We start from the raw sequence: 54,747 nt of genomic DNA, 5'->3' as shown, positions 1-54,747 counted from the left end.
CTGCCCTCGCAACTGATGAGCGAGGACGTGATCCTGGTGTGCAGCGCTGCGCTGATCCTGAGTTTCTTCGCCACCCTGTATCCGGCCTGGCGTGCGGCCCGCACCCAGCCCGCGGAGGCCCTGCGTTATGAGTAAGCCGACCCCCAACGACCAGGCCGTCCTGAGCTGCCGCGACCTCGGCAAGCGCTACGAGGAAGGCCCGCAGTCGGTCGAAGTGCTCTCCGGCGTGCAGCTGGAGCTGCTGCCCGGCGAGCGCGTCGCCATCGTCGGCAGCTCCGGCTCGGGCAAGAGTACCCTGCTGAACATGCTCGGCGGCCTCGATACGCCCAGCACCGGCAGCGTCTGGCTGGCCGGCGAGCAACTGTCGGCGCTGAACGAGAAGCAGCGCGGCCTGCTGCGCAACCGGGCGCTGGGCTTCGTCTACCAGTTCCACCACCTGCTGCCGGAGTTCACCGCCCTGGAGAACGTCTGCATGCCGCTGCTGATCGGCAAGACGCCGATCCCCGAGGCGCGCCAGCGGGCCACCGCGCTGCTGGAGCGGGTGGGCCTGGGCCATCGCCTGAGCCACAAGCCGGCCGAGCTGTCCGGCGGCGAGCGCCAGCGCGTCGCCATCGCCCGTGCCCTGGTCAACACGCCGAAGCTGGTGCTGCTCGACGAGCCCACCGGCAACCTCGACCAGCACACCGCCCACGGTATCCAGGAGCTGATGCTGGAACTGTCGCAGTCCCTGCGCACCGCCTTCCTGGTGGTGACCCACGACACCCACCTCGCGCAGCAGATGGATCGCGTGCTGCGCCTGGAGGAGGGCCGGCTGGTTGCCGCCTGAGAACCTGCCCAATGCCTGCCTGCGCTTGCCCGTGCTGCGTTGGAAGCAGGCTGAAAATGCTCATTTACAGCGCGTAGACTGCGCTTTTCCGCCTGCTTCCGCCTTGCCTGAGCTGCGCTCGGCAAGGCCTTGAACAGGTTCTAAGAGAGTCGCCCATGTTCAGACCCCTGTCCGTCTTCATCGGCACCCGCTACACGCGGGCCAAGCGACGCAACCACTACATTTCGTTCATCTCCCTGACCTCGATGATCGGCCTCGCCCTGGGCGTGCTGGCCATGATCGTGGTGCTCTCGGTAATGAACGGCTTCCAGAAGGAAATGCGCTCGCGCATCCTCGGCATGGTCCCGCACGCCGTGCTGCAGCAGGCCAGCGGCCCGCTGGACGACTGGCAGCACGTGGCCGAGGTGGCGAAGAAGAATCCGCAGATCGTCGGCGCGGTGCCCTACACCGAGGTCGATGGCATGCTCTCCTATAAAGGCATGATGCAGCCCATCGAAGTGGATGGTGTCGATCCAGCCCTGGAAACCCAGGTGTCGATCATTGGCCAGCACATGGTCCGTGGCAGCCTCGACGACCTGAAGGCCACCGAGTTCGGCGTGGTCATCGGCGAGATCACCGCGCGGCGCTTCCACGTCAACGTCGGCGATAGCCTGCTGCTGATCGTTCCGGAGCCGAGCACCGCGCCCGGCGGCATCACCCCGCGCATGCAGCGCCTGAACGTGGTCGGCATCTTCAAGGTCGGCGCCGAGCTGGACAGCACCCTGGCGCTGATCCACGTCGACGACGCGGCCAGCCTGCTGCGCTGGCAGCCCGGCCAGGTGCAGAGCGTGCGCATCGCCCTGAAGGACCTGTTCCAGGCGCCGGAAGTCGGTGCAGCCATCGCCAAACAACTGGGCGAGGGCTACCGCTCGGTCGACTGGACCCACACCCAGGGCAGCCTGTTCAGCGCGATGAAGATGGAAAAGACCATGATCGGTCTGCTGCTGTTGCTGATCGTCGCGGTCGCCGCCTTCAACATCATCGCCACTCTGATCATGGTGGTGGCCGACAAGCGCGCGGACATCGCCATCCTGCGCACCCTGGGCGCCACGCCGAAGCAGATCATGGCGATCTTCATGGTGCAGGGCACGGTGATCGGCCTGATCGGCACCGTCATCGGCTGCGTGCTCGGCGTGCTGGCGGCGTATAACGTCACCGCCATCGTCTCGACCCTGGAACGCGTGGCGGGCACCCATGTGTTCAACTCGGACATCTACTTCATCAACTACCTGCCGTCCGACCCGCAGATCAGCGACATCGTGTTGATCTGCGTCGCGGCACTGTCGATGAGCTTCCTTGCCACGCTGTATCCGGCCTGGCGCGCGGCCTCGACCCAGCCGGCGGAATCGCTGCGTTACGAGTGATCCATCGGCCCATGAAAAAGCCGCCCTTCGGGGCGGCTTTTTTGTACCTGTAGGACCGAGGGGGACGCCTAGTCCTTGCTCGCGAACAATCCTACTGGCGGCTCTGGCATTGGGCGGTTCGCGAGCAAGCTCGCTCCTACGAAAAGCCGTGATTGCCGAGGCGGCGGTTATAGGCCGTTCTGCAGATTGCGCAGTGCCCTGCGTCGCCGCCAGCTGCGGCCGATCCACCAGCGCCAGTAACCTTCGGTGGCCAGGTAGCCGAGCAGGCCCACCAGGATGCCGCAGATCACCGAGCCCAGCAGGAAGGGTTGCCAGAGCATCGCCAGTTCGCCGCTGATCCATTCCCAGGTCAGGTGGTCGGGCAGGGCGCGGGCCGGGATGCCCATGACCCACGCGCCCATCTTGTAGGTGCAATAGAAAACGGGCGGCATGGTGATCGGATTGGTCAGCCAGACCAGCCCGACCGAAATCGGCAGATTGGCCCGCGCCCAGACCGCCAGCGAGGCGGCCAGCAGCATCTGCAGGGGGATCGGGATGAACGCGGCGAACAACCCCAGGCCCATGGCGCGGGACACGGAGCGGCGATTGAGGTGCCAGAGGTTGGGCGACTGGATCAGCGGTCCGAGAAAGCGCAGGCCCTTGTGGTGCCTGATGCTCTCCGGATCCGGCATGTAGCGCTTGAAGATTCGGCGCGGCATGAGGGAAATCTCTGGCAGACGGACGACGCTCCATTATGCCTAGCTAGGTGACAGTCATTGATTGCCAACTATGTCCGTGTGTAACCGCCGCAGGCCAATCGGACCGGCGGTTGCGACAGTGGCCGGGAGTTGCTGCGTTGCCTCGTACAGGGATGTTCGCGCTGGCCTTGGGCCTGCTGGCGCTGCGCTGGATGCCTGCGCTGCCGCCTGGCTGGGCGCTGTTGCTGTGTGCGCTGCTTGGCTTGCGCTTGCTGTTCACGCGCACCTACGCCGTCGGGCTGTTCCTGCTCGGCTTTGCCTGGGCCTGCCAGTCGGCCCAGTGGGCGCTGGATGAGCGCCTGGCGCCCATGCTGGACGGCCGTACCCTTTGGCTGGAGGGGAGGGTGGAAGGCCTGCCGGATCGTTCCGGCCCGTCGGTGCGCCTCGTTCTCGGCGACGTTTCCAGCCCCCGCGCGAAGGTTCCCCCCACCTTGCGCCTGTCGTGGTTCGATGGGCCGCCGGTGGAAGGCGGCGAGCGCTGGCGCCTGGCAGTGAAGCTCAAGCGTCCCCATGGCATGGTCAACGGCGCCGGCTTCGATTACGAGGCCTGGCTCACCGCCCAGCGCATCGGCGCCACCGGCAGTGTGAAGGACGGCCAGCGCCTGGAAGGTTCCAGCGGCCCGCGGGCCTGGCGCGAAGCCTGGCGGCAGCGCCTGCTGGCGGTGGATGCCCACGGCCGTTCCGGGGCGCTCGCCGCCCTCGTGCTGGGCGACGCCTCCGGGCTGACCACGGCGGACTGGCAAGTGTTGCAGGACACCGGAACCCTGCACCTGATGGTGATTTCCGGCTCGCACATCTCGCTGCTGGCTGGTCTGCTCTACGCCGTGGTGGCCGGCCTGGCGCGCTTCGGCTGCTGGCCGACGCGCCTGCCCTGGCTGCCCTGTGCCTGCCTGCTGGCCGCCTGTGGCGCCTGGGCCTACAGCCTGATGGCGGGGTTCGAGGTGCCGCTGCAGCGCGCCTGCATCATGGTCTCCATCGTCCTGCTGTGGCGCCTGCGCTATCGCCATCGCGGATTGTGGACGCCGCTGCTGGGCGCGCTGCTGGCGGTGCTGCTGGTCGAACCGCTGGTGGTCCTGTTGCCGGGGTTCTGGCTGTCCTACGCGGCGGTGGCGCTGCTGATCTTCGGCTTCTCCGGGCGGCTGGGGCGTTGGACCGCCTGGCGCACCTGGCTGCGGGCGCAGTGGCTGATGGCGGTCGGACTGTTGCCGGCATCGATTGCGCTGGGGTTGCCGCTGAGCGTTTCCGGCGTGCTGGCCAATCTGATCGCCGTGCCCTGGGTGGAATTGGTAGTCGTGCCGCTGGCGTTGCTGGGCAGCCTGGCGTTGGGCGTTCCCGCGCTGGGCGACGCCTTGCTGTGGGTGTCGGGTGGTCTGCTCGAGCTGCTGTTCCGTCTGCTGGGCTGGATGGCGGCACTGGCACCCGCCTGGCAGCCCGTCGCCGCGCCCGTCTGGGCGGTGGCGCTGGCGATGCTCGGGGCACTCCTGTTACTGGCGCCGGCCGGGGTGCCGTTGCGGGCGCTGGGGTTGGCGATGTTCCTGCCTTTGTTCTGGCCGACGCTCCCGGTGCCCGCGCCAGGCACGGCCGAGATCCGGGTGCTGGACGTGGGGCAGGGGCTGTCCGTGCTGATCCGCACGCGCAGCCAGGTCTGGCTCTACGACACGGGGGCGCGCAATGGCGATTTCGACATCGGCGAACGGGTCGTGGTGCCGACGCTGCGCAGCCTGGGCATCGGCCACCTGGACCTGCTCATGCTCAGCCACGCGGACAACGACCATGCCGGCGGCGCCGTCGCGGTGAAGCACGCTTTACGGCCTGCGCAGGTCATCAGCGGGGAACCGGAGCGGCTGGTGCCCGAGTTGCAGGCGCGGCCTTGCCGAAACGAAGACTGGGCCATCGACGGCGTTCGTCTTTCAAGCTGGCAATGGTCGGGCGCGCGGGAAAGCAACGACCGCTCCTGCGTGCTGGAAATCGAAGCCAACGGCGAGCGCATCCTGCTTACCGGCGATTTGCCGCAACCCGCCGAGTTGGCCTGGCTGGCGGCGCATCCGCGGCAACGTATCGACTGGCTGCTGGCCGGCCACCACGGCAGCCGCAGTTCCTCCGGGCCGGCATTCCTGCGGGCGATCCAGCCCTCCACGGCGATCATCTCCCGTGGTGCGAACAACCCTTACGGCCATCCGCATCCGTCGGTCGTCGAGCGCTTCCGCGCACTGGGCGTCCGGATTCAGGATACGGCGGAGCAGGGCGCACTGACCCTGACGCTCGGCGCCCATGGCGAGGTCCGGGGAGTGCGGGAAGGCGCACATTTCTGGCAGGAAAATTGAACTGGAGGCGGTCGGCTCGCCACGGCCCCTGTGCTAGAGTGGCGCCACTTTTTTTCAGGGGATTCACCACTGTGTGGGAACTGGTCAAAGCTGGCGGCTGGATGATGCTGCCGATCTTGCTGAGCTCCGTCGCTGCCATGGCGATCGTCGCCGAACGTCTCTGGACCCTGCGCTTGAGCCGCGTGGCCCCGCCGCAACTGCTCGGCCAGGTGTGGAAGCAGATCAAGGACAAGAAGATGAACAGCCAGGCCCTGAAGGACCTGCGCGCGTCGTCCCCGCTGGGTGAAATCCTCGCCGCCGGCCTGGCCAACTCCAAGCATGGTCGCGAGATCATGAAGGAGTGCATCGAGGAAGCCGCCTCCCGCGTCATCCACGAGCTGGAACGCTACCTCAATGCCCTGGGCACCATCGCCGCCATGGCGCCGCTGCTCGGCCTGCTGGGCACGGTATTCGGCATGATCCAAATCTTCAGCGCCTTCATGGGCGACGGCATGGCCAATGCGCCGATGCTCGCCGGCGGTATCTCCAAGGCGCTGATCACCACGGCGGCCGGCCTGATCGTGGCGATTCCGTCGGTGTTCTTCCACCGCTACCTGCTGCGCCGCGTCGATGAACTGGTCATCGCCATGGAACAGGAAGCCATCAAGCTGGTGGAAGTGACCCAGGGCGATCGCGAAGTCGACTTCGTCGAGGAAGGCAAAGCGTGAAATTCCGCCGCAGAGCGGGCGGAGCGGCCCGCGAGGACGTCTTCATCAACCTGGCGTCGCTGATCGACGTGATCTTCGTGCTGCTGCTGTTCTTCGTGGTCGCCACTTCGTTCACCAAGCCGTCGCAGCTCAAGGTCGAACTGCCCGAAGCGGTTAGCGGCACGCCGCCGGAAGCCACCGAGATCAAGCAGATCGAAATCTCCATCAGTGTCGAAGGCCACTACGCGCTCAATGGCCAGAGCCTGGCGCGTGACGATCTGGAAAACCTGATGAACGCCATGCAGCGCGAATCCGCCGGCGACAACAGCCTGCCGGTGGTGATCACCGCCGATGGCAAGGTGAACTACCAGTCCGTGGTCACCGCGATGGATGCCGCCGGCAAGCTGGGCTTCACCCACCTGCGCATCACCACCATCGAGGCGCAGGCGGACAAGAAGAGCCCCTGATGGCGTTCTCCGACCGCCTGCTCGACGCCTGGTACAAGGGCCACCCGGCCCTTGCCCTGCTGAGGCCGCTCGAACTGCTTTACCGGCGCATCGCCCAAGGCCGCCGGCAGGACTTCCTCTCCGGCGCCAAGCCGGCCTACCGCGCGCCGGTACCCATCGTCGTGGTGGGCAACATCACCGTCGGCGGCACCGGCAAGACGCCGATGATCCTCTGGCTGATCGAACACTGCCGCGCCCGTGGGCTGAAGGTCGGCGTGGTCAGTCGTGGCTACGGCGCCAGGCCGCCACAGACGCCCTGGCGCGTGCGCGCCGAGCAGTCGGCGGCGCAGGCGGGCGACGAGCCGCTGATGATCGTGCGCCGCAGCGGCGTGCCGCTGATGATCGACCCGGACCGCTCCAGCGCCGTGCGCGCTCTGCTGGCCGAGGAGCCGCTGGACCTGATCCTGTGCGACGACGGCCTGCAGCACTATCGCCTGGCCCGTGACCTGGAACTGGTGCTGATCGACGCCGCCCGCGGCCTGGGTAACGGCCGCTGCCTGCCCGCCGGGCCGCTGCGCGAACCCGCCGAGCGCCTGGAGGAGGTCGACGCCGTGCTGCACAATGGCGCGCCGTCCGATCCGCCGGGGGCCTTCTCCTTTGTCCTGCGACCTTCTGCCCTGGTCAACCTGGCCAGCGGCGAACGCCGTGGCGTCGAGCATTTCCCCGCCGGTCAGTCGCTCCACGCGCTGGCCGGGATCGGCAACCCGCAGCGTTTCTTCAAGACGCTCGAGGCGCTAAACTGGCGGCCGATTCCGCATCCCTTCCCCGACCATGCGGCCTATACCGCCGAGCAGCTGCGCTTCACGCCGGCACTGCCGCTGGTCATGACCGAGAAGGACGCGGTGAAATGCCGGTCCTTCGCCGCGCCCGACTGGTGGTACCTCGCCGTCGAAGCGCAGCCGTCGCCGGCCTTCGTCGCCTGGTTCGACGCCCAGCTCGAGCGGCTGGTCGCCCGCTGATCGGCGTCGCAGTTGCGCCGCCCGCATTCATATCTTCAAGCTCAAGGAACGCACCATGGACCCGAAACTCCTCGATATCCTCGCCTGTCCGCTGTGCAAGGGCCCGCTCAAGCTCACCGACGACAAGTCCGAGCTGATCTGCAAGGCCGACGGCCTGGCCTACCCGGTGCGCGACGGCATCCCGGTGATGCTCGAAGGGGAAGCGCGCACCCTCAACGTCGACGAACGTCTGGACAAGTAACGCCATGAGCCAGGCCTACACCGTCGTCATTCCCGCCCGCTACGCCTCCACCCGCCTGCCCGGCAAGCCGCTGCAGGACATCGCCGGCAAGCCGATGATCCAGCACGTCTGGGCGCAGGCGGGCAAAAGCTCCGCCACCCAGGTGGTGGTCGCCACCGACGATGCGCGCATCGTCGAGGCCTGCCAGGGCTTCGGCGCCCAGGTGGTGCTGACCCGCGCCGAGCACAACTCCGGCACCGACCGCCTGGCGGAAGTGGCCGATGCGCTGGGCCTGGCCGACGACGCCATCGTTGTCAACGTGCAGGGCGACGAGCCGCTGGTGCCGCCGTCGATCATCGATCAGGTGGCCGCCAACCTCGCCGCGCACCCGGAAGCGGGCATCGCCACCCTGTGCGAGGAAATCCACGACCCGGCGGCGCTGTTCAATCCGAACATCGTCAAGGTGGTCAGCGACAAGAACGGTCTCGCGCTGACCTTCAGCCGCGCCACGCTGCCTTGGGCGCGCGACGCCTTCGCGGTAGACCGCGACAGCCTGCCGGCGAACGTGCCGTACCGCCGCCATATCGGCATCTACGCCTACCGCGCGCGCTTCCTGCGTGATTTCGTGGCCTGGGGCCCGTGCTGGCTGGAAGACACGGAGTGCCTGGAGCAGCTGCGCGCGCTGTGGCACGGCGTGCGCATCCACGTGGCCGACGCCCTGGAGGCGCCGCAGGCCGGTGTCGACACCCCGGAAGACCTGGAGCGCGTCCGGCGCATCCTGGGGGCGTGATGAAGGTCCTCTTCGTCTGCCTGGGCAATATCTGCCGTTCGCCCACCGCCGAGGGCGTGTTCCGCCACAAGGTCCGCCAGGCGGGCCTGGAGGATCGCATCGAGATCGACTCCGCCGGCACCGGCGATTGGCATGTCGGCAAGGCGCCGGACACGCGTACGCGAGCCGCCGCGCTGCGCCGCGGCTATGACCTGTCGGTCCTGCGGGCGCGGCAGGTCAGCGTGGCGGATTTCTCCCGCTATGACCTGATCCTGGCCATGGACACTGCCAACCTGCGCGACCTCACGCATCTGCGCGGTGGCGGCGGCAAGGCAGAGCTGGATCTGTTCCTGCGTCGCTACGAGCTGGAAGTCGACGAAGTCCCCGATCCCTACTACGGCGGCGAGGACGGCTTCGAGCAGGTGCTGGACCTGGTGGAAAGGGCCTGCGACGGCCTGCTGACGGAAGTGAAGGGACGCCTGTGACGCTGCAACTGCAAGAACGCATTTCCCTCAAGCCCTACAACACCTTTGGTGTCGAGGTCGCGGCGCGCTGGTTCGCCCAGGCCCATGACGATGCCGAGGTGCGTGCCGGGATCGCCGCCGCCGCGGAAAAGGGCCTGCCGCTGATGGTGATCGGTGGCGGCAGCAACCTCCTGCTGACCCGTGACGTCGAGGCGCTGGTACTGCGCATGGCGTCCCGTGGCGTGCGGGTGCTCAGCGACGATGGCGAGCGCGTGGTGGTCGAGGCGGAAGCCGGCGAGGTGTGGGATGACTTCGTCCGCTGGGCCCTGGGCCAGGGCTTGGGCGGGCTGGAGAACCTCAGCCTGATTCCCGGTACGGTCGGCGCCGCGCCGATGCAGAACATCGGCGCCTATGGCGTCGAGATCAAGGACGTGTTCGCCGGCCTGACCGCGCTGGACCGCCAGAGCGGCGCGCTGTGCGAGTTCGGCCTGGAAGACTGCGCCTTCGCCTACCGCGAAAGCCGCTTCAAGCGCGAGCCCGGCCGGTGGCTGATCCTGCGGGTGCGCTTCGCCCTGAGCCGTGCGGCGATACTGCATCTGGACTACGGTCCGGTGCGCCAGCGCCTGGCGGAGGAGGGCGTGACCGCGCCGACGCCTGCCAATGTGTCGCGGGTGATCTGCGCGATCCGCCGCGAGAAGCTCCCGGACCCGGCCGTGCTGGGCAATGCCGGCAGCTTCTTCAAGAACCCGGTGGTATCGGCCGAGCAGGCCGACGCGCTGCGGCAGCGCTTCAGTGATCTGGTGGCCTATCCGCAAGGCGATGGCCTGATGAAGCTCGCCGCCGGCTGGCTGATCGACAAGGCCGGCTGGAAGGGCTTCCGTGACGGCGCGGCCGGCGTGCATGCACAGCAGGCGCTGGTGCTGGTCAATTACGGCGGCGCTACCGGCGCGCAGTTGCATGCCTTGGCTGAACGCATTCGCGACGACATTCGCCAGCGGTTCGGCGTTGAGCTGGAGATGGAGCCGAATCTCTACTGAGCGCGCTTCTGATGCGAAGAAGGGATGCCGCGGCATCCCTTTTTTGTGCCCGTTGTGGTGTGTTTTGTAGGAGCGAGCTTGCTCGCGAACCGCCGGAGCTGCGGCGCTCACCTTGGCGTAGCAGCGGACTCCGTCCGCGATTGGCCCGCCTCGCGCCGGAGATCGATCGCGGACAAAGTCCGCTCCTACGAAACCGCCAGGTTCCGAGCAACACAGCAACAACCTCCATGGTTCGTGTCGCTGTAGGAGCGAGCTTGCTCGCGAACCGCCCGAGCTGCTCACCTTGGCGTAGGACCGGACTCCGTCCGCGATTGGCCTGCCATGCGCCGGAGATCGATCGCGGACAAAGTCCGCTCCTACGAAACCGGCGAACGCTGCAGGGTGCAGGCAATAAAAAAGGGGATGCAACGGCATCCCCTTTTTCCGATCAGGAAGCGATCAGCTGTGGTGTTTTTCCACCACGGAGCCTTCTTCTTCCTCGGTCTTCTCGGCTTTCTCGGCTTTCTCGCCTTCAGCCTGCTCGACGGCTTCGGCTTCGTTCACTACCTCGGCCACAACGGTCTCGGCGGTGACGTCAGCGGCCGGCTCGACCACCACGTCGGCTTCCACGGCAGCAGCTTCTTCAACCACGGCTTCGACCGCCGGAGCTTGTTCGACCTGCGGGGCAGCGGCAGCCGCGGCTTCACGAGCCAGGCGCTCCTGGCGACGACGCTCGCGCGGGTCGTTGGAGGCGCGGCCGGTGGCGTTCGCCGGAACGGCCGGAGCGGCTTCTTCGCTTGCAGTCGGTGCGGCAGCCGGCGCTTCTTCGGCAATGGCGGGAGCTTGCGCCGGCGCTTCTTCGACCAGTTGGGCGACAGCTTCGATCACGGTTTCAGCAGCCGGGGCCGGTGCATCTTCCGCGACGGCCGGTTCGGCAGCAGCCACGTCAACGGTGTCGTTGACGGCTTCTACCGGCTCGGCAGCCTGCTCGGCGGGTTTGGCCAGGAACTCGATGGTCTGTTCCAGTGCGCTTTCGGTGCGCACGGCTTCGACGACGCCGGATTCCAGCGGCTGAGCCTCGACCTGAGCCTGGGCAGCGGGCTGCTCCTGCTCGGCGGCGGCTTCGGCAACAGCGACAGCGGTGGCGGCGGCAGCGACCAGGGCGGCAGGCGACGGGGTGTAGGAAGCAGCCTGTTCGGCAACGCCTTCGGCACTGTTCACGTCGCCTTCGGCGCCTTCAACGCCATCCACACCGGCTTCACGCTGGCGCTCGCGGCGGTTGCTGCGGCGGCGCTGGCCACGGGAACGGCGACGCGGACGCTCGTCGTCCGAGCCTTCGTCGTCCTGTTGATCCAGCAGTTCCTCGTTCGGCAGCTCTTCGGCTTCCAGGGCAGCGGCATCGCGAGCCTGACGGTCTTCGCGCGGCTGGCGCTCTTCACGGGGCGGACGCTCGGCGCGCTCGCCACGCTCACCGCGAGGCTGGCGCTCTTCGCGCGGCTGGCGTTCTTCACGCGGTTGACGCTCGGTGCGCTCGCCGCGCTCCTCACGGGGCTGACGCTCCTCGCGCGGCGGGCGCTCGGCGCGCTCCTCGCGGGGTTGGCGCTCTTCGCGCGGCGGACGCTCGGCGCGCTCTTCACGCGGCTGGCGTTCCTCGCGCGGCGGGCGCTCGGCACGTTCTTCACGGGGCTGGCGCTCTTCGCGCGGTTGACGCTCGGCGCGTTCTTCACGCGGCTGACGCTCTTCACGGGCAGGACGCTCGGCGCGCTCGCCACGTTCGCCACGCTCGTCGCGACGACGCTCGCCACGCTCTTTGCGCTCGTCATCGCGGCGGCCACCGTCGCGACCGTCACGGCGACGGTTCTGCTGACGGCCGTTGCGACGCTCGCCCTGGCCTTCACTGCGCTCGGTGGCCGGCTTTTCGGCGGCTGCCGGCGTCGGCTCGGGCTTGCTGCCGGCGAACAGGCTGACCAGCGACTTCACCAGGCCCTGGAACAGGCTCGGCTCAGGCATGGGCTTGGCGGCTTCGACGACCGGCGCGGCAGCGGCTTGCTGCGGGGCAGGGGTCTGCGGGGAAACGGTCTTCACCGCTGCCTCCTGGCGAACCAGGGTGCGGGTGGCGCTGACCGGCTGGACTTCCTCGTGCTCTTCCGGCGCCATCTCGTAGCTGGCATGGCCGGACAGCAGTTCGGGGTTGTCGTCGCGCAGGCGCTGGACTTCGAAGTGCGGCGTTTCCAGGTGGTCGTCCGGCAGGATGAAGATGCGCGCGCGGGTACGCAGCTCGATCTTGGTGATGGCGTTGCGCTTCTCGTTGAGCAGGAAGGCGGCAACCTGGAACGGCACGCGCGCGCGAACTTCGGCGGTGCGGTCCTTCAGGGCTTCTTCCTCGATCAGGCGCAGGATCGCCAGCGACAGGGATTCGACGTCGCGGATGATGCCTTGGCCGTTGCAGCGCGGGCAGACGATGCCGCTGGTCTCGCCCAGGGACGGACGCAGGCGCTGACGGGACATTTCCAGCAGGCCGAAGCGCGAGATGCGGCCCACCTGTACGCGGGCGCGGTCGGCTTCCAGGGCTTCGCGGACGCGTTCTTCCACGGCGCGCTGGTTCTTCGCCGGGGTCATGTCGATGAAGTCGATGACGATCAGGCCGCCGATGTCACGCAGGCGCAGCTGGCGGGCGATTTCCTCGGCCGCTTCCAGGTTGGTCTGCAGGGCGGTTTCCTCGATGTCGCCGCCTTTGGTGGCGCGCGCCGAGTTGATGTCGATGGAGACCAGGGCTTCGGTCGGATCGATGACGATGGAGCCGCCCGACGGCAGCTTCACTTCGCGCTGGAAGGCGGTTTCGATCTGGCTCTCGATCTGGAAGCGGTTGAACAGCGGAACGCTGTCCTGGTACAGCTTCACCTTGCTCGCGTACTGCGGCATGACCTGCTGGATGAAGTTCAGGGCTTCTTCCTGGGCGTCGATGCTGTCGATCAGCACTTCGCCGATGTCCTGGCGCAGGTAGTCGCGGATGGCGCGGATGATGACGTTGCTTTCCTGGTAGATCAGGAACGGGCCGCTGCGCTCGCCGGAGGCTTCCTTGATGGCGCCCCACAGTTGCAGCAGGTAGTCCAGGTCCCATTGCAGCTCTTCGGAGCTGCGGCCCAGGCCCGCGGTACGGACGATCAGGCCCATGTCGCCGGGAACGGTCAGGCCGTTCAGCGCTTCGCGCAGTTCGTTGCGCTCTTCACCCTCGATGCGGCGGGAGATGCCACCGGCGCGCGGGTTGTTGGGCATGAGCACCAGGTAACGGCCGGCGAGGCTGATGAAGGTGGTCAGGGCGGCGCCCTTGTTGCCACGCTCTTCTTTCTCGACCTGGACGATGACTTCCTGGCCTTCGCTCAGGACGTCCTTGATGTTGATGCGGCCTTCAGGATTCTTCTTGAAGTATTCGCGGGAGATTTCTTTGAGGGGGAGGAAGCCGTGGCGCTCGGCGCCGAAGTCGACGAAGGCGGCTTCAAGGCTCGGCTCGATGCGGGTGATGCGGCCCTTGTAGATGTTGGCCTTCTTCTGTTCGCGCGCGCCGGACTCGATGTCCAGGTCGAACAGGCGTTGGCCGTCTACCAGCGCTACACGCAACTCTTCGGGTTGAGTTGCGTTGATCAGCATTCTTTTCATGTAGTACCAATGGTTTCCGGGGCCACCGGAAACGGCGATCGGCACACACGACTCTCACGGTCGGTGCTAAGGCACGTACTCAGGAACGGCGGACCATTCCCGTGTCCAGCGGCAGCAGGATAAATCTGCTGTGCCGCGACTACGTTTCCTGCTTGTTGAGTAAGAACAAGCACTCATCAGGAGGAGGAATCGACTGTCAGAAGCGGACGACAAGTGCGTCTATGTTCAAGGCATGCGTTCAAGGCAAGAACGCAACGCAATCCGACAGTTGTGCATCTCCGCCCTGCACATTTCCCTTAAGAGCCGGGTGCCACTCGCTGAATCCGGGAGCGGGGTTGGCTTTTATCACGGCGACCTTGGCTGCCGTGGTCATGTCTGAAGGCCTGGGTTTCGAGGCGCTGTCGGCGCGAGAATCGCTCGGGCCGTTGCAACGCTTCCGGGGACTGCCTCGTGTCCGTTCAATGTGTTTGCAGGCGGTTGGGGATGGCGATTACGCGATCATCCGCAGGCCTGGCCACTTTTGGCGGCCTCCCGAATATAGCAGCAATGATTAAGTGCTTCAATTGAATGAAAAATTGTTATTATATCCGGATGACTAATCCCGCCCCTCCGACTTCCGGCGTCCAGCTGCTTGAAGTCGCGCCGGAGTATGCCGGCCAACGAATCGACAATTTCCTCCGCACCCAGCTCAAGGGCGTGCCCAAGACCCTGATCTACCGCATCCTTCGCAAGGGTGAGGTGCGGGTCAACAAGGGGCGCATCAAGCCCGAGTACAAGCTGCAGGCGGGCGACGTGGTGCGCGTGCCGCCGCTGCGCCTGGCCGAGCGCGACGAGCCGGTGCCGCTGGCCCAGGGTCTTTTGGAGCGCCTGGAAGCCGCCATCGTCTTCGAAGACAAGGCGCTGATCGTGGTGAACAAGCCCACGGGCATCGCCGTGCATGGCGGCAGCGGCCTGAACTACGGCGTGATCGAGGCCTTCCGTCAGTTGCGTCCCGAGTGCAAGGACCTGGAGCTGGTGCATCGCCTGGATCGTGACACCTCCGGTCTGCTGATGATCGCCAAGAAGCGCAGCATGCTGCGCCACCTGCACGACGCCCTGCGGGGCGAGCGCATCGTGGACAAGCGCTACCATGCGCTGGTGCGCGGCAACTGGCCGGCCGCCAAGAAGCAGATCGCCGTGCCGCTGCTGAAGAACAACCTTCGCTCCGGCGAGCGCGTGGTGGAAGTGAACCCCGAGGGCAAGGAGGCGCTGACCGAGTTCAAGGTACTGCGCCGCTTCGGTGACTTCGCCACCCTGGTGGAGGCGCGCCCGATCACTGGTCGCACCCACCAGATCCGCGTGCACGCCAAGCACGCCGGCCACTCCATCGCTGGCGATCCCAAGTACGGCGACGAAGACTTCTCCCGCGAAATCCGCGAACTGGGCGGCAAGCGGCTGTTCCTGCACTCGGCCTACCTGCGGGTGCCGCTGCCCGACGGCGCGGTGCTGGAGCTGGAGGCGCCGGTGGACGAGGTCTGGCAGCGCACCGTGGAGCGTCTGGATGCGTGACTATTCCCTGCTGATCTTCGATTGGGATGGCACGTTGGTGGATTCCATCGGTCGTATCGTCGAGGCGATGCGCGTCGCTGCCGTCGGTTCCGGTCTGCCAGAGCGTAGCGAAGCAGCGATCAAGGGCATCATCGGCCTGGGGCTGCCGGAGGCGATCCAGACGCTGTACCCGGAAGTGGAAGACGGCGAGCCGCTGGAGCGTTTTCGGCGGGATTATGGCGATCACTACCTGAGCCTGGAGGTGCAGCCTTCCCCGCTGTTCCCGGGAGTGGCTGAGGCAATGGCCGAGTTTCGGGGGGCGGGCTACCAATTGGCCGTGGCCACCGGCAAGAACCGTCGTGGGCTGGATCGCGTACTGGCGGGGCAGGGTTGGACCGACTTCTTCGACATCACCCGCGCCGCCGATGAATCGGCGAGCAAGCCCGATCCGCGCATGCTGCATGAGATTCTCGAGCATTGCCGGGTCGATGCGCGCGATGCGCTGATGGTGGGCGATTCGCCGTTCGATCTGGAGATGGCGCGCCGCGCCGGCATGGATTCGGTGGCGGTGGGCTATGGTGCGCAGTCGCTGGAGATTCTGCGGGAGTATGCTCCAACGCTGGAAGTGAACCATTTCAATGAATTGCGCGCCTGGTTGGCCGGGCGTTCGGTTAAACCAGTGCTCGAGGTAGGCAACTGATGTCGGATGAATGGAAGGCGGACGATAGCAAGGCTGCACAAACCACGGCGGGTGACGACAAGAGCTGGAAACTGCTGGAGAAGGCCGTGCTGGCCGGTGTCCAGGAGCAGCGCCGGTCGCGTCGCTGGGGCATCTTCTTCAAGCTGCTGACCTTTGTTTACCTGTTCGGCGCCCTGGCGCTGTTCAGCCCCTTCAGTGGTCTGTCCAAGTCGGCCTCGCGCAGCGCCAGCCATACGGCGATGATCGAGGTGAAGGGCATGATCGCGGACAACGAGCCCGCCAGTGCCGACAACGTCGTGGGTGCGCTGCGATCGGCGTTCGAGGATGCCGGTACCAAGGGTATCGTCCTGCGGATCAACAGCCCGGGCGGCAGTCCGGTGCAGTCGGGTTATATCTACGATGAAATCAAGCGCCTGCGCGGCGAGCATCCGGATATCAAGGTTTACGCGGTCATCAGTGACCTGGGGGCTTCCGGTGCTTATTACATCGCCAGTGCCGCGGATCAGATCTACGCGGACAAGGCCAGCCTGGTCGGCTCCATCGGCGTGACGGCGGCAACGTTCGGCTTCGTCGGCACCATGGAAAAACTGGGCGTGGATCGCCGCGTCTATACCTCGGGCGAGCACAAGGCTTTCCTCGATCCCTTCCAGCCGCCGAAGGCGGATGAGACTGCCTTCTGGCAGCAGGTGCTGGACACCACCCACAAGCAGTTCATCGACAGCGTGAAGAAGGGGCGTGGCGACCGCCTGAAGGACAAGGACCACCCGGAACTGTTCTCCGGCCTGATCTGGTCTGGCGAGCAGGCGCTGCAACTGGGGCTGATCGATGGCCTGGGTAGCACCAGCTACGTGGCGCGGGAGATCATCAAGGAGAAGGAAATCGTGGACTACACCGTCCAGGAGACGGCCTTCGACCGCTTCACCAAGAAGCTGGGCGCCAGTGTCGCCGAGCGCCTGGCGCTGTGGATGGGGTTCCAGGGCCCGGCTCTGCGCTGACTCCTTCCTTATATAAGGAAAGAAAAGGCCCGGCGAATGCCGGGCCTTTGTATTACGGGCGATTCATTGCGACCTTTCGTATCAGGGGACGGATACCTGCTCGGCGAGCAGCATGTCCACCAGGCGGATCAGCGGCAGGCCGACCAGGCTGGTGGCGTCTTCGCCTTCGGTGGCGCGGAACAGGCTGACGCCCAGTCCCTCGGCCTTGAAACTGCCGGCGCAGTCGAAGGGTTGTTCGGCCTCCAGGTAGCGGCGAATGCGGGCTGGGTCGAGGGTGCGGAAATGCACGGTGAACGGGACGCAGTCGACCTGGGCGTTTCCGCTCTGGCTGTTCAGCAGGCAGAGGCCGGTGAGAAAGCTGACGCTCTTGCCGCTGGCGTCCTTGAGTTGCTCGGTGGCGCGCTCGATGTCGTGGGGTTTGCCCAGTATCCGGCTGCCATTCACCGCGGCCTGGTCCGAGCCGATGATCAGGTGAGCGGGGTAGCGGTGGGCGAGGGCGCGCGCTTTGCTCTGGGCCAGTCGTTGCACCAGTTGTTCGGCGCGCTCGCCCGGTAGCGGGGTCTCGTCGATGTCGGGACTGGCGCATTCGAATGGCAGGCGCAGGCGCTGCAACAATTCGCGGCGGTAGGGCGAGCTGGAAGCAAGGATCAGGGGTAACATGCGGAATTCCTTCGGAGCGTCCCGGCGATTCTAGCGAAAAGGGCTGTCCATACAGCGGTTTATGGCTAATTTCCTTTGACAGCTTCGGGTGCATCCCTATAATGGCGCGCTTATGTTGAATGGACCGATACCACCTCACGTTGATCCGCGCAAATTGGTAGAGCGCGCCGCCACCCTCGAGGGTGAGCTGCCGATCGCCAAGATGTCACGTCTCAACGAGCAACTGACCAGCAGTGATGGCAAGATTCACGCGAAGTTTTCCTTCTTCCGTGATGAGCAGAAGCTGGCGGTCATGCACGTCGAACTCGACGCCGAGGTGAGCATGGTATGCCAGCGCTGTCTCGAGCCGGCCAACTTCCATGTGGGTGGTGAGTACGATTACGTCATCATCCCGGAAGGCAAGTCGATCGATGATCTGCCCAGTGGCTACGATGCGCTGGAAGTGGGGGATGACCCCATCGACCTGACCTCGCTGGCCGAGGACGAGTTGCTGCTCGCCTTGCCCATCGTGCCGGTCCATGACCCTGAGGATTGCCAGCAGCCGGTGGGATACGCTACAGCGCCCGAACCGAGCGAGAACGTCGAAGAGCGGCCCAATCCGTTCAGCGTACTGGCGCAGTTGAAGCGTGACCCAAACGTTTAGGAGTTAATCAATCATGGCTGTTCAGCAGAACAAAAAATCCCGTTCCGCTCGTGACATGCGTCGTTCGCACGATGCCCTGGACGCGAACGCTCTGTCCGTGGAAAAGAGCACCGGTGAAGTTCACCTGCGCCACCACGTCTCCCCGGACGGTTTCTATCGCGGCCGCAAGGTCGTAGACAAAGGCTCTGACGAGTAATCTTTGTCCGCACCAATCATCGCGATTGATGCAATGGGTGGGGACTACGGTCCCCACTGCATTGTTCCGGCCTGCATTTCCTTTCTGGCCGAATATGCTTCCCTCCAGCTGGTCCTCGTCGGCCAAGCCTCTCTGATAGAAGAACACCTGCGCGGCCTGTCTCCGGCCGAACGCCAGCGTCTTCACGTCCACCACGCCAGCGAAGTCGTCACGATGGATGAACGTCCGTCCCAGGCGCTGCGTGGCAAGCCTGATTCCTCCATGCGTGTTGCCCTCGAACTGGTTCGTGATGGCAAGGCCCACGCCTGCGTCAGTGCCGGCAATACCGGCGCGCTGATGGCGTTGTCCCGCTACCTGCTCAAGACGCTTCCCGGCATCGATCGCCCGGCGATGGTCACCGCCGTGCCGACGCAGACCGGCCATTGCCACCTGCTCGACCTGGGGGCGAATGTCGACTGCAGTGCCGAGCATCTCTACCAGTTCGCCGTCATGGGTGCCGTGGCGGCGGAAGCGCTGGGCAAGAGCAATCCTCGGGTCGCGCTACTGAACGTCGGTACCGAAGACATCAAGGGCAACCAGCAGGTGAAGCTGGCAGCGAACCTGCTGCAGCAGGCGCGTGGTGTGAATTACATCGGCTACATCGAAGGTGACGGCCTGTATCGCGGCCTGGCCGATGTGGTGGTGTGCGATGGGTTCGTCGGCAATATTCTGCTCAAGTCCAGCGAAGGGTTGGCGGCCATGGTCGCGGCGCGCCTGGAGGCGTTGTTCAATTCCAGCTTGCCGGCCAAGGCGGTCGGCCTGATGGCGATGCCGTTCCTGCGCCGCCTGCGCGGCGATCTCACGCCGTCCCAGCACAATGGTGCGAGTTTCCTGGGGTTGCAGGGCATCGTGGTGAAGAGTCACGGCAGTGCGAAAGAGGAGGGCATCCAGAGCGCCCTGCGTCGTGCACTGCTGGAAGTGCGTGAGAATCTGCCCCAGCGGCTGCATGGGCGGCTGGAACATCTGCTCTAATGTGACCGCGGTCGCCAGACCGTCATCCAACTGTCAGTTCAATGCGCCAGGCTCTCGCCGGCGTTATCCATTTGACGACACAGACAAAAGGGACCTGTTGCAATGTCCGCATCCCTCGCCTTCGTATTTCCCGGCCAAGGTTCGCAGTCGCTCGGCATGCTTGCCGAGCTGGGCGCCCAGCACGCCATCGTGCGCGATACCTTTGCCGAAGCTTCCGCCGCTCTTGGTTATGACCTCTGGGCCCTGGTGCAGGAAGGTCCGGAAGAGCGCCTGAACCAGACCGACAAAACCCAGCCCGCCATCCTCACGGCTTCCATCGCCCTGTGGCGTCTGTGGCAGGCCGAAGGTGGCGTGCAGCCGGCCTACGTCGCCGGCCATAGCCTGGGCGAATACTCCGCGCTGGTTGCCGCCGGCAGCCTGGCCTTCGCCGATGCGGTGAAGCTGGTGGAGCGCCGTGGCCAGCTGATGCAGGAAGCCGTGCCGGCCGGCACGGGCGGCATGGCCGCCATCCTCGGGCTGGAAGATGCTGACGTCCTCGCTGCCTGCGCCGAAGCGGCCCAGGGTGAGGTGGTCAGCGCCGTGAATTTCAACGCGCCCGGTCAAGTGGTGATCGCGGGTGCGGCCAAGGCCGTCGAGCGCGCCATCGAAGGCTGCAAGGCCCGTGGCGCCAAGCGCGCCGTTGCGCTGCCGGTCAGCGTGCCGTCGCACTGCGAGCTGATGCGTCCGGCCGCCGAGCGTTTCGCCGAGGCTGTCGAAGCCGTTCAGTGGCAGCTGCCGCAGATCGCCCTGGTGCAGAACGTCACTGCCCAGGTTCCGGCTGATCTGGTTGCGCTCAAGCGCGACCTGCTGGCCCAGCTGTACAGCCCGGTTCGCTGGGTCGAGAGCGTGCAGCTGCTGGCCGAGAAGGGCGTCACCGACCTGGTCGAATGTGGCCCGGGCAAGGTGCTGGCTGGTTTGAACAAGCGTTGCGCCAAGGGCGTGACCACCCACAACCTGGACTCCGCGGACGCCTTCGGCGCAGCCCGCGCGGCCCTGGCGTGAACAGGAGATAAGGCATGAGTCTGCAAGGTAAGGTTGCCCTGGTTACTGGCGCGAGCCGTGGTATTGGTCAGGCCATCGCACTGGAACTGGGGCGCATGGGCGCGACCGTGGTCGGCACCGCCACCAGCGAATCCGGCGCTCAGAAGATTTCCGAGTACCTCAAGGAAAATGGCATCCAGGGTTCGGGCATGGTCCTGGACGTGTCCAACGACGAGTCCGTGACCGCCGTTGTCGAAGCTATCCAGAAAGAATCCGGTGCACCGGCCATCGTCGTCAATAATGCCGGCATCACCCGCGATAACCTGCTGATGCGCATGAAAGACGACGAGTGGTTCGACGTCGTCAACACCAACCTCAACAGCCTCTACCGTCTGTCGAAAGCCGTGCTGCGCGGCATGACCAAGGCGCGTTGGGGTCGCATCATCAATATCGGCTCCGTCGTCGGTGCCATGGGCAACGCCGGCCAGACCAACTACGCGGCCGCCAAGGCCGGTCTGGAAGGCTTCACCCGCGCCCTGGCGCGCGAAGTCGGTTCCCGTGCTATCACTGTCAACGCGGTGGCTCCGGGCTTCATCGACACCGACATGACCCGCGAGTTGCCCGAGGCCCAGCGCGAGGCGCTGCTCGGCCAGATCCCGCTGGGTCGACTGGGACAAGCCGAAGAGATCGCCAAAGTGGTAGCATTCCTCGCTTCCGAGGGCGCAGCTTATGTTACGGGTGCCACGGTACCGGTGAATGGCGGAATGTACATGAGCTGATGTGACGAGTTCCTTCGCGGCGATGTCATAAGCGCTGTCTAAAATTCTCCAAGCGTTCACGCTGGAATAGACAGAGCATCTGGGTCGCCGGGAAGGGGCGTCAGCGTTCAGCTTGAAATGCAGAAAACCCTTTCTATACACTTACCCGCAGCCCAGCTGTACGGATTGTCCATAGGAGTGAAAACAAGGTATGAGCACCATCGAAGAACGCGTCAAGAAGATCGTTGCTGAGCAACTCGGCGTTAAGGAAGAAGAAGTTACCAACAGCGCTTCCTTCGTCGAAGACCTGGGCGCCGACTCCCTTGACACCGTTGAGCTGGTGATGGCTCTGGAAGAGGAATTCGAGACCGAAATCCCCGACGAGCAAGCCGAGAAGATCACCACCGTTCAGGAAGCCATCGACTACATCGTTGCCCACCAGGCATAAGACGTAGTCGTCGGTTCCCCGACGAAAGAAGCCGCACGGCCTGCAAAGGCGTGCGGCTTTTCTTTAACGCCGGCATCTGCCGGCGTTATTGCCGTGAAACACATGAGAGGAAGTCACAGTGTCGCGTAGACGCGTAGTCATCACTGGCATGGGAATGTTGTCGCCCCTGGGTGTGGATGTGCCGAGCAGTTGGGAAGGCATTCTCGCCGGGCGCAGCGGTATCGCCCCGATCGAACACATGGACCTGTCCGCCTTTGCCACCCGTTTCGGCGGCTCGGTGAAAGGGTTCGACGTCGAGCAATACATGTCCGCCAAGGAAGCTCGCAAACTCGACCTGTTCATCCAGTACGGCCTGGCCGCCAGCTACCAGGCGGTGCGCGATTCCGGCCTGGAAGTCACCGACGCCAACCGGGAGCGCATCGGCGTTGCCATCGGTTCCGGTATCGGTGGCCTCACCAACATCGAGAACACCTGTCGTTCGCTGTTCGAGCAGGGCCCGCGGCGCATCTCGCCGTTCTTCGTGCCCGGCTCGGTCATTAACATGGTTTCCGGGTTCCTGTCGATCAACCTCGGTCTGCAGGGCCCCAACTACGCCATCACCACGGCGTGCACCACCGGCACCCACAACATCGGCATGGCCGCGCGCAACATCGCCTACGGCGACGCTGACGTGATGGTGGCCGGCGGTTCCGAAATGGCGGCCTGTGGCCTGGGCCTGGGCGGCTTCGGTGCCGCGCGCGCGCTGTCCACCCGCAACGACGAGCCGACCAAGGCCAGTCGCCCGTGGGATCAGGACCGCGACGGCTTCGTGCTGTCCGACGGCGCCGGTGCGTTGGTGCTCGAAGAGCTGGAGCACGCCAAGGCCCGTGGCGCCCGCATCTATGCGGAAATCGTCGGCTTTGGCATGAGCGGCGACGCCTTCCACATGACCGCTCCGCCGGAAGACGGCGCCGGTGCTGCACGCTGCATGAAGGCGGCGCTGCGCGATGCCGGGCTGAACCCCGAGCAGGTCGACTACATCAACGCCCACGGCACCTCGACGCCGGCCGGCGACATCGCGGAAATCTCCGCGGTGAAGTCGATCTTCGGCGACCACGCCTACCAGCTGTCGATGAGTTCCACCAAGTCCATGACCGGCCACCTGCTGGGCGCGGCCGGTGCGGTCGAGGCGATCTTCAGCGTGCTCGCCCTGCGTGATCAGGTGGCCCCGCCGACCATCAACCTGGACAACCCCAGCGAAGGCTGCGACCTCGACCTGGTCGCCCATCAGGCCAAGGAACGTCCGATCGACGTCGCCCTGTCCAACTCCTTCGGCTTTGGTGGCACCAACGGCTCCCTGGTGTTCCGCCGGTTCCACGACTGATGCTGAGCTGGATCGACGGCCAGAGCGCCGAGGCCCTGTCCGCGCGTGATCGCGGGCTGGCCTACGGCGACGGGCTGTTCGAGACCATCCGCGTGTCCGCAGGCCGTCCGCGCCTGCTGGCCCGCCATCGGGCCAGGCTGGAGGAGGGCGTCCGCCGTCTCCGCCTGCCAGTCTCTCTCGATCTCGTCGAAGACGAACTCCTGCGCTTCTCTGCCTTGCTCGGCGACGGCGTCGCCAAGTTGATGCTGACCCGTGGCGAAGGCGCGCGTGGTTATGCGCCGCAGGCCGACGCACAGGTGCGCCGACTGCTGCTGGCCTCGCCCGCGCCGGCCTACCCGGCGACGAACCGCGAGGAGGGCGTCACGCTCTTTCCCTGCGCCACACGGCTGGCCGAACAACCCTTGCTCGCCGGCCTCAAGCACCTCAATCGCCTGGAGCAGGTGCTGGCCCGCGCCGAATGGAGCGACCCGGCCTTCGCCGAAGGTTTGATGCGCGATGTGTCCGGGCGCATCGTCGAGGGCGTGTTCAGCAACCTGTTCCTGGTGAAGCAGGGCGAGTTGCTCACCGCCGAACTCAGCCGCTGCGGCGTCGCCGGGGTGATGCGCGCGGAGATCATCGAACGCGCGCGCGACCTGGGTTGGCCGGTCATCGTCCGCGATATCGAGCACGGCGAACTGGCGCAGGCCGATGAGGTCTTTTTGTGCAACAGTCTCTACGGTATCTGGCCGGTGCGCGGCGTGGCCGAGTTCGCTTGGCCGGTCGGGCCGCTGACCCGTAAACTGCAGGGCCAACTCCGCGAACTTCTGGATTCCTGATACGTGATGCGCAAATTGCTGGTGCTGCTGGAAGGCGGCCTGCTGCTGGCCGGGCTCATGCTGGGCCTGGCGGCCTGGGAGCAGCACCGTGCGCTGCAGCAACCGCTCCAGCTCACCGAAGAGCGTCTGCTGGACGCTCCCAGCGGCGCCACCCCGGGCCGCCTGCTGACCCGCCTGGAGGATGAAGACGTCCTGCATGGTGGTTTCTGGCTGCGTCTCTACTGGCGCTTCAACCTGGCTGGCGAGGCGCTGCACAGCGGGGAGTACCGCCTGACGCCCGGCATGACCGCCGCCCAGTTGCTCGACCTGTGGCGCGAAGGCGACGTGGTGCAGTACGGCCTGACCCTGGTCGAAGGCTGGAACTTCCGCCAGGTGCGCGAACTGCTCGCTCGCCAGCCCAAGCTGGACCAGACGCTGAACGGCTTGAGCGACGCCGACGTCATGGCCAGGCTGGGCAAGCCGGGCGTCTTCCCCGAAGGCCGCTTCTTCCCCGATACCTACCGCTTCGTCCGCGGCACCAAGGATGTCGACATCCTCAAGCACGCCTTCCAGCGCATGGACACCATCCTCGCCGAGGAATGGGACAAGCGCGCCCAGGACCTGCCCTACAAGGACTCCTACCAGGCCCTGATCATGGCCTCGCTGGTGGAGAAGGAAACCGGCGTACCCCAGGAGCGCGGGCAGATTGCCGGCGTCTTCGTGCGCCGCCTGCAGAAGAACATGCTGCTGCAGACCGACCCGACCGTCATCTACGGCATGGGCGAGCGCTACGCCGGCAAGATCACCCGCGCCGACCTGCGCACGCCGACCCCCTACAACACCTACGTGGTCGCCGGCCTGCCGCCGACGCCCATCGCGCTGCCCGGCCGCGAGGCGATCCATGCCGCGCTCAACCCCGTTGAGGGGCAGAGCCTGTACTTCGTCGCCCGCGGCGATGGCAGCCACACCTTTTCCGACAACCTCGACGACCACAACAAGGCCGTCCAGGAGTTCCAGATCAAGCGCCGCGCCGACTACCGTTCCAGCCCGGCGCCCATTCCGCTGCCGGCGCCCATGCCGGCACCGGACGCCCCCGCCGCCGACGCACCGTCGGCGCCGCAAGACAAGGAGTGAGCCGAGTGACCGGCCTGTTCATCACCCTGGAAGGCCCCGAAGGCGCGGGCAAGAGCACCAATCGCGAGTACCTGGCCGAGCGCCTGCGCGAGCGCGGCATCGAAGTCCAGCTGACCCGCGAACCCGGCGGCACACCGCTGGCCGAGCGCATTCGCGAGCTGCTGCTGGACCCGAGCGATGAGCCGATGGCCGTGGATACCGAGTTGCTGCTGGTCTTCGCCGCACGCGCGCAGCACATCGCCCAGGTAATCCGCCCGGCCCTGGCGCGCGGCGCCGTGGTGCTCTGTGACCGCTTTACCGATGCGACCTACGCCTACCAGGGCGGCGGTCGTGGCCTGCCAGTGGAGCGCATTGCCCAGCTGGAAAGCTTCGTCCAGGGCGACCTGCGTCCGGACCTGACGCTGGTCTTCGACCTGCCGGTGGAGATCGGCCTGTCCCGCGCGGCGGCCCGTGGCCGGCTGGACCGTTTCGAGCAGGAAGGCCGCGCCTTCTTCGAGGCGGTGCGCGCTACCTACCTGGGTCGCGCCCGTGCCGAACCGACGCGCTACCACGTGCTCGATGCCGCCCAGTCGCTGGCCGCGGTGCAACGCGACCTCGACGGCCTGCTGCCGACCCTGCTGGAGCGCCTGAATGGCTGACATCTATCCCTGGCAGCAGGGTCTTTGGCAACAGCTCAGCAGCCGCCCGCGCCACGCCCATGCCTATCTGCTGCACGGGCCGGCCGGTATCGGCAAGCGCGTGCTGGCGGAGAATCTCGTGCATCTGCTGCTCTGCCAGCGCCCCGAGGGCGGCAAGGCGTGCGGGCAGTGCAAGGCCTGCCAGCTGCTGGCCGCCGGCACCCACCCCGATTTTTTCCTGCTGGAGCCGGAAGAGCCGGAGAAACCGATTCGCGTCGACCAGGTGCGTGAACTGGTCGAATTCGTGGTGCAGACCGCACAGCTGGGCGGGCGCAAGGTGGTCCTGCTGGAGCCCGCCGAGGCGATGAACCTCAATGCCGCCAACGCGCTGCTGAAAAGCCTCGAAGAGCCCTCTGGCGATACCGTGCTGCTGCTCATCAGCCACCAGCCCAGCCGGCTGCTGCCGACCATCAAGAGCCGCTGCGTGCAGCAGGCGTGCCCGCAGCCGACCGCCGAGCAGGCGCGCACCTGGCTGGCAGCGTCTTTGCCGGATGAGTCGTCCGACGCGCTGGACGAATTGCTGGTGCTGGCCGGCGGCTCGCCGCTGACCGCGCTGCGCCTGCATGGCCAGGGCGTACGCGAGCAGCGCGCGCAGGTGGTGGAGGGCGTGAAGAAGCTGCTCAAGCAGCAGGTTGCCCCAGGTCAGTTGGCCGAAAGCTGGAACGGCGTACCCTTGCCGCTGTTGTTCGACTGGTTCTGCGACTGGGCGCTGCTGATCCTGCGCTACCAGTTGGCGCGTGACGAGGACGGCCTGGGCCTGACCGACATGCGCAAGGTCGTACAGTATCTCGCCGAAAAATCGACTCAGCCCAAGGTGCTGGCCATGCAGGACTGGTTGCTGATGCAACGGCAAAAGGTCCTCAACAAAGCCAACCTTAACCGTGCCTTGCTTCTCGAAGCACTGCTCGTACAGTGGGCAAGTCTCCCCGGGCCGGGCTAGAATCCGGCCATCGGAAAATACTGCCAGGATAGCTGAATGAGCTTGCCACCTAATCTGGGTCCGCGTAACGGAATCCTGTCCCTGACCATCAAGGACAAGTCCGTGCTGTATGCTGCCTACATGCCGTTCATCCGCAACGGTGGGCTGTTCATTCCGACCAACAAGACCTACAAGCTGGGCGATGAGGTCTTCATGCTGCTCAACCTGATGGACGAGCCGGAGAAGATCCCGGTGGCCGGCAAGGTGGTCTGGATCACCCCCAAGGGCGCCCAGGGCAACCGCGCCGCGGGTATCGGCGTGCAGTTCAACGATGGCGACAACACCGCGCGCAACAAGATCGAGACCTACCTTGCCGGCGCGCTGAAGTCGGACCGTCCGACCCACACCATGTAGAATTGGCAGGCCTTACCGTCTGCAGACACGAAGCGCCCAATCGGGCGCTTCGTCATTTTCCGGAGAGTGTTTTCATGCTGGTTGATTCCCACTGCCACCTCGATCGCCTCGATCTCGCCGCCCATGACGGGTCGCTGGATGCTGCACTGGATGCCGCCCGCGCGCGCGGCGTCAGCCAGTTCCTGTGCATCGGCGTGAGTGCGGACAACGCCAGGGCAGTGAAGGATCTGGCCGAGCGCTACGCCGACGTGCACTGCTCGGTGGGCGTCCATCCGCTGGATCTGGAGCCGGGAGCGGCACCGGCGCTGGACTGGCTGCTGGGCGAGCTGAACCACCCGCGCGTGGTGGCCATTGGTGAGACCGGCCTGGACTATCACTACGAGCCCGAAGCCGCCGAGCTGCAGCAGGAGGCCTTCCGCCTGCACCTGGAGGCCGCCAGGCTCACCGGCAAGCCGGTCATCGTGCATACCCGCGAGGCCCGCGCCGATACCCTGGCGCTGCTGCGCGAGGCCGCGTTGCCGCAGGCCGGCGTGCTGCACTGCTTCACCGAGGACTGGGAAATGGCCAAGGCGGCGCTGGATATCGGCTTCTACATCTCGCTGTCGGGCATCGTCACCTTCCGCAATGCCGAACAACTGCGCGAGGTGGCGCGCCAGGTGCCGGTGGATCGCCTGCTGGTGGAAACCGATTCGCCCTATCTCGCGCCGGTGCCGCACCGCGGCAAGCCGAACCTGCCCGAGTACGTGCGCGAGGTCGCGGAATACCTGGCGGTGCTGCGCGGTGTGAGTTTCGAGACCCTGGCCGAGCAGACCACCGCCAACTTCCGCCGGCTGTTCCCCCTCGCTACCTGATGGTGTCGGTGCGGATACTTTTCCTGCGCGCAAAAAAAACCCGGGTTCTGGGGGATGAATCCGGGTCAAGACCATTAGGAGTGTAACAATAAGGTACGCGATCCTCGGTACCTTTACCGGCGGGGCACTTGGGGGGAGATGCCGCGCACCGGTATCTACAAGTATTGGTCAAGATGCGGCGGCTGCCACAGGGTGCCCGGTGTTTTTTAAACGGATTTGGAATACATCACACCGGGCTGAGCAGCTTTCTCGGCCGCATCGGGGTTATTGCCCCGCCAAAGCCCCGATCAGCGCCAGGGTTTCCTCGATCAGCGTCTCGCTGGTGTAGAAGTGCGGTGAGAAGCGGATGCCCGCGCCGCGCTGGATGCACACCACCTGCTCGGCGCGCAGGCGCTCCAGCAGTCGGGCGTTGTCCCAGCCGGCCAGGCTGAAGGTCAGGATGCCGGCGCGCCGCACCGGGTCCAGCGGGCTGTGCAGCGAAGCGCCGCCGATGCGGGCCAGGCCGTCCTGCAACTGCTGTACGCGTGCCTGCACCAGTTCACCCACCGTTGCCATGCCGACCTCTTCCAGCAGGCTCAGGCTGGCTTCCAGCGCCACGGCGCCGAGCATGTTCGGGCTGCCGCATTCGAAACGCCGCGCGCTGCGTGCCGGCTGCCAGTCGGCCAGGTCGTAGTTGCCGGCGTTTTCCAGCATATGCCAGCCATACTCCTGCAGCGCGAGTTGTTCGCGCTCGGCGGCGCGGCAATAGAACACACCCAGGCCCTCCGGGCCGAGCATCCACTTGTGGCCATCGGCCATGGCGAAGGCACAGTCGTACGCCTGGACGTCGAAGGGCAGGGCGCCCAACTGCTGGATGGCGTCGATGCAATACAGCACGCCACGCTGGCGGCAACCGGCGCCCAGGCGCTCCAGGTCCAGGCGCAGCCCGCTGGCGTATTGCACGGCGCTGACGGACATCAGGCGCGTGCGGGGCGTGCAGGCGGCCAGCAGGTTGCCCTCGGGGTCGGCTCCTTCCAGGCTGACCTGGATGACTTCCACGCCGCGCGGCTTCAGCGCTTCCCAGACGACGCGGTTGGAGGGGAACTCCTGGTTGCTGATCACCACCTGGTCGCCGGCGCGCCAGTCCAGGCCGAAGGCGACGAACGACAGGGCCTCGGAGGTGTTCTTCACGAGCGCGATGTCGCCCGTGCTCTGGGCGTTCACCAGGCGCATCAGACGCTCGCGCAGGCGTTTCTCGAGGGTCAGCCACTGAGGGTAGTCGCGGGCGCCCTGCTGGATATTCTCCTGGGCGAACGCGGCGACAGCGTCTGCCGCGCGCTTGGGCCAGGGGGCGACGGCGGCATGGTTCAGGTAGCGCAGGCCGCTGTGTTGGGGAAACTCGGAAGAAAAGCTAATCATGTCGGATGATCCGTGCAATTTGGCGCTGAATAGGCATAATACGCGGCTTCGAATTTTGACTATTTTTGACCGAACAGTCTTTTTATGCAGAAAGAGCCGCGCAAGGTTCGCGAATTCCGTCGTCGCGAACAGGAAATCCTCGACACCGCCCTCAAGCTGTTCCTCGAACAGGGCGAAGACAGTGTCACGGTCGAAATGATCGCCGATGCGGTGGGCATCGGCAAAGGCACGATTTACAAGCACTTCAAATCCAAGGCGGAAATCTACCTGCGCCTGATGCTGGATTACGAGCGCGATCTGGCCGACCTGTTCCACTCCGAAGACGTCGCCCGCGACAAGGAGCGCCTGTCGCGCGCCTACTTCGAGTTCCGCATGCGCGACCCGCAGCGCTACCGCCTGTTCGACCGCCTGGAAGAAAAGGTGGTGAAGACCAGCCAGGTCCCGGAGATGGTCGAGGAACTGCACAAGATCCGCGAATCCAACTTCGAGCGCCTGAGCCAGCTGATCAAGGAACGCATTGCGGCGGGCAAGCTGGAAGATGTGCCGGCCTACTTCCACTACTGCGCGGCCTGGGCACTGGTGCACGGCGCCGTGGCGCTGTACCACTCGCCGTTCTGGCGCGAAGTGCTGGAGGACCAGGAGGGCTTCTTCCAGTTCCTCATGGACATCGGCGTGCGCATGGGCAACAAGCGCAAGCGCGACGGCGATACACCGGCCGCCTGAGTCGCCATTCAGGGGGCCCATCGTCGTGAACACGACAGGGCCCGGGGTGCGGGTGGGGATATACTGGTATGAGTAATCTCCACCGGAGCCCAGCATGATTGTCGACCGCCAGGGCAGGCGCTTTCGCAACCTGCGCGTCAGCCTGACCGCCGCCTGCAACTACGCCTGCACCTACTGCGTGCCGGACGGCAAGCGCCTGGTCGCCGCGCAGGACGAGCTGCCGGCCGATTCGCTGGTGCGCGGCGTCGCCTATCTCATGGAGGCCGCCGGCATCGAGCGCCTGCGGGTCACCGGCGGCGAGCCGCTGGTGAGCCCGAAACTGGATGCCTTCCTGCAGGGCGTCAGCCGGCTCGGTCTGCAGGACATCGCCATCACCACCAACGGCCAGCTGTTGTCGAAAAAGCTGCCGCTGCTGCTGGACTGCGGCATCCGCCGCCTGAATGTCTCCCTCGATACCCTGGATGCCGATGCCTTCCGGCGCATCGCCCGTGGCGGCGACCTCGCCACCGTGCTCAAGGGGCTCGACGAGGCCTGTGCCGCGGGCCTGAAGATCAAGCTGAACATGGTGCCGCTGCGTGGTCAGAACCTCGACCAGGTGGTGCCGCTGCTGGACTACTGCCTGGAGCACGGCTTCGAGTTGCGGTTCATCGAGCTGATGCGCATGGGCCACCTGGCCCACGATGCGAACGCTTTCCACCAGCAGTTCGTCAGCCTCCAGGAACTGCTGGAGCGGATCGGCGAGCGGCATCCCTATATCCAGGCCAACGCACCGGTGGATGCCACTGCCATTCGCTATGAAGTGCCGGGGCAGGGCTTCTTCGGCGTGATCGCCAACGAGAGCGTACCGTTCTGCCGGACCTGTTCGCGGCTGCGCCTGTCGTCCACCGGCTGGCTGCACGGCTGCCTGTCGTCGAGCAACCGCCACTACGTCGGCGACCTGCTGGACAAGCCGCGCCATCAGGCGCTCCCGGCGCTGCAGCGGTTGCTGGTACGCGCCCTGGCGGACAAGCAGGAGGTTGCCTTCTCCGGCGGCGTCACCATCATGAAGATCATCGGCGGCTGAGATCGCCCCCTAACCTGATTAGCCCATGCCCAACGAATTCCCCATTTCCTATATCGAGCCGGTCTTCCGGCCGCCGAGCGAGGCGCACTCGCTGATTCTGCCGGTGACCAACGGTTGCTCCTGGAACCAGTGCGGCTTCTGCGAGATGTATACGCAGCCGCAGAAGAAATTCCGCGCCCGTGACGAGGCTGACGTGCTGGAAGAGATTCGCCGCTGCGGTGAGCGCCTGATCGTCCAGCGGGTGTTCCTGGCCGACGGTGATGCGCTGGTGCTGCCGACACGGCGGCTGCTCAACATCCTGCGCGCAATCCGCGAGCACATGCCCGAGGTGGATCGCGTTTCCAGCTACTGCCTGCCGCGCAACCTGCGCAAGAAGTCGGTGGACGAGCTGAAGGAGCTGGCCGACGCCGGCCTGCGCATGGCCTATGTGGGCGCCGAGTCCGGCGACGACGAGGTGCTGGCGCGGGTGAACAAGGGCGAGACCTATGCCTCTACGCTGGATGCCCTGGGCAAGCTGGGCGAGGCGGGGATCAAGCGCTCGGTGATGATCCTCAACGGCCTGGGCGGGAACACCCTGAGCGCCCAGCACGCCGACAATTCGGCGCGCCTGATGAACGAGGCGCAGCCGGAGTTTCTTTCCACCCTGGTCGTGAGCTTCCCGACGGGCGAGGAGCGCTTGCGTGCCGGCTTCCCGGACTTCCAGCCGCTGACACAGGCCGAGCTGTTCGTCGAGGTCGAGCGCCTGCTCAGCGCGCTGGAGCTGCGCGACACGGTGTTCCGCAGCGACCACGCCTCCAACTACCTGGTGCTCAAAGGCACGCTGGGGGCGGACAAGGCGAAGCTGCTGGCCCAGGTGCGCCAGGCCATCGAGCAGCCGCAACGTGCGCATCTGCGTCAGGAATGGCAGCGCGGCCTGTGATGGCGCGGAAGCTGCATTGCTTGCCCGAATGCCGGTTTTTCGTCGCCGGCTCCGGAGACCCTGCATGCGCCACCTGATACTGATCCTTGCCTTCGCCGCCCTTGGCGGTTGCATGACCCCCAACGACCTGGCCGACGGCACCGATTACTACCTGCGCGACGCGGGCTTCCTCGACCACAGCCAGACGCGCCGCACCTCGAACTGGCGCCTGCAGCAGGACTCCTTCATCTACATCGCCCAGGGGCCGTTCGTGCCGCCCGGCCATCCCTATGCGCGGCCCAACGTGGTGGCAGAGGAGGCATTCAACGGCTTCGTCCAGTACTTCCCGCTGGTGCGCCGGGCCAAGAGTCCGCTCGGGCTGGAGGGGGCGATGCAGGAGGCTCGCGCGGCAGGCGCCAATTATCTGCTGTATACGCGCTTCGCCCGTGGGGAGGACAATGCCGGGACCTACGAGCAGTACGAAGACACCGATAATGCCGTGGGCCGCGACCGCAGCGTGATCCAGGTGATGCTGATCGAAACCGACAACCGCTACCTGGTGGACAGCGCGACCATCCGCAGCCGCGGCGGTTTTCTGACATTCTATGACGCCAGCCCCGAGGACCTGATCGGGCGCCCGCTGGAAGACTATGCCCGCAGCCTGCTGGGGGTGAAGACGCGAGAGGAGTACCAATGACTGATCCACAGAGCCAATCGGACCGGGCCGGCAACCTGCTGGCGCAGATTCCCGCCAGCAAGGACAAGGGACTGCCGCCGGTGCATCTGTGGAACCCCGATTGCTGCGGCGATATCGATATGCGCATCGCCCGCGACGGCACCTGGTATTACCTGGGCACGCCGATCGGTCGCAAGCCGATGGTGCGGCTGTTCTCCACCATCATCCGCCGCGACGGCGACGAGTATTTCCTCGTGACGCCGGTGGAGAAATGCGGCATCACCGTGGATGACGCGCCCTTCGTCGCAGTAACCCTCGCGGTCGAAGGGGAGGGCGAACAGCAGGTGCTGCGCTTCACCACCAATGTCGAGGACGACGTGGTGGCCGATGCCGCGCATCCGATCCGTGTCGAGCTGGACCCGCAGACCCAGGAGCCGTCGCCCTACGTGCTGGTGCGGGTAAACCTGGAGGCGCTGATCCACCGCAACGTGTTCTACCAGTTGGTGGAACTGGCGGTTCCACGCATGATCGACGGCGTTGAATGGCTGGGTGTCTGGAGTTCGGGGGAGTTCTTCCCCATCGCGCCGCAGCCGTGACCCGGCGGTCGGTACGCGTCCGGTAGTTCGGTTACGGCTTCGCTACAACTTTTTCGAACCTGCAAAAAAGGCTCCCGAGGGAGCCTTTTTCGTTACCGCCAACGTTCTTACATGTTGGGGTAGTTCGGACCACCGGTGCCTTCCGGGGCAACCCAGGTGATGTTCTGGGCCGGGTCCTTGATGTCGCAGGTCTTGCAGTGTACGCAGTTCTGGGCGTTGATCTGGAAGCGCTTGCTGCCGTCGTCGTTGCTCACCACTTCGTACACGCCGGCCGGGCAGTAACGCTGCGCGGGCTCGTCGTAGAGCGGCAGGTTCTTCTCGATCGGGGTGTTGGGGTCGGTCAGCTTCAGGTGGATCGGCTGGTCTTCCTCGTGGTTGGTGTTGGACAGGAACACCGAGGAGAGCTTGTCGAAACTGATTTTGCCGTCCGGCTTCGGATAGTCGATCTTCGGCGCTTCGCTGGCCTTCTTCAGGGTCGCGTAGTCCGGGGTCGTATCGTGCAGGGTGAACGGGATCTTGCCGCCGAAGATGTTCTGGTCGATGAAGTTGAACGCACCGCCACCGATGGCGCCGAACTTGTGCATCGCCGCGCCGAAGTTACGGCTGCGGAACAACTCGTCGTACAGCCAGCTGCCCTTGAACGCATCGACGTAGTTGTTCAGCACGTCGCCGCCTTCGCGGCCGGCGAACAGCGCTTCGGCCACCGAGTCGGCGGCCAGCATGCCGGACTTCATGGCGGTGTGGCTGCCCTTGATCTTGGCGAAGTTCAGGGTGCCCAGGTCGCAACCGATCAGCGCGCCGCCGGGGAAGACCATCTTCGGCAGCGAGTTCAGGCCGCCCTTGCAGATGGCGCGAGCGCCATAGGCCACGCGCTTGCCACCTTCCAGGTACTGCTTGATCACCGGGTGGTGCTTGTAGCGCTGGAACTCGTCGAACGGCGACAGGTGCGGGTTGGTGTAGGACAGGTCGATGATCAGGCCGACCACCACCTGGTTGTTTTCCAGGTGATAAAGGAAGGAGCCGCCCGGGTTGTCGTCGTTCAGCGGCCAGCCGGCGGTGTGCACCACCAGGCCCTGCTCGTGCTTGGACGGGTCGATATCCCAGATTTCCTTGATGCCGATGCCGTAGTGCTGGGCGTCGGCTTCGCTGTCGAGCTTGTACTTCTTGATCAGTTGCTTGCCGATGTGGCCACGGCAGCCTTCGGCGAACAGGGTGTACTTGGCGCGCAGCTCCATGCCGGGGGTGTAGTACCCCTCTTTCGGGTTGCCTTCGCGGTCGACGCCCAGGTCACCGGTGATGATGCCGCGCACTACGCCATTCTCGTCGATCAGTGCTTCCTGGGCGGCAAAGCCCGGGTAGATCTCGACGCCCAGGCCTTCGGCCTGCTGGGCCAGCCAGCGGCACAGGTTGCCCAGGGAGATGATGTAGTTGCCTTCGTTGTGCATGGTCTTGGGCACGAAGAAGTTCGGCACCTTGGCCGCCGCTTCCGGGCTCTTGAGCACATAGATGTCGTCGCGCTTGACGGGGGTGTTGAGCGGCGCTTCGAGTTCCTTCCAGTTGGGGAACAGCTCGTTCAGCGCGCGGGGCTCGAACACGGCGCCCGAGAGAATGTGGGCGCCCACTTCGGAACCCTTCTCGACCACACAGACGCTGATTTCCTGACCGGCGTCGGCGGCCTTCTGTTTCAGTCGGCATGCGGCGGACAGACCGGCAGGGCCGGCGCCGACGATGACGACGTCGAATTCCATAAATTCGCGTTCCACTATCGATCTCTCCTGAATCAAGGCTCTGGGCATTTTGTAGGTATTGGGATGGGCGTGCCCCCACCCAGTAAGAGCGGGGCGCATTATAGCTAGACCTGTTGCTATATCTAAACCCTTTATCGGTCACAATACAAACGTTTGTTTGAATCGCGCGTAACCCTGATAGAATCGGGGTCCGCGGCTTATGAAGGGGTATTTTCGTGTATTGACCCGCCCGGTCGATGCGGTCAAGATACCTGCGGTTTTGCGGTCGCGTTGCGCTGGATGTAGTCGCAGATGGCGTGCACTACCAGCCAGGCCTGTCTGGCGACATTCCTATTCACCGGAGAATAACGAGGAATCCATGAAGGTTCTTGTAGCTGTCAAACGAGTGGTTGACTATAACGTCAAGGTCCGCGTCAAGGCGGACAACTCCGGCGTCGATCTCGCCAACGTCAAGATGTCCATGAACCCCTTCTGCGAAATCGCCGTGGAAGAGGCCGTCCGCCTGAAAGAGAAAGGCGTCGCCACCGAGATCGTTGCGGTTTCCGTCGGCCCGACCGCTGCCCAGGAGCAACTGCGTACCGCGCTGGCGTTGGGTGCTGATCGCGCCATCCTCGTCGAATCCAACGACGAACTGAATTCCCTGGCTGTCGCCAAGGCCCTGAAAGCCATCGTCGATAAAGAGCAGCCGCAGTTGGTCATCCTCGGCAAGCAGGCCATCGACAGCGACAACAACCAGACCGGCCAGATGCTGGCTGCACTGACTGGCTACGCGCAGGGCACCTTCGCCTCCAAGGTGGAAGTAGCTGGCGACAAGGTCAACGTCACCCGTGAAATCGACGGCGGCCTGCAGACCGTTGCCCTGAACCTGCCGGCGATCGTGACCACCGACCTGCGCCTGAACGAGCCGCGCTACGCGTCGCTGCCCAACATCATGAAGGCGAAGAAGAAACCGCTGGACGTGGTGACCCCGGACGCCCTGGGCGTTTCCACCGCTTCCACCGTGAAGACCGTGAAAGTCGAAGCGCCGGCTGCCCGTAGCGCCGGTATCAAGGTCAAGTCCGTTGCCGAACTGGTCGAGAAACTGAAGAACGAGGCGAAAGTAATCTGATGGCTATCCTGGTAATCGCTGAGCACAACAACGGCGCACTGGGCGCTGCCACCCTGAACACCGTCGCTGCTGCGCAGAAGATTGGTGGCGACATCGCCGTCCTGGTCGCTGGCCAGAACGTGGGTGGCGTGGCCGAAGCCGCTGCCAAGATCGCAGGCGTTTCCAAGGTGCTGGTCGCCGACAACGCCGCTTACGCTCACCAGCTGCCGGAGAACGTCGCTCCGCTGATCGCAGCTCTCGTGAAAGACAGTGGGGGCAGTGGCTACAGCCACGTGCTGGCCGCTGCCACCACCAACGGCAAGAACTTCCTGCCGCGCGTCGCTGCCCTGCTGGACGTCGACCAGATCTCCGAGATCATCGAAGTCGTCAGCGCCGACACCTTCAAGCGCCCGATCTACGCCGGTAACGCCATCGCTACCGTGCAGTCCTCGGCCGCCGTCAAGGTCATCACCGTGCGTGGCACCGGCTTCGACGCCGTCGCCGCCGAAGGTGGTTCGGCCGCGGTTGAAGCCGTGTCCGGCCCGGCCGACGCCGGCAAGTCCGCCTTCGTGGGCGAAGAACTGGCCAAGTCCGACCGTCCGGAACTGACCGCTGCCAAGATCGTCGTTTCCGGCGGCCGGGGCATGGGCAATGGCGACAACTTCAAGATCCTCTACGCCCTGGCTGACAAGCTGGGCGCTGCCGTCGGCGCTTCCCGTGCTGCCGTTGACGCCGGCTTCGTGCCCAACGATATGCAGGTCGGCCAGACCGGCAAGATCGTCGCGCCGCAGCTGTACGTGGCCGTCGGCATCTCCGGCGCCATCCAGCACCTGGCGGGCATGAAGGATTCGAAAGTGATCGTGGCGATCAACAAGGACGAAGAGGCGCCGATCTTCCAGGTAGCCGACTACGGCCTGGTCGCCGACCTGTTCGAAGCCGTACCGGAGCTGGAAAAGGCCGTCTAAGCCCAATCCGCTCAAGGAAGGAACCCGCCCCACGTGGCGGGTTCTTTCATTTCAGGTCCCTGATTTTCCTCGGGAATGGTCGTTTCGCCGCGCCGATGACCCATTGGTCACGAATCTTTGCCGAGAAGTCCACCGGCGAAGGTGTCTCATCTACAATGCGCGACGTCTCCAGTTCCTGAATGTGTTCAATCGACACCTGGCTACCGAGGTTTTCATGATCATCAAACCGCGCGTGCGTGGCTTCATCTGCGTCACTACCCACCCGACCGGCTGTGAAGCCAACGTCAAGGAACAGATCGACTACGTCGAGGCGCACGGCCCCATCGCCAACGGTCCGAAGAAGGTCCTGGTCATCGGTTCCTCCACTGGCTACGGCCTCGCCGCGCGCATCAGCGCCGCCTTTGGCGCCGGCGCCGACACCCTGGGCGTGTTCTTCGAGCGACCCGGCAGCGAGACCAAGGCGGGCACCGCCGGCTGGTACAACTCCGCCGCCTTCGAGAAATTCGCCCACGCCAAGGGCCTGTATGCGCGCAGCATCAACGGCGACGCCTTCTCCGATGAGGTGAAGCAGGTCACCATCGACACCATCAAGCAGGACCTGGGCAAGGTCGACCTGGTCGTCTACAGCCTGGCCGCGCCGCGCCGTACCCATCCCAAGACCGGCGAGGTCTTCAATTCCGTGCTCAAGCCGGTCGGCAAGACCGTCAACTTCCGGGGTCTGGACACCGACAAGGAAGTGATCAAGGAAAGCGTGATGGAGCCGGCCACCGAAGCCGAGATCGCCAACACCGTGGCGGTGATGGGCGGCGAAGACTGGCAGATGTGGATCGATGCGCTGCAGGAAGCCGGCGTGCTGGCCGATGGCGCCAAGACCACCGCCTTTACCTATCTGGGCGAAGAAATCACCCACGACCTGTACTGGAACGGCTCCATCGGCGCCGCCAAGAAGGACCTGGACCAGAAGGTTCTGGGCATTCGCGAGAAGCTGGCGGCCACTGGTGGCGACGCTCGCGTTTCCGTGCTGAAGGCCGTGGTCACCCAGGCCAGCTCGGCCATCCCGATGATGCCGCTGTACCTGTCGCTGCTGTTCAAGGTGATGAAGGAGAAGGGCACCCACGAAGGCTGCATCGAGCAGGTCGACGGCCTGTTCCGCGAGAGCCTGTACGGCGCCGAGCCGCACCTGGACGCCGACGGCCGCCTGCGCGCCGACTACAAGGAACTGCAGCCGGACGTACAGGACACCGTGAAGGACCTGTGGAACAAGGTGACCAACGAAAACCTGTACCAGCTGACCGACTTCACCGGCTACAAGACCGAGTTCCTGCGCCTGTTCGGCTTCGAGATCGCCGGCGTGGACTACGAGCAGGACGTCAACCCGGACGTGCAGATTCCGAATCTGATCCAGCTCTGAGTTCGGTACATAAGGAAACGGCGCCCCAGGGCGCCGTTTCTGCTTCTGTCGGTTTCAGTTCGCCGCCGTCACCGGCGTGTGGTTCTGCTGCAGGAAGTCCAGGTAGAGGCGGGCTGTTTCCTCGGGGCGCTCGATCATCGGCACGTGGCCGCAATCGCGCAGGATCGCCACGCTGGGTTTCTTCAGCAGCGGCTTCATCACCTCGATGCTGGAAACGTCCAGCACCCGGTCGCGGTCGCCCCACAGCAGCAGGGTCGGCGCGGTGATCTTCGGCAGCTCCGGCTCCAGCGGGATATAGCGTTCGCGCAACTGCTGGAAGACCATGCCGTTGAAGGCGCTGCGCTCCAGCGAGCGTTCGGCCAGGTAATCGCGCAGTCGCGCCGGCAGCGGAGGCTTCTGCACGAAGACGAAGTCGAGCAGGGCGGGGAAGTCATCCACCGAACGCAGCACCAGCGGATTGTCGCCGCCCTTGAGCAGGCGCTCGAACAACTCGCTCTGGTGTGGCGCGGTGACGCCGGCGTTGTCGAACAGCCCGACCGACAAGACTTCCTGTGGATGTCGCGCCGCCAGCAGCGCGGCGATGTGCCCGCCCATGGAGTTGCCCACCACGTGGAAGCGGCCGATACCCTGTTCGCGCATGAAGTCAGCCAGGCGCTCGGCCTGGGTGCCCACGTCGTAGCTGATGTTGGCGGGCTTGCTGCTATCGCCGAAGCCTGGCAGGTCGACGGCGATGACGTGGTAGTCCTTGGTCAGGAAGCGGGCGAAGCGCGGCCAGTTGCTCTTGTCCGCACCGAAGCCGTGGATCAGCAGGATGGTCTGCGCCTTCTCCGGGCCGCCCTCGTAATAGGTGATGTTCAGATCATCGACCTGCAGGCTGTTGCTCGACAGCCGAGCGCGGGCGCTTTCGACGTACTGCGCGGTGGCCAGGAGGGTGGAAGGGAAGGCGTAGAGGATGCCAGCGGCAACGGCTATCGCCAGTAGAAGGGCCAGAAGGGCTTTCTTCATGAGAAGTCCTTATTACCAAATCGGGTCGGTGTGCTTTACGCTAGCATTTTGCGGCTCTAAGCATGGCCGTTCTTTCTTCTGGTGAGCGAGACTACCGATGCCTGACTGCTCCACGATGCTCCGTGCGGCACTGTTGCTGGTGACTTTCTCCATGCCCCTGGCCAGTGTCGCGGCCGGCAAATGCGAGCGCCTGGTGGCCACCGGCAACCCGGAATACCCGCCCTACCTGTGGCGCGACCCGGCGCAGCCCGAGCGCCTGATCGGCGCCAATGCCGACCTGCTGGAGCAGATCGGCAAGGCGGTCGGGGTAAGTATCCGCGTGATCTACACCGGCTCCTGGGCGCGCGCCCAGGAAGAGGCGCGCCTGGGGCGGGTCGACCTGATCGCCGGCGCCTTCCTCACCCCGCCGCGGCTGGAAACCATGGATTACATCCACCCGGCCTTCCTCACCACCGACAACGTGGTGTGGATGCGCAAGGATGCCACGTCGCCCTACCATAGTCGTGACGACCTCAAGGGCCTGAAGGGCGGCACCCTGGTGAACAACAGCTTCGGCCCGGACTTCGACGCCTTCGCCAAGCAGGAGCTGACCCTGGAAGAGGTGCCCAGCCTGACCCAGGCCTTCCAGAAGCTGCTGCTCAAGCGTTCGGACTATGTGATCTACGAGCACTATCCCGGCCTGGCGGTGGCCGATACGCTCGGCATGGCCGACGACCTGCAGCCCCTGGAACCGCCGGTCTCCAGCGAAGGTCTGTACCTGACCGTGGCGCACAACTCGGCCTGCAACGACCCGTGGCTGCGCGGACAACTGGCGAAAAAAATGACAGAATTGACGGCCGCCGGAGTCCCGCAGCGCCTGCTGCAGGACAACCTGGCCCGCTGGAAGGCCCAGCAATTGCAGCCTGCCAGCACTCCCACCGAGTAGGACAAGAGATTTCGTGATCAATCGACGGATGATGGTCGCCGGCCTGGCGCTGTGTGCACTGGCCGGCTGTGCGACGAACGACCCGGCACCCAACGAGCAGATGCGCCTCACCGAGCAGGCGCTGGAACAGGCCAAGGCCGTGGGCGCGACCGATGACCTGGCCGAGCTGAAGCTCGCCGACGACAAGTACCAGGCCGCCAAGGGCGCCCTGGCGGTCGGCTCGAACAAGAAGGCCCGGCAACTGGCCGAACAGGCCGAGCTCGACGCCCGTCTCGCCGAGGCCAAGGAGCTGACGCGCAAGAGCGCCGAGCAGTTGGCCGAGCAGAACAAGAGCATCAACCGCCTGCGCAAACAGTTGGGAGAGGTGCAATGACTCCCGCACAACTGTTGCGTCGTGGCGCCGCATGGATCGCCGCAGTGTCCGCCGCCGCGCTGCTGGCCGGCTGCGCCAACAGCCAGCTCAGCGAGAAGTCCCTGGAGCAGGCGCGCCTGCAATTCCAGGCGGTGAAGGAAGATTCCGCCGTCCTGCGCAGCGCGCCGAAAGACGTGATCCGCGCCGGCGAGTCGCTGGCCCGTGCCGAACGCCTGTCCAATTACTGGGGCAGCAGCGATGACGTGTTGCAGTACGCCTATCTCAGCCAGCGCTACAGCGAGATCGCCCGCGAGCACAGCAACCTGGCGCTGAACCAGGAGCGCCTGGGCAAGCAGCAGCTGGAGCGCGAGCGCCTGCAGCTGGCGATGCGTGAGGCCCGCCTGCTCAATGTGCAGGAGCAGAGCAAGTGGCTGGAGCAGCAGATGGTCAGCCTCGCCACCAACGAAACCGAGCGCGGCCTGGTGCTGACCCTGGGTGACGTGTTGTTCGACAGCGGCGCGGCGGATCTCACGCCGGCGGCCAACCGCACCGTGCTCAAGGTGGTGCAGTTCCTCCAGCTCAATCCGCGCCGTGTGATCCGCATCGAGGGCTACACCGATGCCGAGGGCGACCGCGAGCAGAACCTGCAACTGTCCAGGGACCGCGCGCAGGCCGTGGCGGACGCCCTGACCGACCTGGGGGTGGACGCCAAACGCATTCAGGTGCAGGGCTACGGCGAGGCCTATCCGGTGTCGGACAATGCCTCCTCGCTGGGGCGCGCGCAGAACCGCCGGGTGGAGATCGTCTTCTCCGACGAGAAGGGCCAGCTCGGCGCTGAGCGCTGACCTCTTCGCAATATCCCGTCACAGGAAAACCCCGGATGCCTTGGCTCCGGGGTTTTTCGTCTGGGGCATCTCGAAAATTTTCGAGTCGCGGCTTGGCGAAAATAACCAGGTGCGACTAATCCCCTCAGGGGAGCTGTAAACGAGAGAACCAGATGCCTTCGGAAAACAAGCTGTTGAATGTAATCGTGGCGGACCCGCAACCGATGATTGGTTGGGGCCTGGAACGCTATCTGCTGGAGCGTGAACTGGCGCAGGTGAAAGCCTTCGTCAGTGACACCGACAGCCTGCTGGATGTGCTCGATGCCCATCCCGAGGTCGACCTGGCCATCGTCGAGCTGGCGCTGCCCGGTGCCCGCGGGCGTGACGGCGTGCACCTGATCGAGTGGCTGCAGCGCCACCATCCGGACGTGCCGGTGCTGGTCTACTCGGTCATGGGCGCGCCGCTTTTGGCGAGCGCGGCGGTCAAGTGCGGCGCGGTGGGCTACGTGTGCAAGCGCAACCCGTTGAACCTGCTGGACGAAGCCTTCGCCCGCATTCGCAAGGGCGAAACCTACATCGACCCGATGCTGCGGCCGCCGCGGCATACCGGCAAGCCACTGAGCCCCACCGAGATCGATATCATCCGTCGCTTGGCCCATGGCGCCACGGTGGGGGAAATCGCCGAACGGACCAACCGCAGCGTGTCCACCATCAGCACCCACAAGCGCAATGCCATGCAGAAGCTCGGCCTGACCACCGACGCCCAACTGGTGGTGGCCGGGCTGCTGGACTGGCTCGGCGAGATCTGAGCCGGCAGGGCGGCGCAACTGTATCGGACGGAATACCTTCGACTGTTCTGGAACAGTTTCCGGTTTTTGGCTACTGTTTCGGTTCAATGACCGAGGGATGGCCGTCATGTCCAATCTGCTGCTGTACCAGCGCATCGCCCAGCAACTGGCGGAAGACATCCGTCGTGGTGTCTACCAGCCGGGCGAGCGCGTGCCGTCCGTGCGCAAGCTGAGCACCCAGCTCAACGTCAGCCATGCCACGGTCCTCCAGGCCTATGCCACCCTCGAAGACCAGGGGCTGATCCGCGCGCGCCCGCAGTCCGGCTTCTACGTGCACCGTACGCCGGCGCTGACCGCCTCGACCCCGGACATCGCCCGCGTCGAACGCCCCGGCCTGGTCACCCGCAGCAGCATCATCAACCAGGTGCTCGCCGAAGCGCGCCGCGAAGGCGTGTTCCCGTTGGGCGCCGCGGTGCCGCACGTGGACTACCTGCCGGTCCGCGCGCTGCACCAGCAACTGGCCAAGGTCACGCGCTTTTCCAGCCCTCGCGCCTTCAGCTACATGTTCAGCCCTGGCTACGAGCCACTGCGCCGCCAGGTGGCGATCCGCATGCGCGATGCCGGCGTGGTGGTCGATCCGACCCAGGTGACCATCACCCATGGCTGCGTGGACGCCATCCACATGGCCTTGCGCGTGATGACCCGCCCAGGGGATTTGATCGCCACCGAGTCGCCGAGCTACTACGGCCTGCTGCAGTTGGCCGACATTCTGGGCCTGAAGGTCATCGAGATTCCCAGCGACCCCCTCACCGGCATCAGCCTGGAGGCGTTGCAACTGGCCGCCAACCAGTGGCCGATCAAGGCGCTGGTGCTGACCGCGCGGCTGAGCAACCCGCTCGGCGGGACCATCCCCGAAGATCGCCAGAAGGCGCTGCTCAAGCTCACCGCCGAGCACAACATCGGGGTGATCGAGGACGACATCTACGGCGAGCTGATGTTCGACCAGGGCCAGACCAAGGCGCTCAAGGCCCACGATCGCGATGGCCGCGTGGTGTATTGCTCGAGCTTCTCCAAGACGATTTCCCCCGGCGTGCGCATCGGCTGGATCATCACCGAGCGCTACCAGGAGGAGATCCGCCGGTTGCAGACCTTCACCACCCATTCGGCCTGCACCGTGACCCAGATGGGCGTGGCGGCCTACCTGGAAAACGGCGGCTACGACCGGCACCTGCGCTACATCCGCCAGGAGTACCGGAAGAACATGACCGCCTACCAGCTGGCGGTGCAGCAGTACTTCCCCGAAGGCACGCAGATGACCCGGCCCAAGGGCGGTTTCATCCTCTGGGTCAGCCTGCCGGCCAAGGTGAACACCAAGGAACTGCACGTGCGGGCGCTGGAGCAGGGCATCAGCATTGCGCCGGGGCTGATCTTCAGTAACACCGAGCAGTTCAACAACTGCCTGCGCCTGACCTGTGGCATCCCCTGGGACCGCGAGGCGGAGCGGGCGATCATGACCCTCGGCATGCTGGCCAACCAGCTCTGCCAGGAAGAACTGATCGCCGCGTAGGCGCTTGGCTTGCGCAGGAGCGGACTTCGTCCGCGATAGGTCCGCCTCTTGCCGGATACGATCGCGGACGGAGTCCGCTCCTACGTAAACGGCTTGATACTGGCGTTAACCCGTTTACCCACGTCGCCTCGTCCAAGGAAGTTGACCCCTCGACGAGGCCGCCACCGTGCCGCTTGCCACACCCGAGCTTCCGCCTGCCCGCCACCGCGCTACCCCGGCGCCTGCACCTTCGGCGATACTCGGCCACTGGCGAGACGCCAGCCGACACCCGCCCCGCAATGGATCGAGAGAGTTGAAGACACCCCTCACGGATGAAAACGACGCGGCGTTGCTGCGGCGTTATCGACACGGCGACGCCGAGGCTTTCGGCGAGCTTTACGCTCGCCATCGCCTGGGCCTGTTCCGCTTCCTCTGTGGCCTGTGCGGCGACACCGCCCAGGCCGAGGAAGTGTTCCAGGAAACCTGGCTGAGCCTGATCCGCAGCGACAGCCAGCCACTGGGCGCGGCCAGCTTCAAGACCTGGCTGTACCAGGTCGGCCGCAACCGCCTGATCGACCATTGGCGCAAGCTGGGCCGCCACCTGGGGCGACAGGAAAGCTTCGACGAGCAGCTGCATGGCGAGGCGCTGGACGGCGAGGGTGTCGACCCCGAGCGCGAACTGAGCCTGGCCCGCGACCAGCAGCGCCTGCAGGGCGCCTTGCAGGAACTGCCGCAAGAGCAGCGCGAAGTGTTCCTCCTGCGTGCCCACGGCGACCTGGAGCTGAGCGAAATTGCCGAGCTGACGAAAACGCCGGCAGAAACCGTGAAGAGCCGGCTGCGCTATGCGCTGCAGAAATTGCGTCGGTTGCTGTCCGACCCGTCGGTGACCGAGGAGGTGAACCCATGAACCGCGATCCGCGCGAGCAGGCAGTGCTCGAGCACTACCGCCGGCACAGCGAGGAGCAGCCCTCGGCGCAGATGGACGCGCGCATCCTGGCCGCCGCCCGCGCCCAGGCGCAGAACACGCCGCCGTCTCTGGCCCAGCGCCTGCATCACTGGTTGCTGGGCGCCGGCAGCCGCCAGCGCTGGGGCGTCGCCGTGGCGGGCCTGGCGACCCTGGGGATCGGCCTGAGCCTGACCTTGCGCACCTACGAGGAGGCGCCGAACCGTTTCGACGCGCCAGTGGCGCCGGCGATGATGCGTGCGCCGGCGCCCGCGCCTGCCATGGCGCCGCCGGCAGCCCCGGCCGCCGCACCCTATGCGGCGGAGCCGAGCATGGCTGCGCCGCAGCGAGATGACGCGGCGGCGGGCGCTTCGATGGCGGAGCTCGCCAAGCCTGCCCCGATGAGCAAGAAAATGGCCATGGACAATGCCAAGGCCAAGGCACAGGCACAGGCAACAGCTCGGGAGCTTTCTGATGCCCAGAGCAAGCCGGACACGCAGGCCCAGGGGAAGCTCCAAGCCCTGGCGGAAGAGGTCGACGAGCCACGCGCCAGCCTGTTGCGCCTGCGCGACTTGCAGGACAAGGGGCAGAAGGAGGAGGCTGAACGAGTGCGCGAGAGTCTTCGGCAACGCTTCCCGGCCCTGAATATCGACAAGGCTCTGAAGGAATTGCCTGACAACCCTTGATCAATGACAGGCCGGCTCCGGCCTGCGCCTGTCAGACTGATGGCCGTAACGGCTTGTCATGGCCAGGTGCTTGCTCCGCCACGCCGTACGCGCCAGCATTGCGCGGTTTTTCCGATGGTCCGCTCCATGAAAACGTCCCGAATTGTTGTAGTCGCCAGTTTGTCCTTGCTGCTCGCTGCCTGTGGCGACGAGCACAAGGACAAGGCTGCCGCTCCAGCCCCGGCGCCGGCACCCTCCGCACCGGCTGCTCCCGTTGTATCGCCCAAGGCAACCGCCCCGGCGCCAGCCAGCTCGCCTGCGCCCAAGCCAGCCGCCGAGCAGCCCCGCGAGTCGGAAGCCAAGCCCGCTGCCGCCAAGGCCGTGGCCTCGCCCAAGGCGCCGGCGGTCGAGGCATCGATCAAGCCGGAGGCCAAGGCCCCTTCGAAGACGCCGGCGCAGGTGAAAAAACCGGTCGACCCCGTGGTCAAGCAGGCGCTGCCGCCGGTCAAGCTCGACCTGCGCCTGCCCAAGGAGCTGGTGCATCAGCTGGAGCCGGACGAGTCACTGAGCGAGGTGGAGGAAGAAAAACCGATCCTGCCGCCGATGTTCCGCCAGAAGGACGAGAAAGCAGGCTCGAGCCCGTTCGCGGTGGGCGGCCGGCTGATCCAGCGCGAGCCCAACGAGCGTGAAAATGGCGATGACAGCTGGCACTCGGATATCCGCGGCGCCGAGCTGCAGTTCCAGTTCCGCAACTGATTGCTCCGCTCCCCTTGGGGGCAGCTGTCTTCCCCTGCGCATTCGTACCTCAGAATTCCCTATCCCCGTCGGAGAGGGGACTGGTCGGTGCAGGAGGAATCCATGGCGTCAGCCGGTACGGACAGCTCCCTCTCCCTTCAGGGAGAGGGCGGGGGAGAGGGCGGGCCCCTGCGCGATATTTGAGGTAAGAGCAACTGTCTCTATCTGAAGCCCCGTGCTGGCGATTTCCCCTCTCCCTGAAGGGAGAGGGGACTGGATTGGTGCCGGCTGGAACTGCGGCGTCAGCCGGCGGGGCTGCTCCCTCTCCCTCTTCGGAGCGGGGCGCCCAGCCAGCGCGGGGGAGAGGGCAGGCCCCGGCACGATATGTCAGGGAATGGCGGACTCTGTCCGCGATTGCGCCCACGGCGCGCTCCTACAAAAGCAACAACGCCGGACGCTGCCCCTGGCCGCCGGAGAAGAGAATCGCCGGTGCGATTGGCAGCGCCCAGGTGGGTGCGTGAGCATCACTCAGAAGCGATGCACCCCCGCGCGAATCGCCTCGAACAGCGCACCGTCCAGCGACCGGTACGCCGCCTCGCCGGACAGCCGGACGAACAGCGCATCGGCCACGGCTGACGGATCGTAGGCGTTGCGCTTGAGGTCGTTCTTCTTGTACTTGAAGGTCCCGGTGGTTTCCACCTGGGCCAGCAGGCGCAGGAACAGCGGCACGGCGTAGGCGGGCAGCTCGCGGTCCAGATGCGCCGCCAGCTGCGTCGTGTCGAGGCTGGCGCCGTCGGCAAGGCGCAGCGCGGCCATGCCGCAGCGGCCATTGGTGCCGGGGATCTCCACGCCGTAGACCACCGCATCCTCCACACCGGGGAAGGCCCCCAGGGCATTCTCCACCTCGGTGGTGGAGACGTTCTCGCCCTTCCAGCGGAAGGTGTCGCCCAGGCGGTCGACGAACTGGGTGTGCTTGAAGCCGATGTCGCGCATCAGGTCGCCGGTGTTGAACCAGGCGTCGCCTTCCTTGAACACGTTGCGGTAGATCACCGCCTCGCTCTTGGCCGGGTCGGTGTAACCGTCGAACGGCCACTTGTCGCTGATCTCGCTGATCAGCAGGCCGGCCTCGCCCTTGTCGACCTTTTCCATGAAGCCGCGGGCGTTCCGCACTGGCTGGTCGTGTTCCAGGTCATAGCGCACGATGGCGTAGGTTGCCGGCGAGAAGCCCACCGTATTGTCGAAATTGAACACATTGGTGAAGCCGATGTTGCCCTCGCTGGAGGCATAGAACTCGGTGATGCGCTCGATGCCGAAGCGCTCCTTGAACTCGTTCCAGATCGACGGGCGCAGGCCGTTGCCGATCATGCAGGTCAGGCTGTTGCCGCGCTCTTCCGCGCACTCGGGCTGGTTGAGCAGGTAGCGGCAGAGTTCACCGATGTAGCCGAAGCAGGTCGCCTGGTAGGTCTGCACGTCCTTCCAGAAGGCGCTGGCAGAGAACCGCCGACGCAGGGCGATGGCCGCGCCGCCGGCCAGCACGGCGCTCCAGCACACGGTCACGGCGTTGTTGTGGTAGCAGGGCAGGGTCAGGTAGAGCACGTCGCTATTGGTCAGGCCGAGCCCGGAATGGCCGAAGCCGCCATAGGCCTTGATCCATTTGCCGTGGCTCATGATCGAGGCTTTCGGCAGGCCGGTGGTGCCGGAGGTGTAGATGTAGAAGCAGGCGTCCTTCAGGCGCACCCGCGCGGTCTCGGCAAGGTTGTTGGAGTCCTGCTCCTGGGCCAGGCGCATCAGGCTCTGCCAGCCGGCGGGGGCTTGGGCCGAGTCTTCACCGTCGGCGATCCAGTAGCAGCGTCCGCCGCTGTTCTCCAGGGCGGGGCGGACATCCTCGAACGCCTCGCGCAGTTCTTCGCCGACCACGAAGTGGCTGGGCTTGACCAGGTTCAGGCTATGGCTGAGCACCTGGCCGCGCTGGGTGGTGTTGACCAGCGCGCCGATGGCGCCGAGCTTGGCCAGGGCGGCGAGCACCACCATGAGTTCAGCGCGGTTTTCCAGCATCACCGCGACCACGCTGGCGTGGCCCACGCCCTCGGCCTGGAAGGCCCGCGCCAGGCGGTTGGCCCAGCCGTTGAAGAGGGCGTAGGACAGCCGCCGGCGCTCGTCGATCAGCGCCGGGCTGTCCGGGTACAGGCGCGCGGCGCGTTCCAGCGCCCAGCCCAGGGAGAGGTTCTTCTCGCGGTTACGGATGCCGGTGTAGTACAGCCCGCGCAGCATGCGGGGTACGCGGCCGAGGGTGGCCGGCAGGTGGGCCAGGAAGCGGGTCGGGGTGATGATGTCGGCGTGGGTCATTGACGCGTGCCCTTATTGTCATTGTTGTCTGGCGTGCAGACGCTCTGCCGCGACTCTAGGCTGCTCCCTGGCGGCAGGCTATGGCCCGGGCGCGCGCATGGCCGGGCAGATCGGCAAACCGGCCGGCGGAGCGTTCATCGCAGTCTAGGAGCGGATAGTCGGAGAGCCAAAGTGGGTTTGTGTCGATTGGTAAACGCCGCGGGGCACGCTGCTGGCGGCTATGCGGCGGATAACGCGTGCCGCGTTATGCGCCCTACGGGGATATGACGGCGTAGGGCGAATAACCGTTTACGGTTATCCGCCGTTGGCCGGGGTGCGATGGGTGGAGGTCAATCGAGGAACAGGTCGGGCACCAGGCTGCCGCCGCTGGGGTCGAAGCGGTACTGCTCGAAATCGCTCTGGCCCTGTTCGCGGAGGATGTCTTCGTCGATCAGCAGGCGGCCACTGATGGCGCGCTCGCGGCTGGAGAGGATGGCATGGGCGGCGTCGGCCATGATCGCCGGCGTGCGGGCGCGCTTGAAGGCATCCCGGCTGCCCAGCTCGAATTCGATGGCGGCGGTGGCGATCATGGTCTTGGGCCACAGGCCGTTGACGCTGATGCCATACTTCTTGAACTCCTCGTGCATGCCCAGCGTGAGCATGCTCATGCCGTACTTGGTGACGGTGTAGGGGCCGTGCTGGGCGAACCACTTGCCGGCCAGGTTGATCGGCGGCGACAGGCTGAGGATGTGGCCCTTGCTCTGCTTCAGGTAGGGCAGCGCGGCCTGGCTGCAGACCATCACGGCGCGGGTGTTGATCTGGTACATCAGGTCGAAGCGCTTGGGCTCCAGGCGCTCCACGCCCACCAGCTTGATGGCGCCGGCGTTGTTCACCAGCGCGTCGATGCCGCCGAAGTGCCCGGCGGCCTTGGCCATCGCCTCGCGCACGGCGTTTTCATCGCGTACGTCCAGCTGCAGGGCCAGTGCCTGGCCGCCGGCGGCCTGTACTTCCTCGGCGACGCTGAAGATGGTGCCTTCGAGTTTCGGGTGGGGTTCGGCGCTCTTGGCGGCGATGACGATGTTGGCGCCGTCGCGCGCGGCACGCAGGGCGATCTCGCGGCCGATGCCGCGGCTGGCGCCGGTGATGAAGAGGGTCTTGCCGTTGAGGGACATGGTTGGGGCTCCGTGTTCTTGTTGTCGTTGTCGACGGAATCGCGGATGAATCCGCTCCTGTGAAATGTGCTTGCTGATGTCCGGTGCGCCTGGGCCTGCCCTCACCCTAACCCTGGCTGCGCGCCCCGCTCCTGAGGGAGAGGGGACTGTTCGGAGCAGGATGAAACCGTGCATTCAGCCGGCACAAGCGGCCCCCTCTCCTCGGGGAGAGGGCTGGGGTGAGGAGATGAGAGGTTCAGGCGGACTCCAGCGCCTCGACCTCCACCAGCAACTGCCGCGACTTCACCTGCTCGCCCTTGCTCACCTGCACCCGGCGGATCACGCCGTCGACGCCGGCCTTGAGCGGGTGCTCCATCTTCATCGCTTCCAGCACCAGCAGCAGCTGGCCCTTGCTGACCCGCGCGCCCTCGGCCACCAGCACGTCGACGATGGCGCCGTCCATCGGCGCCTTCACCGTGCCGGAGCCCGCGCCCGCTGCGGCGCCGGCCGGCTCGTGGGTGACGTCCAGCAGCTCCAGGTTGCCGTCCGCGCCGTACAGCCAGAGGCGCGCGCCATCGCGGTGGAACGGCAGGCGGCGGCGGATGCCGTCGGCTTCGAGGATGGCATCGCCATTTTCTTCGCCGAGCAGGCGCAGACCGATCTCGCTGCCACCGACGCGCGCGACCAGTACCGGCTGCGGACCGTGCTCGCGAACCTCCAGCTCGACGACGAACTTCTCCTCGCCCTGCTTGAGCACGAAGCGCCACGGCGCGCTGCCCGCGCTGCGCCAGCCGGAGAGGCCCGGCTGGTGCGCGCGGTCGCTGGCCGAGGCCTGGTAGAGCAGGGCGGCGGCGCAGGCCAGTTCCAGTGGCTGCGGCTGGCGCGGGGCCAGGCTCGGGTCGCCGGCGAACTGCTCGCCGATGAACGCCGTGGTGGCCTTGCCGGCGGCGAATTCCGGGTGCTTGAGCAGGTTGGCGAGGAAGCGCTGGTTGCCGGTCACACCCAGCAGCACGCAGTCCTCGACGGCGCGCACCAGCTTGCGCCGGGCCTCCTCGCGGGTGGCGCCGTAGGCGATGACCTTGGCCAGCATCGGGTCGTAGAACGGCGTTACCGGCTGGCCTTCGCGCAGGCCGTGGTCGATGCGGATGCCATCCAGCTGCGGCGGCGTCCAGCGCAGCACCTGGCCGGTCTGCGGGAGGAAACCGTGGCCGGTGTCCTCGGCGTACAGGCGCACTTCGATGGCGTGGCCGTTGAGCGGGATCTGCTCCTGGGTGAGCGGCAGCGGGTGGCCTTCGGCGACGCGGATCTGCCAGGCGACCAGGTCCTGACCGGTGACCAGTTCGGTGACCGGGTGCTCCACCTGCAGGCGGGTGTTCATCTCCAGGAAGTAGAAGGCGCCGCTGGCGTCCAGCAGGAATTCCACGGTGCCGGCGCCGACATAGTTCACCGAGGCAGCGGCCTTCACCGCGGCCTCGCCCATGGCGGCGCGCAGCTCCTCGCCGAGCACCGGGCAGGGCGCTTCCTCGATGACCTTCTGGTGGCGGCGCTGCACCGAGCAATCGCGCTCGCCGAGGTAGACGATGTGGCCATGCTGGTCGCCGAACACCTGGATTTCCACGTGGCGCGGCTGCACCACGGCTTTCTCCAGGATCAGCTCGCCGCTGCCGAAGGCGTTCTGCGCTTCCGAGCGCGCGGTGCGCAGTTGTTCGGCAAGGTCTTCGCTGCGCGTCACCAGACGCATGCCGCGTCCCCCGCCGCCGGCGCTGGCCTTGATCATCAGCGGGTAGCCGATGCGCTGCGCTTCGCGGGTGAGTGTGGCGTCGTCCTGTTCCGCGCCTTCGTAGCCGGGGATGCAGGGCACGCCGGCCTCGAGCATGGCGATCTTCGACAGGCGCTTGCTGCCCATCAGGTGGATGGCTTCCACACCGGGGCCAATGAAGACGATGCCGGCGGCCTCGCAGGCGCGGGCAAAGTCGGCGTTCTCCGAGAGGAAGCCGTAGCCGGGGTGGACGGCGCCGGCGCCGGTGCGTTTCGCCGCGTCGAGAATGGCTTCCGGTTTCAGGTAGGACTGCCCCACGGGGGCCGGGCCGATGCACACGGCTTCGTCGGCCAGCTGCACATGGCGGGCGTTGGCGTCGGCCTCGCTGTACACGGCCACGGTGCGGTAGCCCAGGTCGTGGGCGGTGCGGATCACTCGGCAGGCGATCTCGCCACGGTTGGCGATGAGGATCTTGTCGAAGCTGGGCATGGCGGTTTTGTCCCTCTCCCCATCCCTCTCCCTGAAGGGAGAGGGGGTTGTCTGGCGTGCGCGGTGAGTCACTGCGCCCAGTTCGGTTTGCGTTTCTGCACGAAGGCCATCGTGCCTTCGGCGCCTTCCGCGCCGGTCACCGCGGCGGCGAACTGGCGCGCGGCGTCGTCCAGCAGAGGGCCAAGGGCTTCGGTCTCGGTGGCCAGCAGCAGCGCCTTGGTGGCGGCGTTGGCGCCGGGGGCGCAGCGACGCACCTGGTCGAGCGTCTCGGCCAGGTGCTCGCCGAGGCTTTCGGCGCTGTCCGCGCAGGCGTGCACCAGGCCCAGGCGCAGCGCCTCGCGGCCATCGAAACGGGCGGCGGTGAGCGCCAGGCGGCGGGCCTGGGTGAGGCCGATGCGCTTGACCACGAAGGGCGCGATCTGCGCCGGCAGGATGCCGAGGCTGGTTTCCGGCAGGCCGAATTGCGCATCGGCTGCCGCCAGGGCGATGTCCGAGACGCAGGCGAGCCCGAAGCCGCCGCCGAGCACCGCGCCTTCCAGCACGGCGACCAGCACCTGGGGTTGCGCCTGGGCCTGCTCCAGCAGGCCGCCGAAGGCGCGGTTCAGCGCGGCGTAGGCGTCGGGACCGGCCGCGCGGGCACCGGCCATGTCCTTGATGTCGCCGCCGGCGCAGAAGTGCCCGCCGGCGCCGCGCAGGACGATGGCGCGCACGGCACGGTCGTCGCGAACGCCGGCGAGTACCGCGCGCAGCTCGCCGACCATCGCCAGGCTCATGGCATTGCGGCTGTCCGGACGGTTCAGGGTGACGTGCAGCACGCCGCCGTCACGTTCCAGGAGCAGGGTTTCGCAGTTCGGCAATTCGGTCATGCCGGGGTCCTCGTCAATTCGGTATCGGCGGGCTCTTCGTAGGAGCGAGCTTGCTCGCGAACCGCATGGCACCTCGACGCCAAGTGAAACTCCGTTCGCGAGCAAGCTCGCTCCTACACAAGAGCAAAAGCGTCGTCAGCCCTTCTTCTTGCCCGGCAGGGTGCCCATCAGCTTGCAGATGATGCCCAGCATGATTTCGTCCGCGCCGCCACCGATGGACACCAGGCGGGTGTCGCGGTAGGCGCGGGCAATCGGGTTTTCCCACATGAAGCCCTGGCCGCCCCAGTACTGCAGGCAGGCGTCGGTGACTTCGCGGGCCAGGCGGCCGACCTTGAGCTTGGCCATGGAGGCCAGGCGGGTCACGTCCTTGCCGCGGATGTACTGCTCGGTGGCCTGGTAGGTGAGGGCGCGCAGGCACTCGATCTCGGTCATCAGCTCGGCCATGCGGAAGTGAATGACCTGGTTGTCGATCAGCGCCTGGCCGAAGGTCTTGCGCTCCTTGCAGTAGTCGATGGTGGCGTTGACGCAGTACTCCAGGCCCTTGATGCCGCTGGCGGCGCCGAACAGGCGTTCTTCCTGGAATTGCAGCATCTGCATCATGAAGCCTGCGCCCTCGGCGCCGATGCGGTTGCGCTGCGGCACACGCACGTCGTCGAAGAACACCTGGGCGGTCTCCGAGCTGCGCATGCCGAGCTTGTCCAGGTGCGGGCTGACGCTGATGCCCTTGGTCTTCATCGGCACCATGATCAGCGACTTGTTGACGTGGGGCTTGTCGTCGGAGGTGTTGGCCAGCAGGCAGATGAAATCGGCGGACGGCGAGTTGGTGATCCACATCTTGCTGCCGTTGATGACGTAGTCGTCGCCATCCTTGCGCGCCGTGGTCTTCAGGCCCGCCACGTCGGAGCCGGCGCCCACTTCCGAGACGCCGATGCAGCCGACCATCTCGCCGGCGATCGCCGGACGGAGGAATTCCTCGCGCAGCTCGTCGGAGCCGAAGCGCGCCAGGGCAGGGGTGCACATGTCGGTCTGCACGCCGAGGGCCATCGGCACGCCGCCGCAATGGATGGTGCCGAACTCTTCGGCGGCCACCACCGAGTAGCTGTAGTCCAGGCCCATGCCGCCGAATTTCTCCGGTTTGGAGATGCCCAGCAGGCCCAGGTCGCCGGCTTTCTTGAAGACGTCATGGATGGGAAAGCGGCCGGCCTTTTCCCACTCGTCGACGTAGGGGTTGATTTCCTTCTCGACGAAGTTACGGACGGTGCGGCGGAGTTCTTCGTGTTCCTGGGTGAAGATCATTGTTGTTGTTCTCCTGATGCCTAGTCTGGTTTCCGCCTAAGTCCCTCTCCCCAACCCTCTCCCTGAAGGGAGAGGGGGCTGTACGGAGTGGCTGGACGGCTCGCTTTACGCCGGGTCGCTTTGGCTCCCTCTCCCTTCAGGGAGAGGGCGGGGGGAGAGGGCGTTGGCCTGTACTCCCGAACTCCCGTCAGAACCTCGCTACCCCAAAACTATTTCCCTGGAGCGGCCGCACGGCCGCCTCCGCGCAGATGTCCAGCAGGTAGCCGAGCAGCGCGCGGGTGTCGCGCGGGTCGATCAGCCCGTCGTCCCACAGGCTCGCCGTGCCGTAGAGCGCGGTGGACTGGGCGTCGAGCTTCTGCGCGGTCATCTGTTCGAGCATGTCGAGCATCTTCGGGTCGGGCTCCTTGCCCTCCTTGGCGTGCTTCTCCTCGGTGACGATGCGCAGCACCTTGCCGGCCTGGGCGCCGCCCATCACGGCGGTGCGGCTGTTGGGCCAGGCGAAGATGAAGCGCGGGTCCAGGCCGCGCCCACACATGGCGTAGTTGCCGGCGCCGTACGACCCGCCCACGACCAGCGTGAGCTTGGGCACCGTGGCGTTGGCCACCGCCTGGATCATCTTCGAGCCGTGCTTGATCACGCCCAGGCGCTCGGACTCGGTGCCGACCATGAAGCCTGTGGTGTTGTGCAGGAACAGGATCGGCGTGTTGCTCTGCTCGCACAGCTGGATGAACTGCGCCGCCTTGGCCGCGCCCTGCGGGGTGATCGGACCGTTGTTGCCGATCAGGCCGCAGGCATGGCCTTCGATGTGCAGGTGGCCGCAGACGGTCTGGCTGTCG

Annotated in this window: 55 protein-coding genes (2 of these 55 only partly in view); 43 read left to right on the top strand and 12 right to left on the bottom strand. The window is 65.8% G+C overall.

The genetic code is table 11. The features are described 5' to 3' along the window. From N0B71_RS27055 to N0B71_RS27045, 3 genes are all read left to right on the top strand, one after another. Positions 1-135 carry the final stretch of a lipoprotein-releasing ABC transporter permease subunit gene (locus N0B71_RS27055; protein WP_259756141.1) on the top strand. 1,119 nt of this gene lie to the left of the window's left edge, so only the last 135 of its 1,254 coding nucleotides appear in the window; its start codon lies beyond the left edge, outside the window; its stop codon occupies positions 133-135. Further along, positions 128-826 (top strand): lipoprotein-releasing ABC transporter ATP-binding protein LolD, encoded by a 699-nt coding sequence (gene lolD / locus N0B71_RS27050; RefSeq protein WP_259756140.1) that lies wholly within the window; start codon positions 128-130, stop codon positions 824-826. Before N0B71_RS27055 ends, lolD begins: the two co-directional genes overlap by 8 nt. 155 nt (positions 827-981) lie before the next feature. Beyond that, on the top strand, positions 982-2,229 hold the full coding sequence (locus tag N0B71_RS27045; protein WP_259756138.1) for a lipoprotein-releasing ABC transporter permease subunit: 1,248 nt from the start codon (positions 982-984) through the stop codon (positions 2,227-2,229). Between the two features lie 167 nt (positions 2,230-2,396). On the opposite strand, the gene N0B71_RS27040 is transcribed toward N0B71_RS27045, so the two are convergent. After that, positions 2,397-2,927, bottom strand: a complete 531-nt coding sequence (locus tag N0B71_RS27040) for a DUF2062 domain-containing protein (RefSeq protein WP_259756136.1) — start codon at positions 2,925-2,927, stop codon at positions 2,397-2,399. 152 nt (positions 2,928-3,079) lie between these two features. Here N0B71_RS27040 and N0B71_RS27035 point away from each other — a divergent pair, with 152 nt between their 5' ends. The 8 genes from N0B71_RS27035 (at position 3,080) to murB (ending at position 9,931) form a co-directional block, all read left to right on the top strand. Further along, positions 3,080-5,290, top strand: coding sequence for a DNA internalization-related competence protein ComEC/Rec2 (locus N0B71_RS27035; RefSeq protein WP_259756134.1), 2,211 nt, complete (start codon positions 3,080-3,082; stop codon positions 5,288-5,290). A 71-nt stretch (positions 5,291-5,361) separates the two neighbouring features. Next, positions 5,362-5,997, top strand: a complete 636-nt coding sequence (locus tag N0B71_RS27030) for a MotA/TolQ/ExbB proton channel family protein (RefSeq protein ID WP_259756132.1) — start codon at positions 5,362-5,364, stop codon at positions 5,995-5,997. Further along, on the top strand, positions 5,994-6,443 hold the full coding sequence (locus N0B71_RS27025; RefSeq protein ID WP_259756130.1) for an ExbD/TolR family protein: 450 nt from the start codon (positions 5,994-5,996) through the stop codon (positions 6,441-6,443). The genes N0B71_RS27030 and N0B71_RS27025 overlap by 4 nt, the downstream gene beginning before the upstream one ends. Continuing rightward, positions 6,443-7,441 carry a tetraacyldisaccharide 4'-kinase gene (gene lpxK / locus N0B71_RS27020; protein ID WP_259756129.1) on the top strand — a complete coding sequence of 333 codons (999 nt, stop codon included), beginning with the start codon at positions 6,443-6,445 and terminating at the stop codon, positions 7,439-7,441. The genes N0B71_RS27025 and lpxK overlap by 1 nt, the downstream gene beginning before the upstream one ends. A gap of 55 nt (positions 7,442-7,496) precedes the next feature. Further along, entirely contained in the window at positions 7,497-7,682 is a 186-nt protein-coding gene (locus N0B71_RS27015; RefSeq protein ID WP_009621404.1) for a Trm112 family protein, read from the top strand. Between the two features lie 4 nt (positions 7,683-7,686). After that, on the top strand, positions 7,687-8,451 hold the full coding sequence (kdsB, locus tag N0B71_RS27010; protein WP_259756127.1) for a 3-deoxy-manno-octulosonate cytidylyltransferase: 765 nt from the start codon (positions 7,687-7,689) through the stop codon (positions 8,449-8,451). Continuing rightward, the gene (locus N0B71_RS27005) at positions 8,451-8,915 is read left to right on the top strand and encodes a low molecular weight protein-tyrosine-phosphatase (RefSeq protein WP_259756126.1); all 465 of its coding nucleotides are present in this window, start codon (positions 8,451-8,453) and stop codon (positions 8,913-8,915) included. The genes kdsB and N0B71_RS27005 overlap by 1 nt, the downstream gene beginning before the upstream one ends. Beyond that, positions 8,912-9,931, top strand: a complete 1,020-nt coding sequence (murB, locus tag N0B71_RS27000; protein WP_259756125.1) for a UDP-N-acetylmuramate dehydrogenase — start codon at positions 8,912-8,914, stop codon at positions 9,929-9,931. Before N0B71_RS27005 ends, murB begins: the two co-directional genes overlap by 4 nt. Positions 9,932-10,369: 438 nt before the next feature. Here the strand turns inward: murB and rne are convergent, their stop codons facing one another. Beyond that, on the bottom strand, positions 10,370-13,567 hold the full coding sequence (gene rne / locus N0B71_RS26995) for a ribonuclease E (protein WP_259756123.1): 3,198 nt from the start codon (positions 13,565-13,567) through the stop codon (positions 10,370-10,372). Positions 13,568-14,158: 591 nt separating this feature from the next. Between rne and rluC the strand changes: the two genes are divergently transcribed. From rluC to sppA, 3 genes are read left to right on the top strand one after another with little or no spacing between them, the layout of a single operon-like run. Next, positions 14,159-15,115 (top strand): 23S rRNA pseudouridine(955/2504/2580) synthase RluC, encoded by a 957-nt coding sequence (gene rluC / locus N0B71_RS26990; RefSeq protein ID WP_259756121.1) that lies wholly within the window; start codon positions 14,159-14,161, stop codon positions 15,113-15,115. Next, positions 15,108-15,794, top strand: coding sequence for an HAD-IIIA family hydrolase (locus N0B71_RS26985; protein WP_259756119.1), 687 nt, complete (start codon positions 15,108-15,110; stop codon positions 15,792-15,794). The genes rluC and N0B71_RS26985 overlap by 8 nt, the downstream gene beginning before the upstream one ends. Beyond that, positions 15,794-16,789: a signal peptide peptidase SppA gene (gene sppA / locus N0B71_RS26980; RefSeq protein ID WP_259756117.1), complete on the top strand. Its 996-nt coding sequence runs from the start codon at positions 15,794-15,796 to the stop codon at positions 16,787-16,789. The genes N0B71_RS26985 and sppA overlap by 1 nt, the downstream gene beginning before the upstream one ends. Positions 16,790-16,870: 81 nt before the next feature. Here the strand turns inward: sppA and N0B71_RS26975 are convergent, their stop codons facing one another. Further along, positions 16,871-17,449 (bottom strand): Maf family protein, encoded by a 579-nt coding sequence (locus N0B71_RS26975; protein WP_259756115.1) that lies wholly within the window; start codon positions 17,447-17,449, stop codon positions 16,871-16,873. A 112-nt stretch (positions 17,450-17,561) separates the two neighbouring features. On the opposite strand from N0B71_RS26975, the gene N0B71_RS26970 reads away from it, so the two are divergent. The 13 genes from N0B71_RS26970 to N0B71_RS26910 all read left to right on the top strand — a co-directional run bounded on the left by N0B71_RS26970 (position 17,562) and on the right by N0B71_RS26910 (position 27,677). After that, complete coding sequence (locus N0B71_RS26970; protein ID WP_259756113.1) at positions 17,562-18,092, top strand: YceD family protein; 531 nt, start codon at positions 17,562-17,564, stop codon at positions 18,090-18,092. Between the two features lie 13 nt (positions 18,093-18,105). Continuing rightward, positions 18,106-18,288: a 50S ribosomal protein L32 gene (gene rpmF / locus N0B71_RS26965; RefSeq protein ID WP_009621425.1), complete on the top strand. Its 183-nt coding sequence runs from the start codon at positions 18,106-18,108 to the stop codon at positions 18,286-18,288. Positions 18,289-18,291: 3 nt separating this feature from the next. After that, the gene (gene plsX, locus N0B71_RS26960) at positions 18,292-19,299 is read left to right on the top strand and encodes a phosphate acyltransferase PlsX (RefSeq protein WP_442964635.1); all 1,008 of its coding nucleotides are present in this window, start codon (positions 18,292-18,294) and stop codon (positions 19,297-19,299) included. A gap of 102 nt (positions 19,300-19,401) precedes the next feature. Continuing rightward, on the top strand, positions 19,402-20,340 hold the full coding sequence (fabD, locus tag N0B71_RS26955; RefSeq protein WP_259756110.1) for an ACP S-malonyltransferase: 939 nt from the start codon (positions 19,402-19,404) through the stop codon (positions 20,338-20,340). A 14-nt stretch (positions 20,341-20,354) separates the two neighbouring features. Then, on the top strand, positions 20,355-21,098 hold the full coding sequence (gene fabG, locus N0B71_RS26950) for a 3-oxoacyl-ACP reductase FabG (protein WP_037014455.1): 744 nt from the start codon (positions 20,355-20,357) through the stop codon (positions 21,096-21,098). Positions 21,099-21,288: 190 nt separating this feature from the next. Beyond that, positions 21,289-21,525, top strand: a complete 237-nt coding sequence (gene acpP, locus N0B71_RS26945; RefSeq protein ID WP_015477931.1) for an acyl carrier protein — start codon at positions 21,289-21,291, stop codon at positions 21,523-21,525. Positions 21,526-21,643: 118 nt separating this feature from the next. Continuing rightward, on the top strand, positions 21,644-22,888 hold the full coding sequence (fabF, locus tag N0B71_RS26940) for a beta-ketoacyl-ACP synthase II (RefSeq protein ID WP_259756105.1): 1,245 nt from the start codon (positions 21,644-21,646) through the stop codon (positions 22,886-22,888). Further along, the gene (gene pabC, locus N0B71_RS26935) at positions 22,888-23,703 is read left to right on the top strand and encodes an aminodeoxychorismate lyase (protein WP_259756104.1); all 816 of its coding nucleotides are present in this window, start codon (positions 22,888-22,890) and stop codon (positions 23,701-23,703) included. Before fabF ends, pabC begins: the two co-directional genes overlap by 1 nt. 6 nt (positions 23,704-23,709) lie before the next feature. Continuing rightward, positions 23,710-24,816 (top strand): endolytic transglycosylase MltG, encoded by a 1,107-nt coding sequence (gene mltG, locus N0B71_RS26930; protein ID WP_259759686.1) that lies wholly within the window; start codon positions 23,710-23,712, stop codon positions 24,814-24,816. 5 nt (positions 24,817-24,821) lie between these two features. Further along, positions 24,822-25,454, top strand: a complete 633-nt coding sequence (gene tmk, locus N0B71_RS26925; protein WP_259759685.1) for a dTMP kinase — start codon at positions 24,822-24,824, stop codon at positions 25,452-25,454. Continuing rightward, positions 25,447-26,433 (top strand): DNA polymerase III subunit delta', encoded by a 987-nt coding sequence (locus tag N0B71_RS26920; RefSeq protein ID WP_259756101.1) that lies wholly within the window; start codon positions 25,447-25,449, stop codon positions 26,431-26,433. Before tmk ends, N0B71_RS26920 begins: the two co-directional genes overlap by 8 nt. Positions 26,434-26,469: 36 nt before the next feature. Continuing rightward, positions 26,470-26,826 (top strand): PilZ domain-containing protein, encoded by a 357-nt coding sequence (locus tag N0B71_RS26915; RefSeq protein ID WP_009621447.1) that lies wholly within the window; start codon positions 26,470-26,472, stop codon positions 26,824-26,826. 74 nt (positions 26,827-26,900) lie between these two features. Next, positions 26,901-27,677, top strand: coding sequence for a TatD family hydrolase (locus N0B71_RS26910; protein WP_259756099.1), 777 nt, complete (start codon positions 26,901-26,903; stop codon positions 27,675-27,677). 264 nt (positions 27,678-27,941) lie between these two features. Here the strand turns inward: N0B71_RS26910 and N0B71_RS26905 are convergent, their stop codons facing one another. Continuing rightward, a complete protein-coding gene (locus N0B71_RS26905) occupies positions 27,942-29,075 on the bottom strand; it encodes an aminotransferase class V-fold PLP-dependent enzyme (RefSeq protein WP_259756097.1) in 1,134 nt (377 codons plus the stop codon). Between the two features lie 84 nt (positions 29,076-29,159). On the opposite strand from N0B71_RS26905, the gene N0B71_RS26900 reads away from it, so the two are divergent. From N0B71_RS26900 to N0B71_RS26880, 5 genes are all read left to right on the top strand, one after another. After that, on the top strand, positions 29,160-29,798 hold the full coding sequence (locus N0B71_RS26900) for a TetR/AcrR family transcriptional regulator (protein WP_045211585.1): 639 nt from the start codon (positions 29,160-29,162) through the stop codon (positions 29,796-29,798). 94 nt (positions 29,799-29,892) lie between these two features. Beyond that, positions 29,893-30,861, top strand: a complete 969-nt coding sequence (locus tag N0B71_RS26895; protein ID WP_259756095.1) for a GTP 3',8-cyclase MoaA — start codon at positions 29,893-29,895, stop codon at positions 30,859-30,861. 25 nt (positions 30,862-30,886) lie between these two features. Beyond that, on the top strand, positions 30,887-31,780 hold the full coding sequence (locus N0B71_RS26890; RefSeq protein ID WP_259756093.1) for a radical SAM protein: 894 nt from the start codon (positions 30,887-30,889) through the stop codon (positions 31,778-31,780). Between the two features lie 64 nt (positions 31,781-31,844). Continuing rightward, a complete protein-coding gene (locus N0B71_RS26885; protein ID WP_259756091.1) occupies positions 31,845-32,456 on the top strand; it encodes a DUF4823 domain-containing protein in 612 nt (203 codons plus the stop codon). Next, complete coding sequence (locus N0B71_RS26880; protein ID WP_259756090.1) at positions 32,453-33,031, top strand: DUF1285 domain-containing protein; 579 nt, start codon at positions 32,453-32,455, stop codon at positions 33,029-33,031. Before N0B71_RS26885 ends, N0B71_RS26880 begins: the two co-directional genes overlap by 4 nt. A gap of 107 nt (positions 33,032-33,138) precedes the next feature. On the opposite strand, the gene N0B71_RS26875 is transcribed toward N0B71_RS26880, so the two are convergent. After that, positions 33,139-34,794 carry an electron transfer flavoprotein-ubiquinone oxidoreductase gene (locus N0B71_RS26875; RefSeq protein ID WP_259756089.1) on the bottom strand — a complete coding sequence of 552 codons (1,656 nt, stop codon included), beginning with the start codon at positions 34,792-34,794 and terminating at the stop codon, positions 33,139-33,141. Positions 34,795-35,137: 343 nt separating this feature from the next. On the opposite strand from N0B71_RS26875, the gene N0B71_RS26870 reads away from it, so the two are divergent. The 3 genes from N0B71_RS26870 (at position 35,138) to fabV (ending at position 38,242) form a co-directional block, all read left to right on the top strand. Continuing rightward, a complete protein-coding gene (locus tag N0B71_RS26870) occupies positions 35,138-35,887 on the top strand; it encodes an electron transfer flavoprotein subunit beta/FixA family protein (RefSeq protein ID WP_259756087.1) in 750 nt (249 codons plus the stop codon). Next, entirely contained in the window at positions 35,887-36,831 is a 945-nt protein-coding gene (locus N0B71_RS26865; protein WP_259756085.1) for an electron transfer flavoprotein subunit alpha/FixB family protein, read from the top strand. Before N0B71_RS26870 ends, N0B71_RS26865 begins: the two co-directional genes overlap by 1 nt. A gap of 214 nt (positions 36,832-37,045) precedes the next feature. Next, on the top strand, positions 37,046-38,242 hold the full coding sequence (gene fabV, locus N0B71_RS26860; RefSeq protein ID WP_259756084.1) for an enoyl-ACP reductase FabV: 1,197 nt from the start codon (positions 37,046-37,048) through the stop codon (positions 38,240-38,242). A 54-nt stretch (positions 38,243-38,296) separates the two neighbouring features. Here the strand turns inward: fabV and N0B71_RS26855 are convergent, their stop codons facing one another. Continuing rightward, complete coding sequence (locus N0B71_RS26855; RefSeq protein ID WP_259756082.1) at positions 38,297-39,247, bottom strand: alpha/beta fold hydrolase; 951 nt, start codon at positions 39,245-39,247, stop codon at positions 38,297-38,299. Between the two features lie 97 nt (positions 39,248-39,344). On the opposite strand from N0B71_RS26855, the gene N0B71_RS26850 reads away from it, so the two are divergent. The 8 genes from N0B71_RS26850 to N0B71_RS26815 all read left to right on the top strand — a co-directional run bounded on the left by N0B71_RS26850 (position 39,345) and on the right by N0B71_RS26815 (position 46,046). Continuing rightward, positions 39,345-40,172 carry a substrate-binding periplasmic protein gene (locus tag N0B71_RS26850; protein ID WP_259756081.1) on the top strand — a complete coding sequence of 276 codons (828 nt, stop codon included), beginning with the start codon at positions 39,345-39,347 and terminating at the stop codon, positions 40,170-40,172. Between the two features lie 28 nt (positions 40,173-40,200). Then, positions 40,201-40,545 (top strand): DUF4398 domain-containing protein, encoded by a 345-nt coding sequence (locus tag N0B71_RS26845; RefSeq protein ID WP_416789692.1) that lies wholly within the window; start codon positions 40,201-40,203, stop codon positions 40,543-40,545. After that, entirely contained in the window at positions 40,542-41,369 is an 828-nt protein-coding gene (locus N0B71_RS26840) for an OmpA family protein (protein WP_259756078.1), read from the top strand. The genes N0B71_RS26845 and N0B71_RS26840 overlap by 4 nt, the downstream gene beginning before the upstream one ends. 152 nt (positions 41,370-41,521) lie before the next feature. Continuing rightward, positions 41,522-42,157, top strand: coding sequence for a response regulator transcription factor (locus N0B71_RS26835; RefSeq protein WP_259756077.1), 636 nt, complete (start codon positions 41,522-41,524; stop codon positions 42,155-42,157). 106 nt (positions 42,158-42,263) lie between these two features. Then, positions 42,264-43,703: an aminotransferase-like domain-containing protein gene (locus N0B71_RS26830; RefSeq protein WP_259756075.1), complete on the top strand. Its 1,440-nt coding sequence runs from the start codon at positions 42,264-42,266 to the stop codon at positions 43,701-43,703. A 292-nt stretch (positions 43,704-43,995) separates the two neighbouring features. Further along, positions 43,996-44,589 carry an RNA polymerase sigma factor gene (locus N0B71_RS26825; protein ID WP_259756073.1) on the top strand — a complete coding sequence of 198 codons (594 nt, stop codon included), beginning with the start codon at positions 43,996-43,998 and terminating at the stop codon, positions 44,587-44,589. After that, positions 44,586-45,311 carry a hypothetical protein gene (locus tag N0B71_RS26820; protein ID WP_259756071.1) on the top strand — a complete coding sequence of 242 codons (726 nt, stop codon included), beginning with the start codon at positions 44,586-44,588 and terminating at the stop codon, positions 45,309-45,311. Before N0B71_RS26825 ends, N0B71_RS26820 begins: the two co-directional genes overlap by 4 nt. Before the next feature lie 126 nt (positions 45,312-45,437). Then, positions 45,438-46,046 (top strand): hypothetical protein, encoded by a 609-nt coding sequence (locus N0B71_RS26815; RefSeq protein WP_259756070.1) that lies wholly within the window; start codon positions 45,438-45,440, stop codon positions 46,044-46,046. Positions 46,047-46,553: 507 nt separating this feature from the next. Here the strand turns inward: N0B71_RS26815 and N0B71_RS26810 are convergent. The 6 genes from N0B71_RS26810 to atuC form a co-directional block, all read right to left on the bottom strand. After that, positions 46,554-48,371, bottom strand: coding sequence for a long-chain-acyl-CoA synthetase (locus tag N0B71_RS26810; RefSeq protein WP_259756069.1), 1,818 nt, complete (start codon positions 48,369-48,371; stop codon positions 46,554-46,556). Positions 48,372-48,700: 329 nt separating this feature from the next. Further along, on the bottom strand, positions 48,701-49,522 hold the full coding sequence (locus N0B71_RS26805) for an SDR family oxidoreductase (RefSeq protein WP_259756068.1): 822 nt from the start codon (positions 49,520-49,522) through the stop codon (positions 48,701-48,703). Positions 49,523-49,757: 235 nt separating this feature from the next. Further along, the gene (atuF, locus tag N0B71_RS26800) at positions 49,758-51,749 is read right to left on the bottom strand and encodes a geranyl-CoA carboxylase subunit apha (protein WP_259756067.1); all 1,992 of its coding nucleotides are present in this window, start codon (positions 51,747-51,749) and stop codon (positions 49,758-49,760) included. 68 nt (positions 51,750-51,817) lie between these two features. After that, positions 51,818-52,615 carry an isohexenylglutaconyl-CoA hydratase gene (gene atuE / locus N0B71_RS26795; RefSeq protein ID WP_259756066.1) on the bottom strand — a complete coding sequence of 266 codons (798 nt, stop codon included), beginning with the start codon at positions 52,613-52,615 and terminating at the stop codon, positions 51,818-51,820. Positions 52,616-52,750: 135 nt separating this feature from the next. Beyond that, the gene (atuD, locus tag N0B71_RS26790) at positions 52,751-53,911 is read right to left on the bottom strand and encodes a citronellyl-CoA dehydrogenase (RefSeq protein WP_259756065.1); all 1,161 of its coding nucleotides are present in this window, start codon (positions 53,909-53,911) and stop codon (positions 52,751-52,753) included. 187 nt (positions 53,912-54,098) lie between these two features. Next, on the bottom strand, positions 54,099-54,747 hold the end of the coding sequence (gene atuC / locus N0B71_RS26785) for a geranyl-CoA carboxylase subunit beta (protein ID WP_259756063.1). The gene runs 968 nt beyond the window's last position; the window shows 649 of its 1,617 coding nt (coding positions 969-1,617); its start codon lies beyond the right edge, outside the window — the gene reads right to left on this strand; its stop codon occupies positions 54,099-54,101.

Source organism: Pseudomonas sp. GCEP-101 (assembly GCF_025133575.1).
GTDB classification, from domain to species: domain Bacteria; phylum Pseudomonadota; class Gammaproteobacteria; order Pseudomonadales; family Pseudomonadaceae; genus Pseudomonas; species Pseudomonas nitroreducens_B.
Note: the sequence above shows the minus strand (reverse complement) of the source record. Positions and strands in the feature narration are given on the sequence as shown.

What these genes read in the sequence shown, in the direction of transcription:
- N0B71_RS26975 (WP_259756115.1), bottom strand. Translation starts at nt 17,449, where the DNA reads ATGTTACCCCTGATCCTTGCTTCCAGCTCGCCCTACCGCCGCGAATTG.
- N0B71_RS26880 (WP_259756090.1), top strand. Translation starts at nt 32,453, where the DNA reads ATGACTGATCCACAGAGCCAATCGGACCGGGCCGGCAACCTGCTGGCG.
- N0B71_RS26920 (WP_259756101.1), top strand. Translation starts at nt 25,447, where the DNA reads ATGGCTGACATCTATCCCTGGCAGCAGGGTCTTTGGCAACAGCTCAGC.
- N0B71_RS26905 (WP_259756097.1), bottom strand. Translation starts at nt 29,075, where the DNA reads ATGATTAGCTTTTCTTCCGAGTTTCCCCAACACAGCGGCCTGCGCTAC.
- rne (WP_259756123.1), bottom strand. Translation starts at nt 13,567, where the DNA reads ATGAAAAGAATGCTGATCAACGCAACTCAACCCGAAGAGTTGCGTGTA.
- mltG (WP_259759686.1), top strand. Translation starts at nt 23,710, where the DNA reads ATGCGCAAATTGCTGGTGCTGCTGGAAGGCGGCCTGCTGCTGGCCGGG.
- N0B71_RS26885 (WP_259756091.1), top strand. Translation starts at nt 31,845, where the DNA reads ATGCGCCACCTGATACTGATCCTTGCCTTCGCCGCCCTTGGCGGTTGC.
- N0B71_RS26970 (WP_259756113.1), top strand. Translation starts at nt 17,562, where the DNA reads ATGTTGAATGGACCGATACCACCTCACGTTGATCCGCGCAAATTGGTA.
- N0B71_RS26865 (WP_259756085.1), top strand. Translation starts at nt 35,887, where the DNA reads ATGGCTATCCTGGTAATCGCTGAGCACAACAACGGCGCACTGGGCGCT.
- fabD (WP_259756110.1), top strand. Translation starts at nt 19,402, where the DNA reads ATGTCCGCATCCCTCGCCTTCGTATTTCCCGGCCAAGGTTCGCAGTCG.
- rpmF (WP_009621425.1), top strand. Translation starts at nt 18,106, where the DNA reads ATGGCTGTTCAGCAGAACAAAAAATCCCGTTCCGCTCGTGACATGCGT.
- N0B71_RS27045 (WP_259756138.1), top strand. Translation starts at nt 982, where the DNA reads ATGTTCAGACCCCTGTCCGTCTTCATCGGCACCCGCTACACGCGGGCC.
- kdsB (WP_259756127.1), top strand. Translation starts at nt 7,687, where the DNA reads ATGAGCCAGGCCTACACCGTCGTCATTCCCGCCCGCTACGCCTCCACC.
- N0B71_RS26835 (WP_259756077.1), top strand. Translation starts at nt 41,522, where the DNA reads ATGCCTTCGGAAAACAAGCTGTTGAATGTAATCGTGGCGGACCCGCAA.
- fabV (WP_259756084.1), top strand. Translation starts at nt 37,046, where the DNA reads ATGATCATCAAACCGCGCGTGCGTGGCTTCATCTGCGTCACTACCCAC.
- N0B71_RS26890 (WP_259756093.1), top strand. Translation starts at nt 30,887, where the DNA reads ATGCCCAACGAATTCCCCATTTCCTATATCGAGCCGGTCTTCCGGCCG.
- N0B71_RS26820 (WP_259756071.1), top strand. Translation starts at nt 44,586, where the DNA reads ATGAACCGCGATCCGCGCGAGCAGGCAGTGCTCGAGCACTACCGCCGG.
- N0B71_RS26840 (WP_259756078.1), top strand. Translation starts at nt 40,542, where the DNA reads ATGACTCCCGCACAACTGTTGCGTCGTGGCGCCGCATGGATCGCCGCA.
- N0B71_RS26810 (WP_259756069.1), bottom strand. Translation starts at nt 48,371, where the DNA reads ATGACCCACGCCGACATCATCACCCCGACCCGCTTCCTGGCCCACCTG.
- N0B71_RS26855 (WP_259756082.1), bottom strand. Translation starts at nt 39,247, where the DNA reads ATGAAGAAAGCCCTTCTGGCCCTTCTACTGGCGATAGCCGTTGCCGCT.
- N0B71_RS26895 (WP_259756095.1), top strand. Translation starts at nt 29,893, where the DNA reads ATGATTGTCGACCGCCAGGGCAGGCGCTTTCGCAACCTGCGCGTCAGC.
- lolD (WP_259756140.1), top strand. Translation starts at nt 128, where the DNA reads ATGAGTAAGCCGACCCCCAACGACCAGGCCGTCCTGAGCTGCCGCGAC.
- acpP (WP_015477931.1), top strand. Translation starts at nt 21,289, where the DNA reads ATGAGCACCATCGAAGAACGCGTCAAGAAGATCGTTGCTGAGCAACTC.
- N0B71_RS26915 (WP_009621447.1), top strand. Translation starts at nt 26,470, where the DNA reads ATGAGCTTGCCACCTAATCTGGGTCCGCGTAACGGAATCCTGTCCCTG.
- N0B71_RS27040 (WP_259756136.1), bottom strand. Translation starts at nt 2,927, where the DNA reads ATGCCGCGCCGAATCTTCAAGCGCTACATGCCGGATCCGGAGAGCATC.
- atuE (WP_259756066.1), bottom strand. Translation starts at nt 52,615, where the DNA reads ATGACCGAATTGCCGAACTGCGAAACCCTGCTCCTGGAACGTGACGGC.
- N0B71_RS27005 (WP_259756126.1), top strand. Translation starts at nt 8,451, where the DNA reads ATGAAGGTCCTCTTCGTCTGCCTGGGCAATATCTGCCGTTCGCCCACC.
- fabG (WP_037014455.1), top strand. Translation starts at nt 20,355, where the DNA reads ATGAGTCTGCAAGGTAAGGTTGCCCTGGTTACTGGCGCGAGCCGTGGT.
- pabC (WP_259756104.1), top strand. Translation starts at nt 22,888, where the DNA reads ATGCTGAGCTGGATCGACGGCCAGAGCGCCGAGGCCCTGTCCGCGCGT.
- N0B71_RS26870 (WP_259756087.1), top strand. Translation starts at nt 35,138, where the DNA reads ATGAAGGTTCTTGTAGCTGTCAAACGAGTGGTTGACTATAACGTCAAG.
- N0B71_RS26805 (WP_259756068.1), bottom strand. Translation starts at nt 49,522, where the DNA reads ATGTCCCTCAACGGCAAGACCCTCTTCATCACCGGCGCCAGCCGCGGC.
- N0B71_RS26850 (WP_259756081.1), top strand. Translation starts at nt 39,345, where the DNA reads ATGCCTGACTGCTCCACGATGCTCCGTGCGGCACTGTTGCTGGTGACT.
- N0B71_RS26815 (WP_259756070.1), top strand. Translation starts at nt 45,438, where the DNA reads ATGAAAACGTCCCGAATTGTTGTAGTCGCCAGTTTGTCCTTGCTGCTC.
- N0B71_RS26830 (WP_259756075.1), top strand. Translation starts at nt 42,264, where the DNA reads ATGTCCAATCTGCTGCTGTACCAGCGCATCGCCCAGCAACTGGCGGAA.
- N0B71_RS26900 (WP_045211585.1), top strand. Translation starts at nt 29,160, where the DNA reads ATGCAGAAAGAGCCGCGCAAGGTTCGCGAATTCCGTCGTCGCGAACAG.
- N0B71_RS26910 (WP_259756099.1), top strand. Translation starts at nt 26,901, where the DNA reads ATGCTGGTTGATTCCCACTGCCACCTCGATCGCCTCGATCTCGCCGCC.
- N0B71_RS26845 (WP_416789692.1), top strand. Translation starts at nt 40,201, where the DNA reads ATGATGGTCGCCGGCCTGGCGCTGTGTGCACTGGCCGGCTGTGCGACG.
- sppA (WP_259756117.1), top strand. Translation starts at nt 15,794, where the DNA reads ATGTCGGATGAATGGAAGGCGGACGATAGCAAGGCTGCACAAACCACG.
- lpxK (WP_259756129.1), top strand. Translation starts at nt 6,443, where the DNA reads ATGGCGTTCTCCGACCGCCTGCTCGACGCCTGGTACAAGGGCCACCCG.
- atuF (WP_259756067.1), bottom strand. Translation starts at nt 51,749, where the DNA reads ATGCCCAGCTTCGACAAGATCCTCATCGCCAACCGTGGCGAGATCGCC.
- N0B71_RS27015 (WP_009621404.1), top strand. Translation starts at nt 7,497, where the DNA reads ATGGACCCGAAACTCCTCGATATCCTCGCCTGTCCGCTGTGCAAGGGC.
- rluC (WP_259756121.1), top strand. Translation starts at nt 14,159, where the DNA reads ATGACTAATCCCGCCCCTCCGACTTCCGGCGTCCAGCTGCTTGAAGTC.
- N0B71_RS27035 (WP_259756134.1), top strand. Translation starts at nt 3,080, where the DNA reads ATGTTCGCGCTGGCCTTGGGCCTGCTGGCGCTGCGCTGGATGCCTGCG.
- atuD (WP_259756065.1), bottom strand. Translation starts at nt 53,911, where the DNA reads ATGATCTTCACCCAGGAACACGAAGAACTCCGCCGCACCGTCCGTAAC.
- N0B71_RS26985 (WP_259756119.1), top strand. Translation starts at nt 15,108, where the DNA reads ATGCGTGACTATTCCCTGCTGATCTTCGATTGGGATGGCACGTTGGTG.